Genomic DNA, 57040 nt, shown 5'->3' with positions numbered 1-57040 from the left:
ACGGGTAGTAGCACTGGCATGCTTACTGCCCCGCTGAATGCTCTGCATCGCTCAGCCGGAATTGTGGGCAATGCACTGAAAGCGGTGGCGGGCGCGCCAGTGGCAGTATTTCGCGCCGGAATGACCGGAGTGCGCAGCGTGATAGCTGCAGTGATGAACCCCCTGGCGGCGCTTCGTGGAGGGCTGACCGCTGCCGGGGGAGTTTTGCGCTTTCTGGTATCCGGTCCGCTCACCTTACTTCGTGGTGCACTTTTCGGTATTTCGGGACTGCTGGGCGCGCTACTCAGCCCTGTCGGGCTGGTAGTTACTGCACTTGCGGGTGTGGCACTGGTCATCTGGAAATACTGGCAGCCAATCGGCGCTTTTCTGGGAGGCGTGGTGGAAGGGTTCAGGGCTGCGGCCGCTCCCATCAGCGCAGCCTTTGAGCCTGTCCGGCCTTTATTCCAGTGGATAGGGGATAAAGTACAGGCGTTATGGGGATGGTTCCGGGATCTGCTGACGCCGGTTAAATCCACGGCGGAGGAGCTGAACAACGCGGCCGCCATGGGGAAAAGGTTTGGTGAGGCCCTGGCTGAAGGCCTGAACATGGTGATGCAGCCGCTGGAGTCGCTTAAATCGGGCGTAACGTGGCTTCTGGAAAAGCTGGGCATTGTCAGCCAGGAAGCTGCGAAAGCGAAGCTGCCGGACCAGGTGGTGAAGCCGCAGCCCGCCACGGTGAACGGTGACGGAAAAGTGGTGCTGCCGCCTGGCGGATTTCCCATGATGGGCTTTGCGGGTATGTATGACAACGGGGGCGCTATCCCGCGCGGCCAGTTTGGCATAGTCGGTGAGAATGGCCCTGAAATTGTGAACGGCCCGGCAAACGTGACCAGCAGGCGGCGCACGGCGGCGCTGGCATCGGTTGTGGCCGGAACCCTGGGCATGGCGGCGGCACCTGCAGAAGCTGCACCCCTGCATCCGTTCAGCCTTCCCGCCATGGCATACAAACAGAGCCAGCCCGCGAAGGCGGAGCGCGCACCGGCAGTAATGCACTTTGAAACGCACGCGCCGATCACAATTCATGCGCAGCCAGGGCAGAACCCGCAGGATATTGCGCGCGAAGTTGCCCGCCAGCTCGACGAGCGGGAACGCCGCACCCGCGCGAAGGCGCGCAGCAATTACAGTGACCAGGGGGGATATGAATCATGATGATGGTGCTGGGGCTATACGTTTTCATGCTGCGCACGGTGCCGTATCAGGAGCTGCAGTATCAGCGCAACTGGCGGCATGCGGTTAACAGCCGCATCAATCGCCGCCCGTCAACGCAGTTTCTTGGCCCGGACAACGACTCGCTGACGCTGTCCGGCGTCCTGCTGCCGGAAATCACCGGGGGCAGGCTGTCACTGCTGGCGCTGGAGCAGATGGCGGAACAGGGCAAGGCATGGCCTCTGATTGAGGGCAGCGGGACTATATACGGCATGTTTGTGATTGAGGGTCTGAGCCAGACAAAGACGGAATTTTTCGAAAGCGGGATGCCGCGGCGGATTGAGTTCACGCTGACGCTCAGGCGGGTGGATGAATCGCTGTCCGATATGTTCGGCAGCCTGAGCGACCAGCTCAGTAACCTGAAAGACTCCGCATCGTCTGCGATAGGGAATATTACCAATACGGTTGGAGGGTTACTGCAGTGAATTTCAGTTCTGAACTTCTTAGCCTGTACGGGAAAAGCCCGGCCTTCAGTATTGTTATCGAAGGTAAGGACGTTACAACCGCACTGGATAATCGCCTGATGGGCGTGACGCTCACCGATAACCGGGGCTTTGAAGCGGACCAGCTTGATCTGGAACTGGACGACGCGGACGGGCAGATTGTCCTGCCGCGTCGTGGTGCGGTCATTCAGTTTGCGCTGGGGTGGGAAGGCCAGCCGCTTTTCCCTAAAGGGGCGTTTACAGTCGATGAAATTGAGCACAGCGGCGCGCCTGATCGCCTCACGATTCGCGCCCGCAGTGCTGATTTCCGCACAACCCTGAATATCCGCCGCGAAAAGTCCTGGCATCAGACAACTTTGGGAGACGTTATCAGGGAAATCGCCACCCGCCATAATCTGCAAATGGCTATCGGTCAGGACCTGTCAGAACGGCCACTGGATCACCTGGACCAGACGAACGAAAGCGACGCAAGTTTTCTGATGAAGCTGGCACGCCAGTACGGGGCTATAGCATCAGTCAAAAGCGGCAATCTGCTGTTTATCCGGCAGGGGCAGGGGAGAACAGCAAGCGGAAAGCCGCTGCCGGTTGTGACCATCACGCGAAAGGATGGTGACGGCCACCGTTTCACCCTGGCAGATCGTGGCGCTTATACCGGCGTTATTGCCAGCTGGCTGCATACCCGGGAGCCAAAGAAAAAGGAAACGATGAAAGTTAAGCGCCGCAGGAAGACCACGAAACCAAAGGAGCCGGAGGCTAAACAGGGGGATTACCTGGTCGGTACGGATGAAAACGTGCTGGTACTTAACCGGACCTATGCCAACAGGGCTAACGCTGAACGGGCTGCAAAAATGCAGTGGGAACGGCTGCAGCGCGGGGTGGCTTCGTTTTCCCTGCAGCTCGCAGAAGGTCGGGCCGATCTCTATACGGAAATACCGGTAAAGGTCAGCGGCTTTAAACAGCCAATAGATGATGCGGAATGGACCATAACCACCCTGACCCATTCTATCGGCCCGGATAGCGGCTTTGTTACCAGTATTGAGCTTGAAGTGAAAATTGATGATCTCGAAATGCAGTGAGAGGTTCTCATTATTGAATAATAGTGTATCATTATTGCGATATCAGCAAAGGTAAGGGGGGAAACTATTATGATGAACTGCCCATTGTGTGGACTGGCAGCACATACACGCAGCAGTTTTCAAGTGTCCAGCGAAACTAAAGAACGCTATAACCAGTGCACTAATATCGAGTGCGGTCATACATTCGTAACGCATGAAACATTTGTTCGCTCAGTGTGCCGACCTCAAAGAATCGGCGCAGCCCCACCTCACCCAAAAGGCATGCAGGAACAATTTGCATACTAACCCGCTAAGGCGGGTTTTTTTATGCCTGCCGCCGCCACAACCAAAATGCTGTCGCCATTTTGCCGCCACTGGCATAAAAAAAGGGGCTACGCTTTCACGTAACCCCTTGTTTTATTTGGTGGAGCTGGCGGGAGTTGAACCCGCGTCCGAAATTTCTACATCCTCGGTACTACATGCTTAGTCAGTCTTTACATTCGCTGGCCAGCTGCGGACGGACACGCCACTGACAAACTAGCCTGATTAGTTTTAACGCTTCAACCCCAGGCAGGGCCTCCACGCGATCTCTTTTGGGTTTGACCTCTCTTTGATCCCCGTCTTAAGAGCGGAAGCTAGGGAGAGAGGGCTCTTAGCAGGTTATTAAGCTGCTAAAGCGTAGTTTTCGTCGTTTGCGACTATTTTTTTGCGGCTTTTTACGAGGCAAACCGCCCCTCGGCATGCACCTTGGGTTTCGCAAATCCCGTCGAATCCAGAATCAGCCCCAATAGTGTTACAGCAAGTATACCAGAATTTGCAGACCGGTTACCACCCCGGAACGCTAACTTATTGAATCGCTCAATAAGTATCCGGAAATTAACGGCCTGCGTGCTTCATGATGCGCGCTTTATCGACCTGCCACTCGCGATCTTTCACATCGTTACGCTTGTCGTGCTGCTTCTTACCTTTCGCCACGCCGATTTTCACTTTGCACCAGGCGTTCTTCCAGTACAGCGACAGGGCGAGCACGGTGTAACCTTCGCGGTTGATACGCCCGAAGAGCGAATCCAGCTCACGTTTGTTCAGCAGCAGCTTACGGGTGCGGGTCGGATCGCAAACATAGTGAGAAGAGGCGACCGTCAGCGGCTGAAAGTTCGCGCCAAACAGAAAGGCTTCGCCATCCTTAAAGATCACGTAGCTGTCACCGATGTTGGCTTTACCCGCGCGCAGCGATTTAACTTCCCAGCCCTGCAGCGCAAGGCCAGCTTCGAATTCTTCTTCGATGAAATACTCGTGGCGGGCACGCTTGTTGAGCGCAATGGTTGCCGAGCCAGGTTTATGTGCTTTTTTCTTCGTCATAAGTGTCGTAAAGCCGTAGGTAATCTGATGTCAAAAAGTCACCTCATTGCGTCCTGTGAGGTCTAACGCGCTATATTAGCATGAGATAAGGCTCAGCGTTTTTTTAACAGGTGATAAATGTTATTATTTGTTGGTTGTTTGATCAGGAAAAATGTTATGCCTCAGATTAGTCGTACTGCGCTTGTCCCTTACAGTGTGGAACAGATGTACCAGTTAGTGAATGACGTACAGTCATATCCGCAGTTTATCCCGGGGTGCACCGGGAGCCGCGTGCTGGAGTCAGGCCCGACGCAAATGACGGCGGCAGTGGATGTCTCCAAGGCCGGGATCAGCAAAACCTTCACTACCCGTAACACGCTGACCAATAACCAGAGTATTCTGATGCATCTGGTGGATGGTCCTTTCAAAAAACTGATGGGTGGATGGAAGTTCGTTCCGCTGAGTGCCGATGCCTGCCGGATCGAATTCCATCTTGACTTCGAGTTTACCAACGCCCTGATTGAGCTGGCGTTTGGCCGCATATTTAAAGAGCTGGCGGCCAATATGGTTCAGGCGTTCACCGTGCGCGCCAAAGAGGTCTACAGTGCAGCCTGAGATCGTGGTGGAAGTGGCTTACGCGCTGCCGGAAAAGCAATATCTACAGCGCGTTACGCTGGAAGAGGGGGCGACCGTTGAAGAGGCGATCCGCGCTTCTGGCCTGCTGACCTTGCGAAGCGATATCGATCTGGCGAAAAACAAAGTCGGTATTTACAGCCGTCCGGTGAAGCTAACCGATACCCTGAAAGATGGCGATCGGGTCGAGATTTACCGTCCGCTGATTGCCGATCCGAAGGAGCTACGCCGTCAGCGTGCGGAGAAAGCGGCTAAATAAGCGGGTTTCCTGGCGGCGCTGCGCTTACCGGGGCTACAGGCAGCGAGAGAGAACAAGAAAGGTGCTCATTGAGCACCTTTTGCATTTCTGAAACCTTATTTGTCGGTGAGCGCTGGTTTGTTGTCGATATTGGTCAGAACGCCGCTGCTGTTGAAGGTCAGCGTCAGGGTCTGCTGCGACACGTTTTCATGGCCCGGTTGCTGGCGGAAGACGTAGAACCAGGTGTTGGTGCCGAATGGATCGGACATCATCGGTGTGCCCAGGGCATAAGCGACCTGCTGTTGCGTCATGCCGACGCGAATTTTAGACACATCATTAGGTGCGAGATAGTTCCCCTGGTTGATGTCAGGGCGGTAAACCACTTTTTCCAGCGTGGAGCAGCCTGCGGTCATCATCAGAAGAACCGCTGCGGCAGCGGTCAGCGTTTTACAGCGCATAGTGATTTGATTCCTTTTCGGGCCCGGGCAATACGCGACGGCTCATATGTAATATGCCGATGATAATAGACCTTTCACCACATTAAAACCTCTGGCGGCCGGTCTGTCGGCGTTTTTATTGTTCTGTATGACCCTGAGATACCGAAAAAGTTTAGGCAGCCAGCAGTTCTTTCGCATTCGCCAGCGTATTGCGGGTGACTTCGCTGCCGCCCAGAAGACGCGCCAGCTCCTGCAGACGGGCGCGCTTGTCCAGCGGCTGCATATGCGTTTCGGTCATCTCGCCATCGGTCTCTTTGCTGACAAAGAAGTGATGGTGGCCACAGCCAGCAACCTGCGGCAGGTGGGTCACACACATTACCTGAGTGGACTCGCCAAGCTGACGCAGCAGCTTACCGACCACCGCCGCGGTCGGGCCGCTGATACCAACGTCCACTTCATCGAAGATCAGCGCCGGGGTTTCCATTTTCTTCGCGGTGATCACCTGAATCGCCAGGGCAATACGCGACAGCTCACCGCCCGATGCGACCCGGGAGATAGGCTGCAGCGGTTGCCCCGGGTTGGTGGTGACCCGGAATTCAATGCGGTCTGCGCCTTCAGCCGTCAGATGGTTGGCTTCGAACTTGACATCAATGGTGAAGACGCCGTGGGGCATCGACAGCAGATGCATGCTCTCGGTGATGTGCTGGCTCAGCTCCTGAGCATAGCGCTGACGCACGTTGTGCAACTGCGTCGCCGTTTCCAGAGCCTGCTTATGATGGACGCTGACGGCCAGAGAGAGGGTCTCCAGCGAGTCGGCCTGATCGTCGAGCTGATTCTGCTCATCAAGCAGGGACTGGTGAAAATTGGGCAACTCTTCAGGTGAAACGTGGTGCTTGCGCGCGAGGGAGATCTGACGCGAAATACGCTGTTCCAGTTCAAACAGGCGGTTAGGGTCCAGATCCAGTCGCTCACAGTAATGGCGCAGCTCGTCACTCGCTTCGGAGATCTGAATCGCCGCCTCTTCCAGCATATCAAGCATGCCGGAGACTTTGCTGTCCATACCGGCCAGTTCAGTCACGAGCTGGCGTACGGCATACAGCTGGCTTTGCAGATTCACATCTTCGCCATCGGCCAGCAAATTCAGCGCCTGCTGGCTGGTGGAGAGCAGCTGGCCGCTGTTGGCCAGGCGCTTGTACTCTTCGTCAATCTGCTCAAACTCGCCCGCCTGGGGGCTGAATTCGTTTAACTCTTTCAGCTGATAGGCCAGCAGTTCGGCGCGGGCCGCACGCTCCTGGCTCTGCTGTTGATGCAGCGCCAGTTCGCGGCAGCTTTGATGCCACTGACGATAGTGAGCAGCCATCAGCTGCATCAGCGCAGACTCACCGGCGTAGCCGTCGAGCAGCGACTTCTGCTGTTCAGGTTTGATAAGCTGCTGATGGGCATGCTGGCCGTGGATCTGAATTAACAGCTGGCCCAGCTCGCGCAGCTGGGAGAGCGGCACCGCGGTACCGTTGATAAAGCCACGTGAGCGGCCATCACTGTTGAGAACACGGCGAAGTAAGCACTCACGTCCGTCTTCAAGCTGGTTTTCTTCAAGCCAGCGCAGCGCGGCGGGAGTGTCCTTGAGGGAAAAACGGGCGCACAGATCGGCGCGGCTGGCACCGGCGCGCACCATGCTGCCATCAGCACGACCGCCAAGGCAGAGCCCCAGCGCGTCAATCGCAATAGATTTACCGGCCCCGGTCTCGCCGGTGATAGCCGTCATACCGCTGTTGAAATCAATTTCGAGCTCACGCACGATGGCGAAGTTGCTGATGGTCAGTTGTGCCAGCATAAACGTTTTCCTGTATGAAAAACCATGACTGTGTTTGTGTACAGTATAATCTGGTTTTTTATACAGTAAAGTGCTGGATGCTATTTCAGAACAATTTTTTCGACCAGCCGAGCTTGGAGCTTAATGTGTTGAAATAGCTATAGTCTTTAGGGTGAATAAGATTCAGGTGATAATCGCAGCGGCGGATCAGCACATCTTCACCTTCCTGAATAGGCAGCGCGATTTGGCTGTCGCAGCTGATCTCCAGGTCGTTGCGGCGGTGGGAAAAGCGCAGACGAATGGTGCTGCTGCTGTTAATCACCAGCGGGCGGGCTGAAAGGGTATGCGGGAACATCGGCACCAGGGTGATGGCATCCAGCGAAGGCGTCAGGATCGGGCCGCCCGCCGAGAGCGAGTAGGCTGTCGAGCCGGTCGGTGTCGATATGATCAGCCCATCGGAGCGCTGCGAGAAGGCAAAGATTTCGTCGATATAGACTTCAAACTCAATCATATGCGCCACTTTGCCCGGGTGCAGCACCACTTCGTTGATAGCGGTACTGATCCGCTTCTGGCAATCCTGCTGGCAGACCTGCGCCTCCAGTAAAAAGCGTTTTTCTGTGATGTAGTGGCCTTCCAGCACGTCGGCGAGCTGCTGCTGGGCATTATCCGGGTCGAGGTCGGTCAAAAAGCCCAGGTTGCCACGGTTGATGCCAATGACTTTAATATCGTAACGGGCGAGGGTACGGGCGGCGCCCAGCATATTGCCGTCGCCACCGACCACCACGGCCAGGTCGGCCTGCTGTCCAATTTCCGCCAGCGTGCCGGTTTTAACGTTTTTTAACTGCAGCTCCTGGGCAATTTGCTGTTCCACAATCACGTCATAATTTTTGGCGCACAGCCAGCGATAGAGCATTTCATGTGTCGTCAACGCAGTAGGGTGACGTGGATGACCGACAATTCCAATACACTTGAAATGGTTGCTCATTTTCTGAAGGTCCTTGTGCGAATGAATGATGACAATGTGGCTTGTTCCCTTGAATCCCGGAAACTGATCCCCATAATAAGCGAAGTTAGCGAGTTGAATGCAGAAAAACGCGGAGAAATTCATGAGTAGTAAAGAACAGAAAACGCCTGAGGGGCAAGCCCCGGAAGAAATTATCACGGAGCAGCACGAAGAGGTTGAGGCTGTAGAGGCTGAGGCTGGTGCTGAGCAGGTGGATCCGCGCGATGAAAAAATTGCGAATCTGGAAGCGCAGTTAGCTGAAGCCCAGAACCGCGAGCGCGATGGCATCCTGCGTATCAAAGCAGAAATGGAAAACCTGCGTCGCCGTACCGAGCTGGACGTTGAAAAAGCGCATAAATTTGCGCTGGAAAAATTCGTCAACGAACTGCTGCCGGTTATCGACAGCCTGGATCGCGCGCTGGAAGTAGCGGATAAAGCGAACCCGGATATGGCACCGATGGTTGAAGGGATTGAGCTGACGCTGAAATCCATGCTCGACGTAGTGAGGAAGTTCGGTGTGGAAGTGGTTGCCGATACCAACGTGCCGATGGATCCGAACGTGCATCAGGCCATTGCGATGGTGGAATCTGAGGACGTGGCTGCCGGCAACGTGCTGATGGTGATGCAGAAAGGCTATACCCTGAACGGTCGTACCATTCGCGCGGCGATGGTCTCCGTGGCGAAAGCAAAGGCGTAACTTGCCTCCCGTAGTGCCGGGTGGCGGCGTCGCCTCACCCGGCCTACAACATCTTACTCCGCGACGCTCTCCCGCAACGGTTTAACCGGCACGACCTTGACCTGCTTAATCATATTGTCCTGCACGTCCAGGATATCAATATCGTACTGACCAATCCGCACCCGCGTGCCTGCAGCCGGGATCTCCTCCAGCGCTTCCAGAATCATGCCGTTGATGGTTCGGGCTTCCTCTTCCGGCATCTGCCAGTTAAAGGCTTTATTGAGTTCACGGACGTTCGCGCTGCCGTCAATCAGCACTGAGCCATCGTTTTGCGGCGTGACCTCTTCGGCAAGGGTAGGGGACATGGAGGTGGTGAAGTCGCCGACAATCTCCTCCAGAATATCTTCCACCGTCACCAGGCCCTGAATATCGCCATACTCATCGACCACCAGACCCACTTTCTTTTTATTGCGCTGGAATTTAATCAGCTGGGTGCTGAGCGGTGTCCCTTCCGGGATGTAGTAAATCTCATCTGCCGCGCGCAGCATCACCTCTTTGGTAAACTCTTTTTTCTCGGTCATCAGACGATACGCTTCACGCACGCGCAGCATGCTGATGGTGTCGTCCAGCGAATCACGGTACAGCACGATGCGGCCATGCGGGGAGTGGGTCAGCTGGCGGACAATCGCTTTCCAGTCGTCGTTAATGTCGATACCGACGATCTCATTGCGCGGCACCATAATGTCGTCCACGCTCACCTTCTCCAGATCCAGCACCGACAGCAGCATATCCTGATTGCGGCGGGAGATTTGCGAGCGTGATTCATGCACGATGGTGCGCAGTTCATCCTTGCTCAGCGCGCTGCTGACCACCCCATCTGCTTTGATACCTATCAGGCGCATCAGGATCCGGGTCACACCATTTAACAGCCAGACCAGCGGCATCATCAGAACGAGCATAGGCGACAGCAGGAAGCTGCTGGGATAGGCGACCTTCTCAGGATAGAGGGCTGCGATGGTCTTCGGTAACACTTCGGCAAAGACCAGCACCACAAAGGTCAGCACCCCGGTGGCGATAGCGACCCCGGCGTTGCCGTAGAGACGCATGCCGACAATGGTGCCCAGCGCGGAGGCGAGAATGTTGACCAGGTTATTGCCGATAAGCACCAGGCTTATCAGGCGATCTGGCTTACGCAGCAGTTTTTCAACACGGCGAGCGGCGCGGTTACCCTGTTTGGCGCGATGACGTAACCGGTAGCGGTTGAGCGTCATCATGCCGGTCTCCGAGCCGGAGAAATAGGCGGAGATAACCACCATGACGATCAGGGTAACGATCAGCGTGGTAGTGGAGATGTGTTCCAGGGGGAACTCCTTTGTTACTTAGCCGGCAAATTGCTGGATGACGCGGCTACCAAAATAGGCAAGGGTCAGGAGGCCTGCACCCGCCACGTTAAACCAGACCACGCGGCGACCGCGCCAGCCTTCATGATAATGGCCCCATAACAGGACAATATAGACAAACCACGCGATGATGGAGAGCACGGCCTTGTCGATATTCTCCATGCTGAAGAGATTATGCATATAAAACAGGCCAGTGCTCAGGGTGAGCGTCAGCAATACTACGCCAACCTGAGTGATGTGGAACATCTTACGCTCAATGGTCATCAGCGGCGGCATCTCATTGCTGAAGACCAGCTTTTTATTTTTGAGCTGGTAGTCAATCCAGGCCAGCTGAAGCGCGTACAGCGCGGCAATAATCAGCGTGGCATAGGAGAACAGCGACAGGCCAATATGCACCATCATGCCCGGGGTGGTTTCAAGGTGGGTAATAAATTCGTTCGGCATGAAGGTAGCAAAGGCCAGATTGATCAGCGCGAAGGCGTAGACAATGGGCAGCAGCAGCCAGCCACGGTTTTTCGAGGCCACGATAGTCATCACCGTACAGATCATCAGGCTGACCAGTGAGCCGACGTTAAGCAGGCTCAGGTTCTGCCCGCTGCCATCGCCCGGTAAAATGCGCGCTTCGAGCGCAAAAGCGTGGCTTATCAACGCGATGACCGCCGACAAAATAGCCATTCGCCGCCAGCCACTGTTTTTTTGTAACAGGCCGGGAATGATCAGCGCAAGGCTGACAGAGTACGCGACGAGGGCGATCAGAGCGAAAACAGGCATATAGGTGTCGACAGTTGTCCGGATAAGAAAGAGATGCAGTATAACGTTACGTGAGGCGTGCTCCAACCGTTGCATAACAACAAAGACGGCTTCATGTTATACTCCGGCAAAATTCTGTGTACGTGTCGCGCCAGCGACCTAACGTTTCTACCCCAGGCGAGAGACAATGTTTGATAATTTAACCGATCGTTTGTCGCGCACGCTGCGCAACATCAGCGGCCGTGGACGCCTTACCGAAGACAATATTAAAGAGACGCTGCGCGAAGTGCGTATGGCGCTGCTCGAAGCAGACGTCGCGCTGCCTGTCGTCCGTGATTTCATCAACCGCGTAAAAGAGAAAGCGGTTGGCCATGAAGTGAATAAGAGCCTAACCCCGGGTCAGGAGTTCGTCAAAATCGTGCGTAACGAACTGGTTGCGGCGATGGGCGAAGAGAACCAGAGCCTGAACCTGGCGGCGCAACCACCCGCAGTGGTGCTGATGGCGGGTCTGCAGGGTGCGGGTAAAACCACCAGCGTCGGTAAGCTGGGTAAATTCCTGCGCGAGAAGCACAAGAAGAAAGTGCTGGTCGTCTCTGCCGACGTTTATCGCCCGGCGGCGATCAAACAGCTGGAAACCCTGGCTGAACAGGTTGGCGTGGAGTTCTTCCCGTCCGATGTCGGACAGAAACCGATCGATATCGTTAACGCGGCGCTGAAAGAGGCGAAGCTGAAGTTCTTTGACGTGCTGCTGGTGGATACCGCCGGTCGTCTGCACGTTGACGAAGCGATGATGGACGAGATTAAACAGGTGCATGCCGCGATCAACCCGGTAGAAACCCTGTTTGTCGTTGACGCCATGACCGGTCAGGATGCGGCCAATACCGCAAAAGCCTTCAACGAAGCGCTGCCGTTAACCGGCGTGGTGCTGACCAAAGTGGACGGCGACGCCCGCGGCGGTGCGGCGCTCTCTATTCGTCATATCACCGGTAAGCCAATCAAGTTCCTCGGCGTTGGCGAAAAGACCGAAGCGCTGGAGCCGTTCCACCCGGACCGTATTGCCTCCCGTATCCTCGGCATGGGCGACGTGCTGTCGCTGATCGAAGATATCGAGAGCAAGGTTGACCGTGCCCAGGCTGAGAAGCTGGCCTCCAAGCTGAAAAAAGGCGACGGCTTCGATCTGACCGACTTCCTGGAGCAGCTGCGCCAGATGAAAAACATGGGCGGTATGGCGAGCCTGATGGGCAAGCTGCCGGGCATGGGGCAAATTCCGGATAACGTAAAAGCGCAGATGGACGACAAGGTCCTGGTGCGTATGGAGGCGATTATCAACTCCATGACGCTGAAAGAGCGCGCGAAGCCGGAAATCATCAAAGGCTCCCGTAAACGCCGTATCGCGGCGGGTTGTGGGATGCAGGTCCAGGACGTGAACCGTCTTCTGAAGCAGTTCGACGACATGCAGCGCATGATGAAGAAGATGAAGAAGGGCGGCATGGCCAAGATGATGCGCGGCATGAAAGGCATGATGCCCCCAGGATTCCCGGGTAGATAATATCGGGCTACCTTATTTGCCATTTTGACGCCGGGGTGTGCTCGCTATCCTCACGTACGCAAAGTACGCTCCGGTAGCTGCGCGCACGCCGACGCCAAACTGGCTGCACCGGTTACGCCCTGGCCTTGTGCAGTAAAAAACAGATGCTGATTGCATTTTCCCCAGAAATCAGTAAAATTTTCGGGCTTTTAATATGACACCGGGCTCCTTCCCTCGATGGGGCCCGGTGTTTTATTCACACAAGAGGATGTTATGGTAACTATTCGTTTAGCACGTCACGGCGCGAAAAAGCGTCCGTTCTACCAGGTTGTTGTCACCGACAGCCGTAATGCACGCAACGGTCGCTTCATCGAGCGCGTTGGTTTCTTCAACCCACTGGCCGCTGGCGCAGAAGAAGAAACCCGTCTGGATCTGGATCGTATCGCTCACTGGGTTGGCCAGGGCGCTACTGTTTCCGATCGCGTTGCTACGCTGATCAAAGCAGCAAACAAAGCAGCTTAATCTGTCACGGTGGTCATGATGAGCAAAAAAGCACCTGTTGAACCGATTGTATTGGGCAAAATGGGTTCTTGCTACGGTATCCGTGGTTGGCTCAGAGTGTTTTCCTCCACCGAAGACGCCGAAAGCATTTTTGACTATCAGCCCTGGTTTATCCAGAAGGCCGGTAAGTGGGAAGAGGTCGAGCTGGAAAGCTGGCGTCACCACAATCAGGACATCATCATCAAGCTGAAAGGCGTTGACGATCGTGATGCCGCGAATGCGCTGACTAATTGTGAAATTGTCGTCGATTCGTCGCAGTTGCCACAGCTGGAAGAGGGTGACTACTACTGGAAAGACCTTATGGGTTGCCAGGTAGTCACGACTGAAGGTTACGGTCTGGGGAAAGTCATCGATATGATGGAAACCGGATCCAATGACGTTCTCGTCATTAAGGCAAACCTGAAAGATGCGTTTGGTATCAAGGAGCGGCTGGTTCCGTTCCTCGATGGGCAGGTTATCAAGAAAGTCGATCTCGCTACTCGTACTATCGAAGTAGATTGGGATCCTGGTTTTTAAATTCTCCTGAAAACGGTAAAAGACGGCGCTATGTGGATTGGCATTATTAGCCTGTTTCCTGAAATGTTCCGCGCGATTACTGATTACGGGGTAACTGGCCGGGCAGTAAAAAATGGCCTGCTGAGCATCGAAAGCTGGAGTCCACGTGACTTCACGCATGACCGGCACCGTACCGTGGATGATCGTCCTTACGGCGGCGGACCGGGGATGCTCATGATGGTTCAACCCTTGCGGGATGCCATCGCAGCAGCAAAAGCCGCGGCAGGTGAAGGCGCAAAGGTGATTTATCTGTCACCTCAGGGACGCAAGCTTGATCAAGCGGGCGTCAGCGAACTGGCAACGAATCAGAAACTGATTCTGGTGTGTGGTCGCTACGAAGGGATAGATGAGCGCGTAATTCAAACCGAGATTGACGAAGAATGGTCTATCGGCGATTACGTTCTCAGCGGTGGTGAGTTACCGGCAATGACGCTGATTGACTCGGTTTCCCGGTTTATTCCGGGGGTTCTGGGCCATGAAGCTTCAGCAACAGAAGACTCTTTTGCTGATGGATTGCTGGACTGTCCACACTATACCCGTCCTGAAGTGTTAGAAGGGATGGAGGTACCGCCAGTATTACTGTCGGGAAACCATGCCGAGATTCGTCGCTGGCGCCTGAAGCAGTCGCTGGGCCGTACCTGGCTTAGAAGACCTGAACTTCTGGAAAACCTGGCTCTGACTGAAGAGCAAGCAAAGTTGCTGGCCGAGTTCAAAACTGAACACGCGCACCAGCAGCAGAAACATGATGGGATGGCCTGAGGCCCCCAAATATCAGTTTACCCAGGATAAGAGATTAAATTATGAGCAACATTATTAAGCAACTTGAACAAGAGCAGATGAAGCAGGACGTACCTTCCTTCCGTCCGGGTGATACCGTGGAAGTGAAAGTATGGGTTGTTGAAGGTTCCAAAAAACGTCTGCAGGCATTTGAGGGCGTGGTTATCGCTATCCGTAACCGCGGTCTGCACTCTGCATTCACTGTTCGTAAAATTTCCAACGGCGAAGGCGTTGAGCGTGTCTTCCAGACTCACTCTCCGGTAGTTGACAGCATTGCTGTTAAACGTCGTGGTGCTGTACGTAAAGCTAAACTGTACTACCTGCGTGAGCGTACTGGTAAGTCTGCTCGTATTAAAGAGCGTCTGAACTAAGATTCGCTTGTGCGACATCCTGTAAAAAGGGCTGGCCGAATGGCCGGCCCTTTTTTTATCTCTCTGTGCCCTGCGCATTAACTTCTTCGTCATAAATCGTTTACAATGCCCCTGCTCTAACGGAGGGTAAGTGACGACTCAACAGCATCAGACAAAATGGCAACGTATCGCGGCAGGTCTCGCGTTATTTGCGATCCTGATGATCGTCTTTGCGCCGCTGGTCTCTGTCTCGTTGCAAAAAGATCCCATGAGCGCGATGCCCGGCATGCACCATGACATGAGCATGATGGCAGAGCACCATGCCCCGCCCGAAAGCATGCCGGTTGACCATGCCGAAGCCTGCGGTTACTGCGTACTGTTGGCCCACGTGCCGGGTGTGATTCTGGCGCTGGTGATGCTGCTGTGCGCGGTATTACTCAGGCAGCGCCTGACGCCGCCGCGCCCCTCTGTTCGCCACTGGCACTTCTTCCCCTGGCTCTGCCCCGATACCCGCGCACCGCCGCACCTGTCTGCTTATTCCATTTAAATAAAACGTACACCCTGGTGTACCGATAATCTATTGCCTGAAAAAGGGAAAGCATGACTACCTGCACTTCGCGCGCAGCCTGGGGCAACCTGCTGCGTCGTCTTCACTTCTATATTGGTCTGTTTGTCGGGCCGTTTATCTTCATCGCTGCGCTCTCGGGTACGCTCTATGTCGCTACGCCGCAGCTGGAAAATGCGCTTTATCATCATGCCCTGTTCAGCGAGACCGAGGGAGAAGCGCGTCCCCTTGCTGAACAGATCGCGGTCGCAGAAAAGGTCACCGGCGGAGGGCTACCTCTGCATGCGGTACGTCCGGGCCTGGTTGCAGGTGAGACCACCCGGGTGATGTATGCCGACCCGGCGCTGAACGCCTCTGAGAACCGGGCCATCTTTATCGACCCGGTCAGCCTGGCGGTGCGCGGCGATATGACCGTCTATGGCACCAGCGGTATCCTGCCGTTACGCCAGAAGATTGATTATCTGCATCGGTCATTACTGCTGGGCGATATCGGGCGTATCTACAGCGAGCTGGCCGCGTCATGGATGTGGATCGCTGCGCTGGGAGGGATCGCGCTGTGGTTCTATACCCGGCCAAAACGGCGCATCAATAACCGCTTCCAGAACCACCGTCGGCTACACGTCTCCCTCGGCTGGTGTCTGCTGCTGGGCATGCTGTTGTTCTCGGCTACCGGCCTGACCTGGTCCCAGTGGGCGGGCGGCAACGTGGATAAACTGCGTGCGCAGCTGAACTGGCTCACGCCGCAGGTGAATACGCAGCTGCACGGTCCGGCGGAGGTCGCCGATCCGCATGCCGATCATCATGGCCACCACATGTCGATGCCCATGCCGCAGATGAAGCCTGACCTGGCATTGTATGACGGCGTAATGAACGCGGCTTATGCAGCAGGTATTGATGCCACGAAGCTGGAGATCCGCCCGGCGAAAAGCGCTACCACGGCGTGGACGGTAACGGAGATCGATCGCGGCTGGCCGACGCAGGTGGACGCGGTGGCTGTTGACCCGGCGACCCTGACGGTGATCGATCGGACCCGCTTTGCGGATTTCCCGCTGATGGCCAAACTGACCCGCTGGGGTGTGGATTTCCATATGGGGGTGCTGTTTGGCCTGCCAAACCAGCTGGTGCTGATCGCTTTTGGCCTCGCGCTGTGTGTGATGATCGTCTGGGGATACCGGATGTGGTGGATGCGAAGACCCCGCCAGACGGCAACCAATCCGGCGCAGACGCTGTGTCAGAGCTGGCTGGCGTTGCCGCTGTGGGGGCGCGTGCTCTCTTTCGCTATCGCCTTTTTACTGGGGCTGGCGATGCCAGTAATGGGATGCAGCCTGGCGCTGTTCGTCATCGTTGACTGGCTGCGCTGGCGCGGGACATCAGCGGCGTTGTCTTCTACGCGGAATTTCTAGGACGCTGATGCTTCACCAGATACATATTCCGGTCGGCTTGATCGAGCAACGCTTCAACGGAATGGTGTTCCCAGCTCAGCGCGAAGCCAATGCTGAGCGACATTCTGGTGCTGAGTCCGTTTTGCAGCTCATATGAGGGGCTGAACTGCTGCGTCAGCGCAGCGCAAAGGCGCAGAACCTCGTACTCCGAGTGGACGCCATACAGAATGATGGCAAATTCATCCCCGCCCAGACGATAGGGCTGATGACGCCCGCCGCTGAATTCGACCATGCGGCGGGCCACTTCAATCAGCACATCGTCGCCCGCGGCGTGCCCCCAGGTATCGTTAATCAGCTTGAAGTCATCGCAATCCAGGAAGAGCAGGGCGGCGTTAGCCCGCGAGGAGGCGTCACTCATCAGGGCCGAGATGCGGGTACGAAAAGCGGCCCGATTCGCCAGCCCGGTGAGCGGGTCGTGCATGGCAGTGCGCAGCAGCTGGGCATTTTTCGCCTGTAGTTTGCGCTGCCACTCCTCCATTTCATCCAGCAGGCTGTTGAAGTCCTGACCGAAACGATGAAATTCATCAATACGCTCCTCTGGCACCCGGCGGGAGAAATTCCGGTTCGTACGGACATCATGCACCACCTCGGTAATGTTTTGCAGGGCGGTGACCACGCCATTGTGCAGGGTGCGGGTTATCGCTAACGCCACCAGGGAGGCAAACAGGATGCAACCGGTTAACACGGCCAGAGACGTCCAGAGAAAGTGACTAATAAGGCTGTCACGTGCGGTAAGGCGTAACTCACCAATCGGCAGGTTGTTGTGCCAGACGCGCTGTCTGATGGGCTGGGGGAATAACCATTGGCTGACCAGTTGACTCAGGGGATCCGCCTGCACGTCTGGCTCCATTGACCACGCCGCAAAAGGGTTATCGTGGCGGTCCAGCAATATTGCTGACGAAAATTGCCCCTGTTTGCCGAGTGTGGCCAGCGCTTCGTGAGCGGCGGCGGTATCATTAAAGACCAGCGTCGCCTCCAGGCTGCGACTTACCGTGGCGCTGGTTAATTCAAGGTTTCGTTGCGCGTACTGTTTCAGTGTGAATACCGAAGCAATAGACAATAATAACCAGACCAGCGTCATGGTAATGAGAACACTAATTATACTGATGCGCCTGAGGGTTCTTTTGAACGTTGGACGCGGCGCTGATGTAAATTCCTTATTCATGCTTTGTATTCCATGCAAGCATTAACACATCAGGACTAACCCGGACTCCGCTGCGCGACAGCACATTCATATTGACGGAAAATCTGACCTGTCTATCGTCTATTATCAGGCAAAAAGCGCTGCCTGTAAGACACTGCGAATTTTGCTCCGCAATGAGGAGTAACGGTCTGGCATTAAATGCTGTGCTTAATTCAAGTTGGGCGTGGGGAGGCTCACTGCCAAAATAGAGCGCATGGCATCCTGCACTCAGTGCCTCTTGATCGCTATGGATAATGACGGGGATATAGGGCAGCGTGTCCGGGCCATCGATACTGAGCGCCTCAACGTAGCGGGAAGAGGCAAAAATGCACAGGGTTGGCTGGCCAGAGAGGGTGGGCCAGCGGGTATAACTGACGATCCCGGAGACAATTGAACGTACCGATTTATCCGTTCTGGATAATGTTCCGCCAATAGCGTGTCCGCAGGATATTAACAGCATCACTACCAGCGCTACCCGACAACCGGAAATGAGAAAATAGTTACCCACCAGAATCCGCCATACCACTCTGGGAATATTAGCCCTTTAGTTTTGCCGCAATAATACCATTTTTTACCCGGATCGTCATTACGTCGCGCTGATATTAAGGAGCTTAAGTAAAATCCTGGCTCCTTAATTTAAAAAGGAGCTATCGAGGTTATTAATTCAAACGGCTGGCTTTTGTACCTTCATCCATACCCTGCTGCCAGGCGGTGCGGAGCTGAGTGGCGTTTTCAGCGGTATCACAGCTGGCGGGGAATATTCGACCGGCTAATCCCCAGGCGTAAACAAAATTTTCCTCGCATATTTTCTTTTGTCCCTCTTTATATCCTTTGAGATAGGCCGGGCGGTCCACCTTAGGGTCATTAAAATTAGCGGCAAGCGTTTCACGGGATTTTACGGCCACGCCGTCCATCGCGTCTTCTTTCCCCGCACCATACCAGTCGGTGCCGGTCCAGTGAGGCTGATGAGTGTAAGGATCAATCTGACAAGCGGTTAATAGCAGACCCAAAAGCGGGATAACGGTCAGGCGCATAAGGCATTCTCCTTTTTCCATTGAGCATAGCCTGGCGATAAGAATCTATCTGTAATTTTTACGTTACACCTTAATCAGATATTTTTTGCTTGAAAAGAGGTGTTGTAAACTATTATTTACGCATTTTGGATTGAAATCTTTACTTGATGTGATATCGTTGGGCTTCCTCAGTGAGGAAACCACTATCGCAAACGAGCTTCCAGGACCGCAATCATGCAAAAAGACGCGCTGAATAACGTACATATTACTGATGAACATGTTTTGATTACTCCGGATCAACTGAAAGCGGAATTTCCGCTGAGCGTTGAGCAGGAGGCGCAAATCGCGCACTCCCGCAAGACCATTTCCGACATCATCGCCGGGCGCGATCCGCGTCTGCTGGTGGTATGTGGTCCGTGCTCTATTCATGATCCTGAAGCTGCCATCGAATATGCCCATCGTTTTAAAGCTCTGGCCGAGGAGGTCAGCGATAGCCTCTACCTGGTCATGCGCGTCTATTTTGAAAAACCTCGTACCACTGTCGGCTGGAAAGGGTTGATTAACGATCCGCACATGGATGGCTCGTTTGATGTGGAAGCCGGTCTGAAGATTGCGCGTAATCTTCTGGTGGAGCTGGTGAACATGGGGCTGCCGCTGGCGACAGAAGCGCTGGATCCGAACAGCCCACAATACCTGGGCGATCTCTTTAGCTGGTCGGCAATCGGGGCGCGTACGACCGAGTCTCAGACGCACCGTGAAATGGCTTCTGGCCTCTCCATGCCGGTCGGTTTCAAAAATGGAACAGACGGCAGCCTGGCCACAGCCATCAACGCTATGCGTGCCGCTGCCATGCCGCACCGTTTTGTCGGCATCAACCAGGCGGGCCAGGTTTGCCTGCTGCAGACCCAGGGCAACCCGGACGGACACGTTATCCTGCGCGGCGGCAAAGCGCCTAACTACAGCCCGGCAGATGTGGCGCAGTGTGAAAAAGAGATGGAACAGGCAGGACTGCGCCCGGCGCTGATGGTAGATTGCAGTCATGGTAATTCCAATAAAGATTACCGTCGTCAGCCTGCGGTGGCGGAATCCGTCGTCGCGCAGATCAAAGATGGCAACCGTTCGATTATTGGCCTGATGATTGAAAGCCACATCCATGAAGGCAATCAGTCATCTGAGCAGCCGCGCAGCACCATGAAATACGGGGTATCTGTTACGGATGCCTGCATCAGCTGGGAAACCACCGATGCGCTGCTGCGTGAGATCCACAAAGATTTGAACGGCCAGCTGGCGACGCGTCTGGCTTAAGAGGTTTGTTATGGTTGCTGAATTGACCGCCCTGCGCGATCAAATTGATGAGGTAGATAAGGCGCTACTGGATTTGCTGGCGCGCCGCATGGCGCTGGTCGCCGAGGTAGGTGAAGTCAAAAGTAAATATGGCTTGCCGATTTACGTGCCGGAGCGCGAAGCCTCCATGCTGGCCTCCCGGCGCAAAGAGGCGCAGGCGCTGGGCGTCTCGCCGGACCTGATAGAAGATGTACTGCGCCGGGTGATGCGCGAGTCGTATTCCAGCGAAAACGACAAGGGATTTAAAACCCTTTGTCCGACGCTGCGCCCGGTGGTCATTGTCGGTGGCGGCGGGCAGATGGGGCGTCTCTTCGAGAAGATGCTCACGCTCTCAGGCTACCAGGTCCGCATCCTTGAAAAAGAGGACTGGACCCGGGCGCAGGCGATGGTGGCCGATGCGGGTATGGTCATTGTCAGCGTACCGATCCACATCACCGAAGAGATTATTGCCCGACTGCCACCGCTGCCGGATGACTGTATTCTGGTCGATCTCGCCTCGGTAAAAAATGGTCCATTGCAGGCGATGCTTGCCGCACACCGTGGTCCGGTGCTGGGGCTGCACCCGATGTTCGGCCCGGACAGCGGCAGTCTGGCGAAGCAGGTAGTCGTCTATTGTGATGGCCGCCAGCCAGAAGCGTACCAGTGGTTCCTGGAGCAGATTCAGGTATGGGGCGCACGACTGCACCGGATCAGTGCCGTCGAGCATGACCAGAACATGGCCTTTATCCAGGCGCTGCGTCACTTCGCAACCTTCGCGTATGGCCTGCACCTGGCGGAAGAGAACGTTCAGCTTGAGCAGCTGCTGTCGCTGTCGTCTCCTATCTATCGTCTTGAACTGGCGATGGTCGGACGACTGTTTGCCCAGGATCCGCAGCTCTATGCGGATATCATTATGTCCTCGGGCAATAACCTGGCGCTGATCAAACGTTACTACCAGCGTTTTGGTGAGGCGATTACGCTGCTGGAGCAGGGCGATAAGCAGGCCTTTATCGACAGCTTCCGCAAGGTCGAGCACTGGTTTGGCGATTACGCCCAGCGTTTCCAGAGCGAGAGCCGCATTTTGCTCCGACAGGCGAATGACAGTCGCCAGTAATCTGATGATGTATATACTGAAAGCCAGCACTGCTGGCTTTTTTTATTTTGGGGAACTGTCATGGCTGAACCACGCGTTTTGTTTGACTATACGGGGCACTTACCAGAGTGCCCCACCTGGAGCGAAGCAGAAAGCGCGCTCTACTGGGCGGATATTCTGGAAGGCGAGATCCACCGCTACCATCTGCCGACGGGTGAACACAGCGTTTTATCCTTCCATGAAGAGGTGGGGTGCTTCGCGCTGCGTCAGGATGGGGGCTTTATTGTCGCCATGCGCACGGGCATCTGGCTGGCGGATAAGCATGGGCTGCTACAACGAAAAGTTTGTGATAATCCGTCGAACCCGCAGCTGGCACGCTTTAATGACGGGGGAACCGATCATTTCGGCCGCTTTTACGCGGGCACATTCTGGGCACCGGGGGACTATAACGGCGCCTTGCTGATGCGTATCGATAACGACCTGACGCCGGAGGTGATCCAGTGTGATATCCACGGCCATAACGGGCTGGCCTTTAGCGATGACCGGCGCTGGATGTACACCTCAGACACGCCCAATGCGGTGATCTACCGTACGCCGCTGGATGAGCAGGGCGAACCGGGTAAACGGGAAGTCTTTCGCCGGTTCCAGCCGGGGGAGGGGATCCCGGACGGCGCGGCGGTGGATGTGGAGGGCTGTTACTGGAGCGCGCTGTTTGACGGCTGGCGGATCGCCCGTTTTTCACCGCAGGGCGAACAGCTGGAAGAGTACCGGTTGCCGGTGCGCTGTCCGACAATGGTCTGTTTCGGGGGCGATGATATGCATACGCTGTTTATTACCACTACCCGTGAGAACATGAATGCACAGGAGGTGGCGGCATATCCTCTTTCCGGCGCCATTTTCACCCTGCCCGTCAGCGTGGCAGGAGTGAAAAAAGGCCCATTTATCGCGCGTTAAGCCGGATCGACCGGGACGACGTTTTCGCTCGGATAGCATCCCAGCACCTTCATGGAACGGGTGATCTCACCCAGTTCACGCAGGGCTTTCTGCAGGGACGCAGACTCCAGGTTGGCCTGGATATCGAGATAGAACATCTCTTCCCACGGGTTGCCATGAATAGGGCGCGATTCCAGTTTGGTCATAATCAGATTGTGATTGCGCAGTACCAGCAGAGCCTCAACCAGCGCACCGGCCTGCTGGCCCGTCGCCATCAGCAGGGTGGTTTTGGCCGGCACCTGATCGGAGACGTTGATCGCTTTACGCGCCAGCACGATGAAACGGGTGATGTTTTGCGTCTGGTTGGCCAGGTTGCGCTCCAGCACCTGTAAGCCATACAGCGCCCCGCCCGCTTCGCTGCCGAGCGCGGCAACGGTGGGGGAGTTGGCCTGTGCGACCTTCTCCATCGCGGCTGACGTGCTTTCGGTATATTCAATTTTCCAGCCCGGATAGCGGTTCAGGAACTGGCTGCACTGCTGGAAAGGTTGTGGGTGGCTGTAGACCGTCTCGATCTTGTCGAGGTCAGTCGTTCCGGAAACCAGTACGCAGTGGTCAATCGGGATCGTCATCTCGCCGACCAGCGACAGCGTAGTGTGCTGGAGCAGATCGTAAACGTCGTTGATGGCACCGGAACTGGTGTTCTCAATCGGCACGACAGCGTAATCTGCCTGGCCGGTTTCTACCTGATTGAAAATATCGGCGAACTTCGCGCAGCCGCTCTCAATAAACTCTTCGAAGTGACGGGCAGCATACTGACGTGCAGCGAGGTGGGAATAGGACCCTTTTGGTCCCAGGAAGGCAATACGCGCCGAGTGCGGATTAGTTTTGTTCAGATGCTGCTGCAGCAACGCCTGCTGGGTGAGAACGGAATCTTCGATAATCAGCTGGAACAGACGGGTAATGTAGTGCGCATCCAGATGGTGCGTTTTACCAAGGTTAATCAGGCGTTCCAGCAGGTCGCGCTCCCGATCGATATCGCGTACCGGACGATGTGAAGCCAGCTTTGCTTTTCCGACCTCAACGGCCAGCGCACGGCGTTCGGCCAGTAGTGAAAGCAATTTTTCATCCAGAGCGCTGATCTTATCTCGCAGATCCAGTAACGGGTTTTCCGGTGTCATAGCGTTGCCTTTGTCATTTATCGTTATCAATAAAAAAGGCCCCCCGGTGTGGGAGGCCTTATTGTTCGTCTTCGCATTCTTTATCACACGACGAAACGCCTCCCAATCAGGGGAAGGTAAAAAAGAATGCGAAGAAAAACGGTTTAATGGTCATGGAAAATTCCTTCAGAAGACAGACTTAAAGTACCCGTACTGTTTTCACCCTGTCAATAAAAAACGCGCCCGAAGGCGCGTTGGCGATAGACTCAATGTAAGGGATTACTCATCTTCAACTTCTTCTGCGAAGCTGGCGTCTTTCACCGATGTTGTGGCGCGACGGGCTTCACCTTTGTGTTGCACTTTATTGAGCTGCCGTTCCAGCTTGTTAATCAAATCGTTGATGGCGGTGTACATATCCTCATGTTTCGCGCTGGCGACCAGATGGCCGTTTGGAGTATTGATAGTTGCGTCAGCGATGAAACCCTGTGGCTCCTTAGAGAGAATGATATGTGGGTTAATCAAGTGTGTTTGCCATTTATCCAGTTTGGCGAGACGGTCTGCGACGTGCTGGCGGATTGCCGGAGTAATTTCCATTTGTTTACTGGTAATGTTCATTGTCATAAATTTTACCTCTTGTCTTTCCCGTCTTGGTGAGTCCAGCATACCGTTCCTAATGTCAAAATGTGTGATGTAAATCACATTTTTATGTCACTTTTTGTCAACGGATTCTTTTTGTGAGGCAGGACAGGAACACGTAACATTTACCTTGTCGAAGCGACAAATTGCGGCCATAGTTGATAGGATTCGTGCAGGCTAAACCGGTTCAGCTTGATGCGGAAATGGATAAAAAAACGGCAGCCCTGAGGCTGCCGTTTTGCATTCTACTGGACGATCAGGAGCTGCTGCTGTTCGCGGCGATGATCTTCGCCACTTTGTCAGCCTGGGAGGTCATCTGCAGCTGGCGATAGGCGTTTTCCATCAGCTTCAGGCCATCACGCGTTGCCTGAGTATCCGGATAATCACGCAGCATGCCTTCGACGCGGTTCACGACGGCAACGTATGCACCACGACGGGTATAGTATTCCGCCACAGAGTATTCGTATTTCGCCAGACGGTCTTTCAGGAACACCAGACGTTTGCTGGCATCCGTTACGTACTGGCTGTTCGGGTAGCCGCGAACCAGTTTAGAGAAGTCATTAAACGCATCGCGGGCGTGCTGCGGGTCGCGGTCGGAGCGATCCACACCAAAGAAGCCCTGCAGCGCGCTGTCATCCAGCGCCATATTGGTCAGGCCGCGCATATACATCACGTAGTCAATATTCGGATGGGTCGGATTCAGACGCATGAAGCGATCAATCGTCGCCTGGGCCAGTGGCAGATCGGCATTTTTATAGTAGGCGTAGATCAGATCCAACTGTACCTGCTGGGAGTACGGGCCAAATGGATAGCGATTATCCAGCGCTTCCAGTTGCGTTATCGCCTGTTTCCAGTTACCGTCCTGCAGCTTTTGCTGAGCAGTCGCATAGATTTCATTCGGCGGATTGTCAGGGACCTGTTCATTCGAACCGGAGCAGCCTACCAAAGCCAGGCTCAACGTGGCCGCTGCCACCAGATATTTCATGCGCGTCATGACGTTTTGACTTTCCTCAAATGTTTGTCCGGGAGAATCTCTTTCCTGCTCCCGATTAAGACCAGCTACAATAGCACACTATATTAAACGGCAAAGCCGTAAAACCCAACGTTAAACGAAGAAGCAGTCTATGGCACAACGAGTAGAACTCACCGCAACAGTCTCCGAAAAACAGCTCGGACAACGCTTAGATCAGGCTTTGGCCGAAATGTTCCCTGATTATTCGCGTTCACGCATAAAAGAATGGATTCTTGACCAGCGCGTGCTGGTAAATGGCAAGATCTGGGACAAGCCAAAAGAGAAAGTGTTGGGTGGGGAAGTGGTCGCCATCAATGCTGATATCGAAGAAGAAGTCCGTTTTGAGCCTCAGGATATCCCGCTGAATATCGTCTATGAAGATGACGACATCCTGGTTATTAACAAGCCGCGCGATCTGGTTGTACACCCTGGCGCAGGTAACCCTGACGGCACTGTACTGAACGCCCTGCTGCACTACTATCCTCCTATTGTGGACGTACCGCGTGCGGGGATCGTTCACCGTCTGGATAAAGACACCACCGGCCTGATGGTCGTTGCCAAGACCATTCCGGCGCAGACGCGTCTGGTGGAGTCCCTGCAGCTGCGTGAAATCACCCGTGAATACGAAGCGGTTGCTATTGGGCATATGACCTCCGGTGGCACGGTAGAGCAGCCTATCAGTCGCCATCCGACCAAGCGTACCCACATGTCCGTTCACCCGATGGGTAAACCGGCCGTCACGCACTACCGCATTATGGAGCATTTCCGCATTCATACGCGTCTGCGTCTGCGTCTGGAAACGGGCCGTACGCACCAGATCCGTGTGCATATGTCCCATATCACCCATCCGCTGGTGGGCGATCAGCTGTACGGTGGTCGTCCGCGTCCACCGAAAGGGGCGTCTGACGAATTTATCGCGATGCTGCGTAAATTCGACCGCCAGGCCCTGCACGCAACCATGCTACGTCTCTACCATCCGATCACCGGCATTGAGATGGAATGGCATGCGCCAATTCCACAGGATATGGTGGATCTTATCGACGCGATGCGTGCCGATTTTGAAGAACATAAGGATGACGTGGACTGGTTATGACCAAACTGATTGTCCCGGAGTGGCCTGCGCCAGAAGGTGTGGCGGCCTGCAGTTCAACCCGTATCGGCGGCGTGAGTGAGGGGGCCTGGGAATCATTGAACCTGGGCGCTCACTGTGGCGATAACCTCGATCACGTTGAAGAGAATCGTAAGCGGTTGTTTGCGGCAGGCAAGTTGCCGTCAAAACCGGTCTGGCTTGAACAGGTACATGGTACCGCTGTGCTTCGTCTCACCGGTGAACCGTATGCCTCGAAACGTGCCGATGCGTCTTACAGCAATACTCCGGGCACGGTTTGTGCCGTCATGACTGCTGACTGTCTGCCGGTGCTTTTCTGCAACCGTGCGGGCACGGAAGTGGCCGCCGCCCATGCCGGTTGGCGCGGATTGTGCGCCGGCGTACTGGAAGAGACCGTCGCCTGTTTTGCCGACGGCGCGGATAACATCATCGCCTGGCTTGGCCCGGCCATTGGCCCACAGGCTTTTGAAGTGGGGCCGGAGGTGCGTGACGCTTTTATGGCGCACGATCCGCAGGCGCAGAGCGCTTTTCTTCCGGCCGGGGATAAGTATATGGCGGACATTTACCAGCTTGCCCGCCAGCGCCTGACCCGCGTCGGTATCAGCCAGATCTACGGCGGCGATCGCTGCACCTTCACCGAAAACGATGATTTCTTTTCCTATCGCCGCGACAAGACTACCGGGCGTATGGCAAGTTTCATTTGGCTGATATAACCTATAGAATCAAGACGATCCGGTACGCGCCGTTTTCTTTTCGCATAATTCAGGTCATTCACCTTGAATAATTGAGGGATGACCTCATTTAATCTCCAGTAGCAATTTTGACCTGTTATGGGAGGAGTTATGCGTCTGGATCGTCTTACTAATAAATTCCAGCTTGCTCTCGCCGATGCCCAGTCTCTCGCACTGGGGCACGACAATCAGTTTATCGAACCTCTTCATTTAATGAGCGCCTTACTGAATCAGGAAGGGGGATCGGTACGTCCTTTATTGACATCTGCCGGCATTAATGCGGGCCAGTTACGCACAGCGATCGATCAGGCGCTGAGCCGTTTACCGCAGGTAGAGGGCACAGGCGGAGATGTTCAGCCGTCTCAGGATCTGGTTCGCGTATTAAACCTGTGCGACAAACTGGCGCAGAAACGCGGCGACAACTTTATTTCGTCAGAGCTCTTTGTTCTGGCGGCGCTTGAATCACGTGGCACCTTGACCGACCTGCTGAAAACAGCTGGCGCAACTACCGCCAATGTGACGCAGGCGATTGCACAAATGCGCGGAGGTGAGAGCGTGAACGATCAGGGTGCTGAAGATCAGCGTCAGGCATTGAAAAAATATACGGTCGACCTGACTGAGCGTGCGGAACAGGGCAAGCTTGACCCGGTCATTGGCCGTGACGAAGAGATCCGCCGTACCATTCAGGTCCTGCAGCGCCGTACCAAAAATAACCCGGTGCTGATTGGTGAGCCGGGCGTCGGTAAAACGGCTATTGTGGAAGGGCTTGCCCAGCGTATCGTCAATGGTGAAGTGCCGGAGGGTCTGAAAGGCCGCCGTGTACTGGCACTGGATATGGGCGCGCTGGTGGCCGGGGCCAAATACCGCGGCGAATTTGAAGAACGCTTAAAAGGCGTGCTCAACGATCTGGCGAAACAGGAAGGCAACGTCATTCTGTTTATCGACGAACTGCACACGATGGTGGGAGCAGGTAAAGCCGATGGTGCCATGGATGCCGGGAACATGCTGAAACCCGCTCTTGCTCGCGGCGAGCTGCACTGCGTGGGCGCCACCACGCTTGATGAGTATCGTCAGTACATTGAAAAAGATGCTGCTCTGGAACGTCGATTCCAGAAAGTATTTGTGGCTGAACCGTCAGTGGAAGATACCATCGCGATCCTGCGTGGCCTGAAAGAGCGTTATGAGCTGCACCACCATGTGCAGATTACTGACCCGGCCATCGTGGCGGCTGCTACCTTGTCGCATCGCTATATTGCCGACCGACAGCTGCCTGACAAAGCGATCGACCTTATCGACGAAGCGGCCTCCAGTATTCGTATGCAGATTGACTCTAAGCCAGAAGAGCTGGACCGACTCGATCGCCGGATCATTCAGCTCAAGCTGGAACAGCAGGCGCTGAAAAAAGAGTCTGATGAAGCGAGTAAAAAGCGTCTGGATATGCTTAATGAAGAGCTGGATGATAAAGAGCGCCAGTATTCTGAGTTAGAAGAAGAGTGGAAAGCCGAGAAAGCTTCCCTGTCTGGCACTCAAACAATCAAAGCTGAGCTTGAACAGGCAAAAATTGCCATTGAGCAGGCGCGTCGTGTGGGCGATCTGGCGCGCATGTCTGAACTGCAGTACGGCAAAATTCCTGAGCTGGAAAAACAGCTTCAGATGGCGACGCAATCGGAAGGTAAAACGATGCGTCTGTTACGTAATAAAGTGACGGATGCGGAAATTGCTGAAGTGCTTGCTCGCTGGACCGGGATTCCGGTGGCGCGCATGCTTGAAGGCGAACGTGAAAAACTGCTGCGTATGGAACAGGATCTCCATAATCGTGTGATTGGGCAGAACGAGGCGGTTGAAGCGGTATCGAATGCTATCCGTCGTAGTCGCGCAGGGCTTTCCGATCCGAATCGCCCGATTGGTTCGTTCCTGTTCCTGGGGCCAACCGGCGTCGGTAAAACCGAACTGTGCAAAGCGCTGGCTAACTTTATGTTCGACAGTGACGATGCGATGGTGCGTATCGATATGTCCGAGTTTATGGAAAAACACTCCGTTTCACGTCTGGTCGGTGCGCCTCCTGGTTATGTTGGTTATGAAGAAGGCGGTTACCTGACGGAAGCAGTGCGCCGTCGTCCTTATTCCGTCATCCTGCTGGATGAGGTGGAAAAAGCGCATCCGGATGTGTTCAACATTCTGCTACAGGTACTGGATGATGGTCGTCTGACGGACGGGCAGGGGAGAACGGTCGACTTCCGTAATACGGTTGTCATCATGACTTCGAACCTGGGTTCTGATTTGATTCAGGAACGTTTCGGTGAACTGGACTACAGCCATATGAAGGACCTGGTGCTCGGGGTGGTGAGCCATAACTTCCGTCCTGAGTTCATCAACCGTATTGATGAAGTGGTGGTCTTCCATCCTCTGGGTGAGAAACACATTGCCTCGATTGCGCAGATTCAGCTGCAGCGTCTCTATAAACGTCTGGAAGAGCGTGGGTATGAAATTCACATTTCCGACGATGCGCTGAAGCTGCTGAGCGAGAATGGTTACGATCCGGTATACGGTGCGCGTCCATTAAAACGTGCTATCCAGCAGCAGATCGAAAACCCGCTGGCACAGCAGATCCTCTCTGGGGAGCTGATTCCGGGCAAAGTTATCCGTCTGGAAGCCAACGACGATCGTATTGTGGCAGTGCAGTAAATCACAAAACGCAAAAACGAGCCCCCGGAGGGCTCGTTTTTGTTTAAAAACCAGGCAAAAATAGAGGTCCAAATGCGGAATTGCCTGGAAAGTGAGCGGTCGATAAAAAATTTTCACTTTATACTTGCCAGCTCCGAAGAACTGCCTATAATGCGCCTCCACTGACACGGAACAACGGCAAGCAAGCCGCCGAATCAGCAGAGAAAAGCGCGAAATAATCGCTTGACTCTGAGGCGGGGAAGCGTAATATGCACACCCCGCGCCGCAGCGAAAAAGCGAAGCGGCACTGCTCTTTAACAATTTATCAGACAATCTGTGTGGGCACTCAAAGTGACATGGATTCTTAATGTCTTCGGACAATAAATGAATACCAAGTCTCTGAGTGAACACGTAATTCATTACGAAGTTTAATTCACGAGCATCAAACTTAAATTGAAGAGTTTGATCATGGCTCAGATTGAACGCTGGCGGCAGGCCTAACACATGCAAGTCGAACGGTAGCACAGAGAGCTTGCTCTCGGGTGACGAGTGGCGGACGGGTGAGTAATGTCTGGGAAACTGCCTGATGGAGGGGGATAACTACTGGAAACGGTAGCTAATACCGCATAACGTCGCAAGACCAAAGAGGGGGACCTTCGGGCCTCTTGCCATCGGATGTGCCCAGATGGGATTAGCTAGTAGGTGGGGTAATGGCTCACCTAGGCGACGATCCCTAGCTGGTCTGAGAGGATGACCAGCCACACTGGAACTGAGACACGGTCCAGACTCCTACGGGAGGCAGCAGTGGGGAATATTGCACAATGGGCGCAAGCCTGATGCAGCCATGCCGCGTGTATGAAGAAGGCCTTCGGGTTGTAAAGTACTTTCAGCGAGGAGGAAGGCATTGTGGTTAATAACCACAGTGATTGACGTTACTCGCAGAAGAAGCACCGGCTAACTCCGTGCCAGCAGCCGCGGTAATACGGAGGGTGCAAGCGTTAATCGGAATTACTGGGCGTAAAGCGCACGCAGGCGGTCTGTTAAGTCAGATGTGAAATCCCCGGGCTCAACCTGGGAACTGCATTTGAAACTGGCAGGCTTGAGTCTTGTAGAGGGGGGTAGAATTCCAGGTGTAGCGGTGAAATGCGTAGAGATCTGGAGGAATACCGGTGGCGAAGGCGGCCCCCTGGACAAAGACTGACGCTCAGGTGCGAAAGCGTGGGGAGCAAACAGGATTAGATACCCTGGTAGTCCACGCCGTAAACGATGTCGACTTGGAGGTTGTGCCCTTGAGGCGTGGCTTCCGGAGCTAACGCGTTAAGTCGACCGCCTGGGGAGTACGGCCGCAAGGTTAAAACTCAAATGAATTGACGGGGGCCCGCACAAGCGGTGGAGCATGTGGTTTAATTCGATGCAACGCGAAGAACCTTACCTACTCTTGACATCCAGAGAACTTGCCAGAGATGGCTTGGTGCCTTCGGGAACTCTGAGACAGGTGCTGCATGGCTGTCGTCAGCTCGTGTTGTGAAATGTTGGGTTAAGTCCCGCAACGAGCGCAACCCTTATCCTTTGTTGCCAGCGGTTAGGCCGGGAACTCAAAGGAGACTGCCAGTGATAAACTGGAGGAAGGTGGGGATGACGTCAAGTCATCATGGCCCTTACGAGTAGGGCTACACACGTGCTACAATGGCGCATACAAAGAGAAGCGACCTCGCGAGAGCAAGCGGACCTCATAAAGTGCGTCGTAGTCCGGATTGGAGTCTGCAACTCGACTCCATGAAGTCGGAATCGCTAGTAATCGTAGATCAGAATGCTACGGTGAATACGTTCCCGGGCCTTGTACACACCGCCCGTCACACCATGGGAGTGGGTTGCAAAAGAAGTAGGTAGCTTAACCTTCGGGAGGGCGCTTACCACTTTGTGATTCATGACTGGGGTGAAGTCGTAACAAGGTAACCGTAGGGGAACCTGCGGTTGGATCACCTCCTTACCTTAAAGAACCTGCCTTTGCAGTGCTCACACAGATTGTCTGATAGAAAGTAGAAAGCAAGACGGCTGCGAAGTCGTGACACCTCGTGTCCCCTTCGTCTAGCGGTTAGGACTCCGCCCTTTCACGGCGGCAACAGGGGTTCGAATCCCCTAGGGGACGCCACTTGCTGGGTGTGAGTGAAAGGCACAACCAATCAGTATCTCAAAACTGACTTCAGAGTCATGTTTGCGATATTTGCTCTTTAAAAATCTGGATCAAGCTGAAAATTGAAACGACACACTGTGTCTGTTCTCCGTAATAAGAACAGATGAAGGTGTGTTCGAGTCTCTCAAATTTTCACAACGCGAAGTGAAACAGCTTCGGGTTGTGAGGTTAAGCGACTAAGCGTACACGGTGGATGCCCTGGCAGTCAGAGGCGATGAAGGACGTGCTAATCTGCGAAAAGCGCCGGCGAGGTGATATGAACCCTTGACCCGGCGATGTCCGAATGGGGAAACCCAGTGTGATTCGTCACACTATCGTTAGCTGAATACATAGGCTAACGAGGCGAACCGGGGGAACTGAAACATCTAAGTACCCCGAGGAAAAGAAATCAACCGAGATTCCCCCAGTAGCGGCGAGCGAACGGGGAGCAGCCCGGAGTCTGAATCAGCTTGTGTGTTAGTGGAAGCGTCTGGAAAGTCGCAGGGTACAGGGTGATACTCCCGTACACGAAAGCACACAGGCTGTGAACTCGAAGAGTAGGGCGGGACACGTGTGTATCCTGTCTGAATATGGGGGGACCATCCTCCAAGGCTAAATACTCCTGACTGACCGATAGTGAACCAGTACCGTGAGGGAAAGGCGAAAAGAACCCCGGCGAGGGGAGTGAAAAAGAACCTGAAACCGTGTACGTACAAGCAGTGGGAGCATCCTTCGGGGTGTGACTGCGTACCTTTTGTATAATGGGTCAGCGACTTATATTCTGTAGCAAGGTTAACCGTATAGGGGAGCCGAAGGGAAACCGAGTCTTAACTGGGCGTTAAGTTGCAGGGTATAGACCCGAAACCCGGTGATCTAGCCATGGGCAGGTTGAAGGTTGGGTAACACTAACTGGAGGACCGAACCGACTAATGTTGAAAAATTAGCGGATGACCTGTGGCTGGGGGTGAAAGGCCAATCAAACCGGGAGATAGCTGGTTCTCCCCGAAAGCTATTTAGGTAGCGCCTCGTGAATTCATCTCCGGGGGTAGAGCACTGTTTCGGCTAGGGGGCCATCCCGGCTTACCAACCCGATGCAAACTGCGAATACCGGAGAATGTTATCACGGGAGACACACGGCGGGTGCTAACGTCCGTCGTGAAGAGGGAAACAACCCAGACCGCCAGCTAAGGTCCCAAAGTCATGGTTAAGTGGGAAACGATGTGGGAAGGCACAGACAGCCAGGATGTTGGCTTAGAAGCAGCCATCATTTAAAGAAAGCGTAATAGCTCACTGGTCGAGTCGGCCTGCGCGGAAGATGTAACGGGGCTAAACCATGCACCGAAGCTGCGGCAGCGACACTATGTGTTGTTGGGTAGGGGAGCGTTCTGTAAGCCTGCGAAGGTGTGCTGTGAGGCATGCTGGAGGTATCAGAAGTGCGAATGCTGACATAAGTAACGATAAAGCGGGTGAAAAGCCCGCTCGCCGGAAGACCAAGGGTTCCTGTCCAACGTTAATCGGGGCAGGGTGAGTCGACCCCTAAGGCGAGGCCGAAAGGCGTAGTCGATGGGAAACAGGTTAATATTCCTGTACTCGGTGTTACTGCGAAGGGGGGACGGAGAAGGCTATGTTGGCCGGGCGACGGTTGTCCCGGTTTAAGCATGTAGGCGGAGGTTCCAGGTAAATCCGGTACCTTATTAACGCTGAGGTGTGATGACGAGGCACTACGGTGCTGAAGCAACAAATGCCCTGCTTCCAGGAAAAGCCTCTAAGCATCAGGTAACACCAAATCGTACCCCAAACCGACACAGGTGGTCAGGTAGAGAATACCAAGGCGCTTGAGAGAACTCGGGTGAAGGAACTAGGCAAAATGGTGCCGTAACTTCGGGAGAAGGCACGCTGATATGTAGGTGAAGCCCCTGCGGGTGGAGCTGAAATCAGTCGAAGATACCAGCTGGCTGCAACTGTTTATTAAAAACACAGCACTGTGCAAACACGAAAGTGGACGTATACGGTGTGACGCCTGCCCGGTGCCGGAAGGTTAATTGATGGGGTTAGCGCACGCGAAGCTCTTGATCGAAGCCCCGGTAAACGGCGGCCGTAACTATAACGGTCCTAAGGTAGCGAAATCCTTGTCGGGTAAGTTCCGACCTGCACGAATGGCGTAATGATGGCCAGGCTGTCCTCCACCCGAGACTCAGTGAAATTGAAATCGCTGTGAAGATGCAGTGTACCGCGCAAGACGGAAAGACCCCGTGAACCTTTACTATAGCTTGACACTGAACACTGGTCCTTGATGTGTAGGATAGGTGGGAGGCTTTGAAGCGTGGACGCCAGTCTGCGTGGAGCCGTCCTTGAAATACCACCCTTTAATGGCTGGTGTTCTAACGTAGACCCGTTACCGGGTTGCGGACAGTGTCTGGTGGGTAGTTTGACTGGGGCGGTCTCCTCCTAAAGAGTAACGGAGGAGCACGAAGGTCAGCTAATCCTGGTCGGACATCAGGAGGTTAGTGCAATGGCATAAGCTGGCTTGACTGCGAGAGTGACGGCTCGAGCAGGTGCGAAAGCAGGTCATAGTGATCCGGTGGTTCTGTATGGAAGGGCCATCGCTCAACGGATAAAAGGTACTCCGGGGATAACAGGCTGATACCGCCCAAGAGTTCATATCGACGGCGGTGTTTGGCACCTCGATGTCGGCTCATCACATCCTGGGGCTGAAGTAGGTCCCAAGGGTATGGCTGTTCGCCATTTAAAGTGGTACGCGAGCTGGGTTTAGAACGTCGTGAGACAGTTCGGTCCCTATCTGCCGTGGGCGCTGGAGAATTGAGGGGGGCTGCTCCTAGTACGAGAGGACCGGAGTGGACGCATCACTGGTGTTCGGGTTGTCATGCCAATGGCACTGCCCGGTAGCTAAATGCGGAAGAGATAAGTGCTGAAAGCATCTAAGCACGAAACTTGCCCCGAGATGAGTTCTCCCTGAGCCTTTAAGGCTCCTGAAGGAACGTTGAAGACGACGACGTTGATAGGCCGGGTGTGTAAGCGCAGCGATGCGTTGAGCTAACCGGTACTAATGAACCGTGAGGCTTAACCTTACAACGCCGAAGCTGTTTCGGTGGATTTGAGAAAATTTTCAGCATTGATTCAGAGTTAAGTACACAATAGTTTGCGCAGCAGCAAGGCGGCAAGCGAAGGAAAGGAAGGAGCATACTGAAGTATGTGACTGACTTTACGAGCGCGGCCAACGCGGCTGATGCGATAAAGTATTGCGTACAGAGCACCAAGAATTTGCCTGGCGGCTGTAGCGCGGTGGTCCCACCTGACCCCATGCCGAACTCAGAAGTGAAACGCCGTAGCGCCGATGGTAGTGTGGGGTCTCCCCATGCGAGAGTAGGGAACTGCCAGGCATCAAATTAAAAAACCCCGTACCTTATGGTGCGGGGTTTTTTGCTTTTCCACCTTGGCGAGCACAATCAACAATCTCTGGCTAAAATAACAAGATACGCATCGTCAGCGAGGTTATTTTGCCGAACCCCCCCTTTAACTATCAACAAGATTTCGCCAACATAAACTTTCGCGACCATCCTGAGCTTTACCAGGTAGGGCGGGGAGAACAAGGCGTTCTGCTGGTTGAACCTTACAAAAGCGAAATTCTGCCCTACTGGCGATACAAAAATGCTGAGGTTGCGACAAAATCTGCGCAGGAAATATACGCACTCTTTGAGCAATACCGTCAGCAAGACGATTTTGTGGGCATGGATATGGCCAGAAAATTCATCCAGATGGGATATACCCGCGCCAGACGCTACGCCAACCACAAAGGCGGAAAAAAGTACGATGATGAACGCAATGTTCGTCCACTGGATCACGATCCCGTTAAAGCCGAAGCCGCAAAAGTATTCAAAGGATGGTGGGACAAAATTCGCGCCGATGAGGATTATTTACAGAGAAAACAAGCGCATCAAAAAAAGTGGGGCTGATGATGTTATCCGTGCCAGGACGCATTTTGTGACGGAGATAACAAAATTAAATGAAACATAATAGAAACAATTATTTTACCTAACGTTAAATTTTAAATCTGGTTTTACTGGAGTGGGTGCTTTGGCCCGCATTGTAAGACAGGGGATTTAAAATGACAGAAACCGTAGCAAGTACAGATACGGATAGTAAAAAACTGGCAGAGGACGATACTCGCCGCAGGATTTGGGCAATCGTCGGCGCATCTTCAGGCAATCTGGTTGAATGGTTCGACTTTTACGTTTACTCGTTTTGCTCGCTCTATTTTGCCCATATCTTCTTCCCATCCGGCAACACCACTACCCAGCTTCTGCAAACTGCAGGCGTTTTCGCCGCAGGCTTTTTGATGCGTCCAATCGGCGGCTGGCTCTTTGGGCGTATTGCCGATCGAAAGGGGCGAAAAACGTCCATGCTGATCTCCGTCTGCATGATGTGTTTCGGCTCCCTGGTTATCGCCTGCCTTCCGGGCTATGACACTATCGGCACTTGGGCTCCAGCCTTACTGCTGTTGGCGCGTTTGTTCCAGGGACTTTCCGTTGGGGGGGAATATGGCACAAGCGCGACATATATGAGTGAAGTTGCCGTGGAAGGGCGTAAAGGCTTTTATGCCTCATTTCAGTACGTCACCCTGATCGGGGGACAGCTCCTGGCAATTCTGGCCGTCGTGATCCTGCAACAGGTTCTGAGTGATGAAGATCTCCGTGCCTGGGGATGGCGTATTCCTTTTGCGCTTGGCGCCCTCCTTGCCATTGTGGCGCTGTGGCTGCGCCGTCAGCTGGACGAAACGTCGCGTAAAGAGGTAAGGACGTTAAAAGAGGCAGGTTCTTTTAAGGGCTTGTGGCGTAACCGGAAGGCCTTTTTAATGGTGCTCGGCTTTACGGCTGGCGGTTCGCTCACCTTCTATACCTTCACTACCTATATGCAGAAGTATCTGGTTAATACAACGGGTATGCACGCTAACGTGGCGAGCATGGTCATGACGGTGGCGCTCTTTGTCTTTATGCTCATCCAGCCCATTATCGGTGCGCTGTCGGATAGAATCGGTCGTCGTAGCTCAATGCTGATTTTCGGCGGGTTGTCGGCAATATGTACTGTGCCCATTCTCACTGCACTCCAGCATGTCACATCTCCTTATGCCGCTTTTGCACTGGTGATGGTCGCATTGGTCATTGCCAGTTTTTACACCTCGATCAGCGGCATTCTTAAGGCAGAGATGTTTCCGGCTCAGGTGCGTGCACTGGGCGTTGGGTTATCTTATGCGGTGGCTAACGCGCTGTTTGGCGGCTCAGCGGAATATGTAGCCCTGTCATTAAAATCGGTGGGGAGTGAGGCAATCTTTTTCTGGTACGTCACGCTGATGGGGGCGCTGGCATTTATGGTTTCTTTAATGCTGCACCGCAAAGGGAAAGGCGTGCGTCTTTAATGATCCGCCATCTGCCAGACGGCATAGCCGGTAGTCGCACCGGCTATGTCCCAGGCAAAATCTTTCCAGCTCCAGCCGCTCCCTGCCGGGCGGCTGTCCCAGAGCTCTTTCGATGCCCCCAGACTGACCGAAAACATCAGGCCGTATGCAGCGCTGCGGTCGCGGCTGTAGCCCTGGCGCTGTGCATATTCATTACCCGCAGCCGAGAGCATCGCCGAGGCTAAAAAGTGTTGCGCCTTATCCTGACCCGACCAGCTATCCTGAGCCATATGGCTGCATCCGCCCAAAACCAGGCAGCCCATTAACAGCAAATAACGCACAACGACCTCCATAAAAAAGCCCCGTCAATGACAGGGCTGAAGATTACAGGATGCGGCTAATCAACCGGTCGATTCGGATGCGACGTAAACGGCGAATTAGCTTACGCACTTTCACCGGATAGTCAGCGATACTTTGCAGATCGCGATAATGGTTAACCACAGTGGTGTGCGTGCGGATCAGATCCAGTTCACGGTCGCGCGGAGCAGCCAGCTCCTGGCGGGGATCGTGGATCAAAATCGCATTTTCTAGATCCAGTCGCCACGCGCGGGGATTGAGGTTATTGCCCGTCAGCAGCATCCATTCATCATCAACCCACATGCCTTTCAGGTGATAGCTGTTATCTTCATCTTTCCACAGACGCACAACCAGCTGATCGGTATTCACATAGTACTGCAGGCGGCTCAGGAAGCGGCGCAGGTTGATCTCATAGAGATAAGGCAGGGCGCCGATGATCTTAAATGGCTGATCTTCAGGAATGAAGAAATCGTTCGCGGTTTTATCGCCAACGATAATTTCCACCTTTTTACCGTCGCGTAACAGCTGAATGATGTTACGCACCAGCACCGCCGGCAGGTTGAAGTACGGTGTACAGATGGTCAGCTTATGTTCTGTACACGGCATCAGATGGAAGATGGTCTTGTTGAGCAGGCTGGATTTACCCAGCCCAACCAGTGGGGTCACTGCAAGCTGTTCATTATCGGCATCGCCCTGGAAATGGAACATGGCATCGCGCAGTTCCTGACGGAAAAGGCGGATCTCATTTTTGATCTCCGGGCTTTTTGGTCGCTGCGGATCGTCAAGCCGATTCACGCCGCGGCCATGCACCAGATGTTGGTCCACCCACTCAAACATGACGTCAGCCATGCGGGCATTACGCACCAGGTGATAACGATCGTAACGGTATTTATCCAGTTGATGCAGATAGACATCGTTCAGACTCGCGCCGCTATAGAGCACGCTGTCATCAATGATAAAGCCTTTGAAATGGAGAACGCCCAGAGCTTCGCGGGTGTTAACAGGAACACCATAAACGGGGACATCTACGCCAGGGTTTTCCTGCGCCATGCGGCAATACCAGTCGGCATTGGTGTTGGACGCAGCGGCGCCAATACGACCGCGCTGGGCGCGATGCCAGTCGACCAAGATACGGACATCCAGCTCAGGGCGCTGGCGTTTGGCTTCGTACACGGCGCGTAAAATGGCGCTGCCGCCATCATCCTGTTCAAGATAAAGCGCGATAATGCAGATACGATGCGTTGCGCTGGCAATTTTTTCCAGTAGCGTCTCCCGAAAGTCGGCGGGAGCATAAAAAAACTCTACATCATCAACTGACTGAGAAATCTTCGGTAGTTGAGCAAGGTGTTGTTGATGTTTATTACGCTTAAATTTTGACAACATCACAGTGCGTTTCTTCTCTGTTCATTGAAGGATTATATGTACTATGTAGACAACAGAAGCGGGCAATCATACCACCAGTGCCGTTTAAAGTGGTCAACATTTCCAGTACCTTACTCTTGTTTACCTGATGGCATAAGCTGCAGAGTCAACCCGACGATCCCATCTTCAAGCTGGATATCAACGGTAAAGCCCAGCTTTCGCGCCAGGGCGACCATGCCACGGTTGTTAGGCATGGTAATGCCATTGAGGCGGATCAGTCCGTGATCGCGCGTATAACTGATCAGTTTTTCGAGTAATCGTCTTCCCAGCCCAAGACCTTTCAGATCGGAGCGAACAAGCACCGCAAACTCCGCATCAACGTTATCAGGATCGGAGATGGCACGTGTGACGCCAAGGATTTCATCGCCCTCTTCAGTGCGTCGGACAGCAACGAAAGCCATTTCCCGATCGTAGTCGATCTGCGTCATATTGGCTAAATCTTCGTGGGTAAATTCGTTGATTTCGCTAAAGTAGCGGTAATACAAATCTTCTTTTGTGACCTGGGCGATAAAGCGCTGAAGCTGGGGTTCATCTTCAGGAAGGATAGGGCGGAACAGCGACAGTTCGCCATTTTTCATCTCCACCCACTCTTCAAGCTGATGGGGGTAAGGGCGAATAGCAAGCCGGCTTTCGCGATCGCCGGTATAGGCCGCCACATCCATCGTCACATCCAGCGCCGTCAGTTCGCTGCCGGATACCAGTAAAGGATGAATATCCAGACGCTGGATTTCCGGGCTATCGACAATCAGGTTCGATACCTGCACCAGGAACTGGCTCAGGGCGGCGATATCCAGCGGTCTTAAGGCACTGCGTCCACGGATCTTTTTGCTCTTAATCCCCTGAATCACCAGATAACGCGCCAGGTTCATGTTCAGGGGCGGCAGGGCAACCACCGCCTGCTCTTCAGGGCGCCACTCCACGCCCCCTTCGCCCAGCATAATCAGCGGACCGAAGACCGGATCGTGTTCCACTACCACCCGTAGCTCCTGCGCGCCGGCACGATTAGCCATGCTCTGCACCAGCAGGCCGTGGATCCGCGCCTGGGGCCAGGCCATTTTAACGCGATCGATAATGGCATCCGCCGCCTGCTGGACTTCCGCCGCGGTACGCAGATACAACATCACCCCCTGAACTTCAGATTTATGCGGGATATCTGGCGAACGCAGTTTCAGTGCTACCGGATAACCGATCTGCTCGGCAATATGCACCGCTTCCGCGCTGTCGCTGGCGATCCAGGTGGGCAGTGTATGCAGGCCATAGGCGGTGAGGATCGGCTGTACCTCATGGGTATCCAGCGAACGCGCGCCGTCATCAATGGCACGCTGCAACAGGTCGTGAGCATGACCCGTATTGGCGGTCAGGTTTCCCGGCAGGGCAGGCGTCTCCCGCAGCTGTTTCTGATTGCGCCGGTACTCCACCATATGCATAAAAGCGGTGATAGTGCCTTCCGGGGTACGGTAAGTGGGGAGGCCAGCCTCGCTGAACAGACGTCGCGCCTCCTGAGATGAAAATTCACCGCACCAGTTGGTCAGAAGCGACACATACTTTCCACGCGGATGCTTCTTCACAATATCAATCAGCGCACGAGCGCTTTCGCTGCCCGGGGCTACGGCACTAGGGGAGTGAATAACCATCAGGGCATCAAAATCCTGGCTGTCCAGCAGGATATTGAGTGCCATGAGATAGTGCTCGCTGCTGGCATCGTCGCGTAAGTCGAGTGGATTACCCGGCTCCACGCCGGACGGCAATGCCTCACGCAGGCGCTGCATTGTCTCTTCGCTGAGGGTGGCCAGCTTACCGTTACGCAGCCACAGTTCATCCAGCGCCAGCGCGGCCGGTGCGGCCCCGTTACTGATGATCATCAGCCGTTCCCCGCGCAGCGGGCGCATATGGCTGAGCGTTTCGACAGCGGAAAAGAGTTCGTGGGTGTCCTGAACACGCAGCAAGCCGGCACGCTGGATAGCGGCATCCCATGCCGGATCCATGCCTGAATGAGAATGCAAAAGACGCTGGGCGGCCGGGCTACGCCCGCTTTTGATCACCAGAATCGGTTTGTTGCGTGAAGCGCTACGGGCTGCCGAGACGAAGCGTCGCGCGTCGCTGAGATGCTCAAGATAGAGCAGGATGGCGCTGGTTTTGCTATCGCGCGCCAGAAAATCCAGCAGCTCGTCAACGTCAATGTCCAGACCGTCGCCCAGCGCAATGAAATAGGAAAAGCCCATTTCGCGCTGCTGGGCCCAGTCGAGGATGGTATTAGAGACCGCCGCCGACTGGGAAATAAAGGCCAGCTTGCCTTTACGTATCGGGACGGGAGAAAAGCTGGCATTCAGCCCCTGCCACGGTGCCAGCAGACCCAGACTGTTTGGCCCCAGCAGTCGCATCTGGTAGCGCGTCGCGCAGGCCAGCAACTCCGCCTGTTGTTCAGGGGGCGAAGAGAGAATAATGCAGGTTTTGCAGCCCTTCTTCCCCAGTGCGTCGAGCAGGGCGATGTTACGTCGGGCGTGGGTGCAGAGCACCGCGAGATCGGGAATGAAGGGCAGGCTCTCCACATCCGGCCAGGCAAGGACACCCAACACCGCCTTATACGCGGGGGTAACCGGCAGTATCGGGCCATTAAAGCCGCCAGCGAGCAGGTTACGCATCATCAGATAACCGGCGCGTTCAGGCTTCATCGACGCGCCAATCACGGCAATGGATTTAGGGCGGAGTAAGGCTTCTAGCCCGCGCTGGCTCATACAGATCTCCTGAAAAGGCGAGTGACCTGATGATTTTAAACGCTTTCCGGCTCCGCCGCTGTGATGCTTCCCTTATGAATGGTTTTTCCGGCCAGATAACGTTCGCGAAAGCGTGAGAAGTGATCGCCCAGGGCGCCTGCCGCCTGAACGTCCCCCGCCAGATCCAGCAGGGCAATGGCCACTTCGGCAGTACAATACTGGCCTTCTGCGTGGGCTTCACGCAGCCGGTAAGCCGAGACGCGCGACAAATCGACGGAGATCACCGGCAGCGCATCCAGATAGGGGCTTTTGCGAAACATTTTACGCGCTTCAGTCCAGGTGCCATCCAGCATGATAAACAGCGGCGGTTTACCGGCGGAGGGCGCGGTAATTACCTGGCGCGTCTCACCGGCGTAGGAGGCCGGAAACACTACCATCGGTTGATAGTCGGGGCTGGCGACCAGATCGAGCAGCGCCTGAGGTGGCTCAGTGCGTGACCACTGGAAGGCTGCGGTATCCGGTAGAATATCGGCGATCAGCCGTCCGGTGTTGCTGGGCTTCATCGGTTCGGTATCGAACATCACCAGGCAGAAACGGCTTTGAGCATGGCTGGGCGCCAGCGTCGCGCAGAGACACTGCCTGAGCGGCAGCAGACAGCGCTGACAGCGACGAATGCGGTTACCACGGGCAAGAAAAGGGCGAGTCGCACGCGCCAGGCGTTGGGCGCGCAGTTGCAGTACGGCGTTATCAGTCATGGGAAGGAGCGCAGAAAAAACGCCATTCTCGCAGAGGCGAGGGCGGGGCACAAGTTACGTGCCCCGGAATGTCAGAGGGATTCGTTCAGCCAGCTATCAAAAGGTGCTTTCGGAACGGCACCATTGAGCATATCGACGACTTCACCATTTTTGAAAATCATAATGGTCGGGATACTACGAATGCGGAAGCGGGAGCTCAGTTCGCGCTCAGCTTCGGTGTTCACTTTCACAAAACGCATTTTACCGCTACGCTCTTCGGCGACATCTTCAAAGATCGGCGCAAAGTTACGGCAAGGGCCGCACCAGGGTGCCCAGAAGTCGACAACAACCGGCAGATCATCCTTCAGCAGTTTATCCAGAGTTTCGCCGGTAGCATTAATCACGTCACCATCGAACAATTCATGACCGCAGCGTCCGCATTTTGCTCCGTCATCAATGCGATCTTCCGGAATGCGGTTAAGAGCCTGGCAGTTGGCACATACGGTATTCATAACTAACCTCAGGTAGAGCAGGGGGACAAATCGGCAACATGCCGGTTATGTTTCCAATATGTTACATATTATCAACGACCCTGTTTGAAACGACAATGCGTTTTGTTCAATGAGACTAATAGTCACAGGCTTTTATACGAAGTAATGGCTATGCGCCGGGACATCGGGTAATCTGCGCGCTTCGCGCAGCGCTGGTGGAGAAAAGCATGAACGACGAACTGAAAAACAAAAGCGGCAAGGTCAAAGTGATGTATGTCCGCAGTGACGATGACTCTGATAAACGCACCCAAAATCCGCGTACCGGAAAAGGTGGCGGACGTCCAGGGCCATCTCGTGCAGACGGTGGCCGTCGCCCCGCCCGCGATGAGAGAAGCAGCCGCGGTGATGACCGCAAACGTGACGACCGTAAGCGTGATGATTTCAAACGCGACGATTTCAGCCGCGACGCCTCACCGTGGCGTACCGTCTCCCGCGCGCCGGGCGACGAGTCCACTGCGCCCGTCGATCACGGCAGCATGGCCGGTAAAACGGTTATCGATCCGGAAGTGATCCGCCGTCAGCGTGCCGAAGAGACGCGCGTCTATGGCGAAAACGCCTGTCAGGCCCTGTTCCAGAGCCGTCCTGATTGCATCGTGCGCGCCTGGTTCATCCAGAGCGTCACGCCGCGTTTCAAAGAAGCGCTGCGCTGGATGGCGGCCAACCGCAAAGCCTACCATGTGGTGGACGATGCTGAGATCACCAAAGCGTCTGGCACCGAACACCATGGTGGCGTCTGCTTCCTGATTAAGAAACGTAACGGTACCACCGTTAAGCAGTGGGTCAGCCAGGCTGGCGAAGATGATTGCGTGCTGGCCCTGGAAGACGTGGGTAACCCGCACAACCTCGGCGCCATGATGCGCAGCTGCGCCCACTTCGGCGTGAAAGGCGTTCTGTTGCAGGATGCGGCTCTGCTGGAATCCGGCGCAGCAATCCGTACGGCGGAAGGCGGCGCGGAGCACGTTCAGCCGATCACTGGCGACAGCGTGCTGGAAGCGATTGAGCAGTTCCGTCAGGCGGGCTATGCCATCGTGACCACCTCCAGCCACAAAGGCACCACGCCGCTGTTTAAAGCGACACTGCCCCGTAAGATGGTGCTGGTGTTGGGTCAGGAGCGCGATGGTCTCTCCGATGCGGCACTCTCCAGCGCCGATCTGAGCGTCTCTATCGATGGCACCGGCAATGTAGAAAGCCTCAACGTATCCGTTGCGACCGGCGTTCTGCTGGCGGAATGGTGGCGTCAGAACAAAGCATAATCCCGCTTTGTTCGTCGTTCGTAGGCCCGGCAAGCGTAGCGCCGCCGGGCAATGTGCCGGGTGGCGGCTTCGCCTTACCCGGCCTACAACAACTTACTCGCTTTCAGCCGGTAACTCCGGCATCCAGTCAATCGGCGTTTCGCCCTGTTTCTCCAGCCACTCATTCGCCAGCACAAAATGATTGCAGCCAAAAAAGCCGCGATGGGCTGACAGCGGTGACGGGTGCGGCGCTTTCAGCACATGATGGCGCTGAGTATCAATGATCGACCCTTTCTTCTGCGCATGCGATCCCCAGAGCAAAAAGACCACGCCTTCCCGGTGCTGGTTAATCAGGCTGATGACCTTGTCGGTAAATGTCTCCCACCCGAGGCTGGCATGAGAATGGGCCTGCCCGGCGCGAACCGTCAGCACGGTGTTGAGCAACAGAACGCCCTGACGCGCCCAGCTTTCCAGGTAACCATGTGAAGGTCGGGTAAACCCCGGTACGGAGGCTTCCAGCTCCTTATACATATTCAGCAGGGAAGGGGGGATAGCAACGCCCGGACGCACAGAAAACGCCAGGCCGTGTGCCTGACCCGGTCCGTGGTAGGGATCCTGTCCCAGGATAACCACTTTGACATCTGCCAGCTCGGTAAAACGAAAGGCGTTGAACACATCTTTCTGGGGCGGATAGATGGTGATGCCGTCCTGACGTTCCGCGGCGACGGTATTCAGAGTATTAACGAAGTAAGGCTGTTTTTTTTCATCGGCCAGTACGTCGTGCCAGGTTAAAGGTGCTGTCATCTCGCTCTCCTGCGAATTTTCACTGTCTTTAGCTTAACTGCATATGACGAGGGAACAAAACTGGCGCGCCAAAAATGTCATTGCACTGAAAAATATTGAAAATTTACACGGAATTTTGAATTCAATTGCGAGGGTAAAATTGATATAAAACAATAATCTCCGTTTATCACCCTTTTACTGGTGTGGTTTTTGTTGATTTAAGTCAAGGAATGACGAGGGTTTGACTGATATATATACACTCAAGCAACAATGGTTTTACCAATTGCCCGGACGAACGGGTGACACCCAATATTGTAGTGTAAGGGAGACATCACATGATTACTGGTATCCAGATTACTAAAGCTGCAAACGACGACCTGCTGAACTCTTTCTGGCTGCTGGACAGCGAGAAAGGCGAAGCGCGTTGCGTATGCGCAAAAGCAGGCTTTGCTGAAGATGAAGTTGTTCAGGTTAACGCGCTGGGCGAGTTCGAATACCGCGAAATCCCGATGGAAATCAAACCTGAAGTCCGCGTTGAAGGCGGTCAGCATCTGAACGTTAACGTGCTGCGTCGTGAAACGCTGGAAGATGCTGTTAAGCATCCGGAAAAATATCCGCAGCTGACCATCCGTGTTTCTGGCTACGCGGTACGCTTTAACTCACTGACTGCCGAACAGCAGCGCGACGTTATTGCCCGTACCTTTACTGCCAGCCTGTAATCGTTACCAGCGTACAGATAAAAAAAGCCGGGTTAGAACCCGGCTTTTTTATTACTCTTCTTTCTGTGTCACCGGCGCGCTGCCGCTAGGCTTACGACGCTTGCCCACGTTTTTGGTATCACGGTGGCGTTGCTTCACGCGCGGTTTCTCTTTCTCTTTCGCCTTTTTCTCGGCACGTTTAGCGAGCACTTTCTTGGACGGTTTGCCCGTCATTTTTTCGCTCGGCGCACGGGTGCTCGGACGCAGTTCGTCGATCACGCGGGCCTTCAGCGGCTCTTCAACGTAACGACCAATTTTTTGCAGCAGCAGATGGTCATGCGCTTCGACCAGCGAAATGGCTGTCCCTTTACGCCCGGCACGACCGGTACGGCCAATGCGGTGCAGATAGGTATCCGCAGTGCGCGGCAGATCGAAGTTGAACACGTGGCTGACATCAGGAATATCAATACCGCGCGCAGCAACGTCGGTCGCCACCAGCACGTTCACGCGGCCATCGGTCAGACGTTTGATCGCTTCGTTACGTTTAATCTGCACCATCTCGCCTTCGAGATAGCAGTTATTGATACCCGCTTCACGCAGCCAGGTCGCCAGCTCGTGCACACGCTCACGTTTCCGTACAAAGACGATAGAGCGGGTGGCTTCAGGCTGTTTCAGCAGGTGGATCAGCAGCGCGGTTTTATGCTGAATATCATCGGCGCGGTAGTACCACTGATGGATCTTCTTGCGCTCGCGGGTGGACGGGGTGGCGGAAACCTCAACTGGGTCCTCCAGAAGACGCTCAGCAAAATCTTTAATTGCATCGCCTTCCAGCGTCGCGGAGAAGAGCATAGTCTGCTTACGCCAGCGGGTCTCACCGGCAATGTGTTCGATATCCTGCGCAAAGCCCATATCCAGCATACGGTCAGCTTCGTCAAGAATTAAGGTTTCAACCGCACGGCAGTCGAAGTTCTCTTCTTTGATGTATTGCAGCAGACGCCCGGTCGTCGCAACGACGATATCCTGGTTCTCACTGAATACTTCGGCGTGGTTCATATAGGCCACACCGCCGGTAATGGTTGCGATATCCAGGTGGGTATTCTTCGCCAGCTCACGGGCATGATCGGCAACCTGCATCGCCAGTTCACGGGTCGGGGTGAGGATCAGAATACGCGGCGGACCTGATTTCTTACGCGGAAAATCCAGCAGATGCTGCAACGCAGGCAGCAAATAGGCTGCCGTTTTACCCGTGCCGGTTGGCGCAGAACCGAGCACGTCACGGCCCTCCAGTGCAGGCGGAATTGCCGCTTCCTGAATAGCGGTCGGGCGTGTGAAGCCTTTTTCCTGGAGCGCGTCCAGAAGGCTTTCATCGAGTTCAAGTTCGGAAAAAGTCGTTACAGTCATGTTCTACCTCTGTGTGGGGCGCTGATTATAGACGTTACGGCTGCAATCTTCATCTGTTTGTGTGGATATCCCTTTTCCGTCGTTACGCTTTCACCTATGCTACTCCCGTTTCACTTTGAAGGTTGCTCCGACATGTCTCAACTCAAAGCGCAGCTGCGCCGCGATGGTTTTACTTTTAAGCAGTTCTTTGTCGCCCACGATCGCTGTGCAATGAAAGTCGGCACTGATGGCATTTTACTGGGGGCATGGGCACCGGTAGCAGGCGTTAAACGTATCCTCGACATTGGCAGCGGCAGCGGATTATTAGCCCTGATGCTGGCGCAGCGTACCGAACACGCTGTCACGCTTGACGCGGTTGAACTGGATCCCCAGGCGGCTGAGCAGGCAGCGGAAAACGTAGCGGAATCCCCCTGGGCTTCGCGCGTATCTCTTCATTGTGCGGATGTTCTTGCCTGGGCGCCAGAACAAACGGGCCGCTATGACCTGATTGTCAGCAATCCTCCCTATTTTGAACCGGGCGTAGCCTGTGCTACACCCCAGCGAGAGCAGGCCCGGTATACCGACACGCTCGATCATGGCGCGCTGTTAGCCTGCGCTGCCGGGTTGATCTCCGAAGAGGGATTTTTCTGCGTGGTATTACCGGAGAGCGCAGGCAGTGCATTTATTGCCAGCGCGCTGGAGATGGGCTGGTTTTTACGCCTGCGCACCGATATTGCGGAAACCGACGGCAGGCTGCCGCACCGGGTGCTGCTGGCGCTGTCGCCGAAAGAGGGAGAGTGCTTCAGCGACAGGCTGGTGATACGTGGGCCAGATCAGCGTTATTCCGATGACTACACGGCGCTGACCCACCCCTTCTATTTATTTATGTGAGCCAGCGGTGAGAGCACCGACGGGCCGGAATGCTCAAGCTGCTCCGGGTAGTCGAGCGTGTAGTGCAAACCGCGGCTCTCTTTGCGCATCATTGCGCAGCGCACAATCAGCTCCGCCACCTGAACCAGATTACGCAGTTCCAGCAAATTATTGGATACGCGGAAATGGGCGTAATACTCATCAATTTCCTGCTGCAGCATGGTAATACGGCGCAGGGCGCGCTCCAGACGTTTGGTGGTGCGCACAATGCCGACGTAATCCCACATAAAGAGGCGCAGCTCGTGCCAGTTATGCTGGATCACGACCAGTTCATCCGGGTTCTCCACGCGGCTTTCGTCCCAGTCCGGCAGGTTTTCCACCTGGCGGGCGTAAGGCATGCGCTTCGTGATATCTTCCGCCGCTGACCAGCCATACACAAGGCACTCCAGAAGCGAGTTTGATGCCATTCGGTTCGCGCCATGCAGGCCGGTGTAGCTCACCTCGCCGATGGCGTACAGGCCGTCAACGTCGGTCCGGCCATGATCGTCGACCATCACGCCGCCGCAGGTATAGTGCGCCGCGGGCACCACAGGCATCGGCTCTTTGGTGATATCGATGCCGAGCCCCAACAGTTTTTCATAGATGGTCGGGAAGTGCTGGCGAATAAAGGCTTCGGGTTTGTGGCTGATATCCAGATACATGCAGTCCACGCCCAGGCGTTTCATCTCATGGTCGATTGCGCGGGCCACAACATCACGCGGCGCCAGCTCGCCCCGCTCGTCAAAGTCCTGCATAAAGCGCGAGCCATCCGGGCGTTTTAAATGCGCGCCTTCACCGCGTAGCGCTTCGGTCAGCAGGAAGTTGCGTGCCTGCGGGTGGAATAGCGCAGTGGGATGGAACTGGTTAAATTCCAGATTGGCCACGCGACAGCCTGCTCGCCAGGCCATGGCAATACCGTCCCCTGAGGAAATATCCGGGTTGGTGGTGTACTGATACACCTTAGAGGCACCGCCGGTTGCCAGTACAACCGATTTTGCCCGACAGGTTTCCACCTTCTCTTTATTACGGTTCCAGACCCAGGCTCCCACAACGCGCCGCGTGCCCGGCAGACCAATCTTATCGGAGATGATCAAATCCACCGCGTTGCTGCGTTCCAGCACCCGGATGTTGGGATGGCTTAACGCCTGGCTGACCAGCGTCGTTTCGACTGCTTTACCAGTGGCATCTGCGGCATGCAGGATCCGGCGATGGCTGTGTCCGCCCTCACGCGTCAGGTGGTAACTCTCTTCTCCATTGGCCTGCACGTGGGTATCAAACAGCACGCCCTGATCGATCAGCCATTGCACGCAGTGGCGGGCATTACTGGCGACAAATTCAGCCGCGTGTCGGTCCACGATACCGCCACCTGCAATCAGGGTATCTTCGACATGGGAGTCGATACTGTCAGTTTCATCAAACACCGCAGCAATTCCGCCCTGGGCATAGAAGGTAGAACCTTCGCTAACAGGACCTTTGCTGAGGACAATCACTTTCTGGTGTGGGGCGAGTCGCAGCGCCAGTGAAAGGCCGGCGGCACCGCTGCCGATAATCAGTACGTCACAGGTGAGTTCGGAAATTGCGTTCATGATGTGTGTTTAATTTACTAAACAGTGTTTGGCCAGCATAGCACCTGAATGCGATGAATCGCACGTTTTTTTTAAGAGTTGTTGCAATGACTAAACAAAGGCTGGACAGCGATAAGGGACTAAAAGGGCGAAAATATTTTGCGTAGCAGATCGTTAGCTTCAGATTTTGTGGTGAAATAAAGCCCGTCTTGCGTTACCCTGCAAGCGGTAAAAGACCATTTCTTAGCAGAAACTGGGTACGTATCGGTATCAGACTTATAATGATAGAAAATGAACGGTCTGCGACGTGATTAACAAAAACAAAGGCGTGACGGAACTAATTGAAATAAAGACCCTCAAAGCAACTGCTTGCTCACAGTGCAGTGTTTGGAGTGGCGTTTCGATAACGCGTGGAATTTAGGTTTGGGGAGACTTTACCTCGGATGAGCGAGCAGTTAACGGACCAGATTCTGGTTGAACGGGTCCAGAAGGGAGATCAGAAAGCCTTTAACCTACTGGTGGTGCGCTACCAGCATAAGGTGGCGAGTCTGGTGTCCCGCTATGTACCGTCAGGGGATGTTCCTGATGTGGTACAAGAGTCTTTCATTAAGGCCTATCGTGCGCTGGAATCTTTCCGGGGAGATAGTGCTTTTTATACCTGGCTGTACCGTATTGCCGTCAATACGGCTAAGAACTACCTCGTCGCTCAGGGCCGACGTCCGCCTTCAAGCGATGTCGATGCTATCGACGCTGAAAATTTTGAAAGCGGCGGTGCGTTGAAAGAAATTTCGAACCCTGAGAACTTAATGTTGTCAGAAGAACTGAGACAAATAGTTTTTCGCACCATCGAGTCGCTCCCGGAAGATTTACGCATGGCAATTACGTTGCGGGAGTTAGATGGCCTGAGCTATGAAGAGATAGCCGCTATCATGGATTGCCCGGTCGGTACGGTTCGCTCACGGATCTTTCGTGCGCGAGAAGCTATTGATAATAAAGTTCAACCGCTAATCAGGCGTTGACGATAGCGGGATACTGGAAAAGGTATTAGGCATGCAGAAAGAACAACTTTCCGCTTTGATGGATGGTGAAACGCTGGACAGTGAGATGCTCAACGAGCTCTCTCGCTCTCCTGAGATGCAAAAAACCTGGGAGAGTTATCATCTCATTCGCGATACTCTGCGCGGCGATACCAGCGATCTCCTCCATTTTGATATCTCAGCTCGCGTAATGGCGGCCATAGAGAACGAACCTGTTTCTCAGGCCACCCCGCTAATCCCCGAAGCCCAACCTGCACCGCACCTGTGGCAGAAGATGCCTTTCTGGAACAAAGTGCGCCCCTGGGCGAGTCAACTGACTCAAATGGGTGTGGCTGCTTGCGTATCGCTTGCAGTTATTGTGGGCGTCCAGCACTATAACACTCAATCTGAAGTGAGCCAGCAACCAGAAGCGCCAGTGTTTAATACACTGCCGATGATGGGCAAAGCCAGCCCGGTAAGTCTGGGTATTCCTTCTGATGCCTCGGCCGGTGCCGGTCAGCAGCAGCAGGTCCAGGAGCAGCGCCGTCGTATTAATGCGATGTTGCAGGATTATGAATTGCAGCGTCGTCTGCATTCTGAACAGCTTCAGTTTGAACAGGCGCAAACGCAGCAGGCTGCTGTGCAAGTGCCAGGAAACCAAACTTTAGGAACGCAATCGCAGTAATGAAGCAACTTTGGTGCGCCATGTCTCTGATGGCGGGTAGCCTGTTGTTCACTGTCAACGCCTCGGCTGATGTATCGTCCGGGGCGTTGTTGCAGCAAATGAACCAGGCCAGCCAGTCACTCAACTACGAGCTGTCTTTTATCAGTATCAATAAGCAAGGTGTAGAGTCGTTACGCTATCGCCATGCCCGTCTTGATAAACAGCCGCTTGCCCAGCTTTTGCAGATGGATGGTCCGCGCCGCGAAGTCGTGCAGCGTGGCAATGAAATCAGCTATTTCGAGCCGGGTCTCGAACCCTTTACGCTGAATGGCGACTACATTGTTGATTCGCTGCCTTCGCTCATCTATACCGATTTTAAACGGCTCTCCCCTTACTACGACTTTATCTCCGTAGGACGTACCCGTATCGCCGATCGGCTCTGCGAGGTGCTGCGGGTGGTCGCCAGAGACGGAACACGTTACAGCTATATCGTCTGGATGGATGCAGAGACCAAGCTGCCAATGCGGGTCGATCTGCTGGATCGGGATGGTGAGACGCTGGAGCAGTTCCGGGTGATCTCTTTCACCATCGACGATCAGGTCGGTAACAGCATGCAGAATCTGGCAAAAGCGAACCTGCCGCCACTGCTCTCCGTCCCGGCGGGGGATAATGTCAACTTTAACTGGGCGCCCAACTGGATCCCGCAGGGCTTCAGTGAAGTCTCCAGCAGTCGACGCCAGCTGCCCACCATCGATACCCCGGTTGAATCCCGTCTTTACTCCGACGGCTTGTTCAGCTTCTCGGTTAATATTAACCGGGCAACACCGGTCAGTGCCGATCAGATGTTGCGTACCGGGCGTCGCACCGTCAGCACCACAATACGGGATAACGCAGAGATCACCGTTGTCGGTGAACTGCCGCCGCAAACCGCTAAACGTATCGCCGACAGCATTAAATTCAGGGCTGCACAATGATTAAAGAGTGGGCAACGGTCGTTTCATGGCATAAGGGCGTCGCGCTGGTCAGCTGCGACGTCAAAGCATCCTGCAACAGCTGCGCCTCCCGCGCCGGTTGCGGCAGCCGGGTGCTGAACAAACTTGGACCGCAGACCTCACACACGATCAGCGTGCCCAGCGCAGAGCCGCTGGTGGAGGGGCAAAAAGTCGAGTTAGGGATCGCTGAAGGTAGCCTGCTTGGCTCGGCGATGCTGGTCTATCTCTCCCCGCTGGTGGGGTTGTTTGCCCTTGGCGGTCTGTTCCAGGTACTGTTTGGGACCGATCTCGCCGCCATGTGCGGCGCAGCGCTGGGCGGCGTAGGCGGTTTTTTACTGGCTCGCGGCTTTTCCTCCCGTCTTGCGGTGCGTGAAGCGTGGCAGCCCGTTATTCTCAGCGTCGGATTGCCACCCGATCAGCTGCGTGTCGACACGCTCTCTTCAGAAGCCCGGTGATGTTACCGGGCTTTGTTTTATTTACATCTCATAAAAGAAAACGCCAGATCTTCGCGCTAAGCTTGCTGGAAGAGCATTTCCTGGTGACGGAGATGTAGTGTAGAATGCTGCGTTTTCGCACTGAAAAACGTCAGGCTAAGAACAGCGGCCTCCAGGAATTCGTAAGGCATAATTATTTAACTATATGAAGAACATACGTAACTTTTCGATCATTGCTCACATTGACCACGGTAAGTCGACGCTGTCTGACCGTATTATCCAGATTTGCGGTGGCCTGTCTGATCGTGAAATGGCAGCCCAGGTACTGGACTCCATGGACCTGGAACGCGAACGCGGTATTACCATTAAAGCGCAGAGCGTTACGCTCGACTATAAAGCGTCTGACGGTGAAACCTACCAACTTAACTTTATCGACACCCCAGGCCACGTTGACTTCTCTTATGAAGTTTCCCGTTCGCTGGCGGCCTGTGAGGGCGCGCTGCTGGTAGTGGATGCGGGGCAGGGCGTAGAAGCCCAGACCCTGGCGAACTGCTATACCGCGATGGAAATGGATCTCGAGGTGGTGCCGGTTCTGAACAAGATCGACCTGCCAGCCGCTGACCCTGAGCGCGTAGCGGAAGAGATCGAAGATATCGTCGGCATCGACGCGACCGACGCCGTGCGCTGCTCGGCAAAAACCGGCGTGGGTGTAACCGACGTGCTGGAACGTCTGGTGCGTGACATCCCGGCGCCGGAAGGCGATCCGGAGGGGCCACTGCAGGCGCTGATCATCGACTCCTGGTTCGATAACTATCTCGGCGTTGTCTCGCTGGTGCGTATTAAAAACGGCACCATGCGTAAAGGCGACAAGATCAAAGTGATGAGCACCGGACAGGTTTACAACGCTGACCGTCTGGGTATCTTCACGCCAAAACAGGTCGACCGTACCGAACTGAAGTGCGGCGAAGTAGGCTGGCTGGTTTGCGCCATCAAAGACATCCTCGGCGCGCCAGTGGGCGATACCCTGACGGGCGCCCGCAACCCGGCAGAAAAAGCGCTGCCAGGCTTTAAAAAGGTGAAACCGCAGGTTTACGCCGGTCTGTTCCCGGTCAGCTCTGACGATTATGAGAACTTCCGTGACGCGCTCGGCAAGCTGAGCCTGAACGATGCTTCCCTGTTCTATGAGCCAGAAAGCTCGACGGCGCTGGGCTTCGGCTTCCGCTGCGGCTTCCTCGGCCTGCTGCACATGGAGATCATTCAGGAGCGTCTGGAGCGTGAATATGACCTGGATCTGATCACCACCGCACCAACGGTCGTGTACGAAGTCGAGACCACCTCCAAAGAGGTTATCTACGTCGACAGTCCATCCAAGCTGCCGCCGCTGAATAATATTCATGAGCTGCGCGAGCCGATCGCCGAATGTCACATGCTGCTGCCGCAGGAGTTCCTCGGTAACGTCATCACGCTGTGTATCGAAAAACGTGGTGTGCAGACCAACATGGTTTACCACGGTAACCAGGTGGCGCTGACCTATGAAATCCCGATGGCGGAAGTGGTGCTCGACTTCTTCGATCGTCTGAAGTCAACTTCACGCGGTTATGCGTCGCTGGATTACAACTTCAAACGCTTCCAGGCCTCCAACATGGTGCGTGTGGACGTGTTGATCAACGGCGAGCGCGTCGATGCGCTGGCGCTGATCACCCATAACGACAACGCCCCGTATCGCGGTCGCGAACTGGTCGAGAAGATGAAAGATCTCATCCCACGCCAGCAGTTCGACATTGCGATTCAGGCGGCGATTGGCAACCATATTATCGCCCGTTCTACGGTGAAACAGCTGCGTAAAAACGTTCTGGCAAAATGCTATGGCGGTGACGTCAGCCGTAAGAAGAAGCTGCTCCAGAAGCAGAAAGAAGGTAAGAAGCGTATGAAGCAGGTCGGTAACGTTGAGCTGCCGCAGGAAGCGTTCCTCGCCATTCTGCACGTTGGTAAAGACGGAAAATAACCCTTAAGGAGTTGGCATGGCGAACATGTTTGCCCTGATCCTGGTGATTGCCACACTGGTGACGGGGCTGTTGTGGTGTCTGGATAAGTTTATCTTTGCTCCGAAACGTCGCGAACGTCAGGCCGCCGCGCAGGCTGCCACGGGCGACCAGTTGGATCCGAATACTCTGAAGAAAGTCAGCCCTAAGCCGGGCTGGCTGGAAACGGGCGCTTCGGTCTTTCCGGTGCTGGCCATTGTGCTGGTGGTACGTTCGTTTATCTATGAACCTTTCCAGATCCCATCCGGTTCGATGATGCCAACGCTGCTGATCGGTGATTTTATTCTGGTCGAGAAGTTTGCTTATGGCATTAAAGATCCGATCTACCAGAAAACGCTGATCGAAACCGGCCATCCAAAACGCGGCGATATCGTGGTGTTCAAATATCCGGACGATCCGCGTCTGGATTACATCAAACGTACCGTTGGCGTACCGGGTGATAAGGTGACCTATAATCCGGTTTCCAAAGAGGTGACGGTTCAGCCAGGCTGCAGTTCCGGCACCGCTTGCGGTAGCGCATTACCGGTGACCTATTCCGGCGTTGAGCCAAGCGACTTTGTGCAGACCTTTGCCCGTCGCAACGGCGGCGAAGCGACCAGCGGTTTCTTCCAGCTGCCGAAAGGCGAGACCAAAGAGAACGGTATTCGTCTGAACGAGCGTAAAGAGACCCTGGGCGATGTGACGCACCGTATCCTGACCGTCTCCATCGCGCAGGATCAGTTGGGCATGTACTATCAGCAGAAGGGGCAGCAGCTGGCGACCTGGATCGTGCCACCGGGACACTACTTCATGATGGGTGATAACCGCGATAACAGCGCGGACAGCCGTTACTGGGGCTTTGTGCCGGAAGCGAACCTGGTGGGTAAAGCCACCACCATCTGGATGAGCTTCGAGAAACAGGAAGGCGAATGGCCAACCGGCGTACGGTTAAATCGTATTGGCGGCATCCATTAATTCCTGATAAATGAGCACGTAGCCTCTTTAACCAGAGGCTACGTGAATTATTTCACTGATAAATCTCTTCTGACTAACGACAACCCCTGTCGTTGCGTATAGAATATTCCCCCGAAGTTTAAGGTTGGCGCTGATTCAGTGCCACGGCACACGAAACCGCGTTGGCTTTCTCAGGACGGTTTCGTGTGCTGCATTTTTGACGCATTTATTCTATTGGTATCGCATGAACCCCATCGTAATTAATCGGCTTCAACGGAAGCTGGGCTACACTTTTCAGCATCAGGAGTTGTTGCAACAGGCATTAACCCATCGCAGTGCCAGCAGCAAACACAATGAGCGACTCGAATTTCTGGGTGACTCCATTTTAAGTTTTGTTATTGCGAATGCGCTTTATCACCGTTTCCCGCGTGTGGATGAAGGCGATATGAGCCGCATGCGCGCAACGCTGGTACGTGGCAATACGCTTGCCGAAATTGCCCGTGAATTCGAACTGGGTGAATGCCTGCGACTCGGGCCTGGCGAACTGAAAAGCGGCGGCTTCCGTCGTGAATCTATTCTCGCGGATACGGTCGAAGCGTTAATCGGTGGTGTTTTCCTCGACAGCGATATCCAGACGGTGGAGCAGCTGATCCTGAACTGGTATCAGACGCGTCTGGATGAGATCAGCCCGGGTGATAAACAGAAAGATCCAAAAACCCGTTTGCAGGAGTATTTGCAGGGTCGCCATTTGCCGCTGCCATCTTATCTGGTGGTGCAGGTTCGTGGCGAAGCACACGATCAGGAGTTTACCATCCATTGCCAGGTCAGTGGCCTGAGTGAACCGGTGGTTGGCACAGGTTCAAGCCGTCGTAAGGCGGAACAGGCTGCCGCCGAACAGGCGCTGAAAATGCTGGAGCTGGAATGAGCGAAGAAAAAAGTTATTGTGGATTTATTGCCATCGTCGGACGTCCGAACGTAGGCAAATCAACCCTGCTGAATAATCTGCTGGGGCAAAAGATCTCTATTACCTCCCGCAAGGCGCAGACCACGCGTCACCGCATTGTCGGTATCCATACCGAAGGGGCATATCAGGCGATTTATGTCGATACCCCGGGTCTGCATATGGAAGAAAAGCGCGCCATTAACCGTCTGATGAACAAGGCGGCGAGCAGCTCTATCGGCGACGTTGAGCTGGTGATTTTTGTTGTCGAAGGTACCCGCTGGACCCCGGACGACGAGATGGTGCTGAACAAACTGCGTGACGGTAAAACGCCGGTGATCCTCGCGGTCAACAAAGTGGACAACGTGCAGGAAAAAGCCGATCTGCTGCCGCATCTGCAGTGGTTGGGTAGCCAGATGAACTTCC

55 protein-coding genes, 1 tRNA gene, 3 rRNA genes, 1 other RNA gene and 1 other annotated feature (2 of these 61 only partly in view) are annotated in these 57040 nt (G+C 54.6%); of the genes, 38 read left to right on the top strand and 22 right to left on the bottom strand.

The features are described from left to right. The 4 genes from GNG29_RS17170 to GNG29_RS17155 all read left to right on the top strand — a co-directional run. Positions 1-1188, top strand: the final stretch of a protein-coding gene (locus tag GNG29_RS17170) for a phage tail tape measure protein (RefSeq protein ID WP_156655052.1). The gene continues 1887 nt to the left of window position 1, outside the view; 1188 of the gene's 3075 nt are visible here — the last part of the coding sequence; its start codon lies beyond the left edge, outside the window; it ends in the stop codon at positions 1186-1188. Further along, entirely contained in the window at positions 1185-1670 is a 486-nt protein-coding gene (locus GNG29_RS17165; protein ID WP_156655051.1) for a phage tail protein, read from the top strand. Before GNG29_RS17170 ends, GNG29_RS17165 begins: the two co-directional genes overlap by 4 nt. Further along, positions 1667-2764 carry a phage late control D family protein gene (locus GNG29_RS17160; RefSeq protein ID WP_156655050.1) on the top strand — a complete coding sequence of 366 codons (1098 nt, stop codon included), beginning with the start codon at positions 1667-1669 and terminating at the stop codon, positions 2762-2764. Before GNG29_RS17165 ends, GNG29_RS17160 begins: the two co-directional genes overlap by 4 nt. A gap of 69 nt (positions 2765-2833) precedes the next feature. Then, positions 2834-3049 carry an ogr/Delta-like zinc finger family protein gene (locus GNG29_RS17155; RefSeq protein ID WP_156655049.1) on the top strand — a complete coding sequence of 72 codons (216 nt, stop codon included), beginning with the start codon at positions 2834-2836 and terminating at the stop codon, positions 3047-3049. Between the two features lie 116 nt (positions 3050-3165). Here the strand turns inward: GNG29_RS17155 and ssrA are convergent. Next, positions 3166-3529: a transfer-messenger RNA gene (gene ssrA / locus GNG29_RS17150) on the bottom strand. Positions 3530-3619: 90 nt separating this feature from the next. Next, on the bottom strand, positions 3620-4102 hold the full coding sequence (gene smpB, locus GNG29_RS17145; protein ID WP_103180795.1) for an SsrA-binding protein SmpB: 483 nt from the start codon (positions 4100-4102) through the stop codon (positions 3620-3622). Positions 4103-4258: 156 nt separating this feature from the next. Here smpB and GNG29_RS17140 point away from each other — a divergent pair, with 156 nt between their 5' ends. Both GNG29_RS17140 and GNG29_RS17135 read left to right on the top strand, forming a co-directional pair. After that, positions 4259-4696, top strand: coding sequence for a type II toxin-antitoxin system RatA family toxin (locus GNG29_RS17140; protein ID WP_197080107.1), 438 nt, complete (start codon positions 4259-4261; stop codon positions 4694-4696). Then, positions 4686-4973, top strand: coding sequence for an RnfH family protein (locus GNG29_RS17135; RefSeq protein ID WP_197431815.1), 288 nt, complete (start codon positions 4686-4688; stop codon positions 4971-4973). Before GNG29_RS17140 ends, GNG29_RS17135 begins: the two co-directional genes overlap by 11 nt. Positions 4974-5068: 95 nt before the next feature. On the opposite strand, the gene bamE is transcribed toward GNG29_RS17135, so the two are convergent. The 3 genes from bamE to nadK form a co-directional block, all read right to left on the bottom strand. Then, the gene (bamE, locus tag GNG29_RS17130) at positions 5069-5410 is read right to left on the bottom strand and encodes an outer membrane protein assembly factor BamE (protein WP_103180792.1); all 342 of its coding nucleotides are present in this window, start codon (positions 5408-5410) and stop codon (positions 5069-5071) included. A 151-nt stretch (positions 5411-5561) separates the two neighbouring features. Further along, positions 5562-7223: a DNA repair protein RecN gene (recN, locus tag GNG29_RS17125; RefSeq protein ID WP_114317036.1), complete on the bottom strand. Its 1662-nt coding sequence runs from the start codon at positions 7221-7223 to the stop codon at positions 5562-5564. An 85-nt stretch (positions 7224-7308) separates the two neighbouring features. Continuing rightward, positions 7309-8187, bottom strand: coding sequence for an NAD(+) kinase (gene nadK / locus GNG29_RS17120; protein WP_103180790.1), 879 nt, complete (start codon positions 8185-8187; stop codon positions 7309-7311). A 121-nt stretch (positions 8188-8308) separates the two neighbouring features. Between nadK and grpE the strand changes: the two genes are divergently transcribed. After that, positions 8309-8902, top strand: coding sequence for a nucleotide exchange factor GrpE (gene grpE / locus GNG29_RS17115; protein ID WP_139156362.1), 594 nt, complete (start codon positions 8309-8311; stop codon positions 8900-8902). Between the two features lie 53 nt (positions 8903-8955). On the opposite strand, the gene GNG29_RS17110 is transcribed toward grpE, so the two are convergent. Beyond that, a complete protein-coding gene (locus GNG29_RS17110) occupies positions 8956-10242 on the bottom strand; it encodes an HlyC/CorC family transporter (protein WP_156655048.1) in 1287 nt (428 codons plus the stop codon). A gap of 18 nt (positions 10243-10260) precedes the next feature. Continuing rightward, positions 10261-11052 (bottom strand): inner membrane protein YpjD, encoded by a 792-nt coding sequence (locus tag GNG29_RS17105; protein WP_103180787.1) that lies wholly within the window; start codon positions 11050-11052, stop codon positions 10261-10263. Between the two features lie 166 nt (positions 11053-11218). Here GNG29_RS17105 and ffh point away from each other — a divergent pair, with 166 nt between their 5' ends. The 7 genes from ffh to GNG29_RS17070 all read left to right on the top strand — a co-directional run bounded on the left by ffh (position 11219) and on the right by GNG29_RS17070 (position 16770). After that, positions 11219-12580, top strand: a complete 1362-nt coding sequence (gene ffh / locus GNG29_RS17100; RefSeq protein ID WP_103180786.1) for a signal recognition particle protein — start codon at positions 11219-11221, stop codon at positions 12578-12580. 252 nt (positions 12581-12832) lie between these two features. Then, positions 12833-13081 carry a 30S ribosomal protein S16 gene (gene rpsP / locus GNG29_RS17095; protein WP_003863133.1) on the top strand — a complete coding sequence of 83 codons (249 nt, stop codon included), beginning with the start codon at positions 12833-12835 and terminating at the stop codon, positions 13079-13081. Positions 13082-13096: 15 nt separating this feature from the next. Then, positions 13097-13636: a ribosome maturation factor RimM gene (gene rimM / locus GNG29_RS17090; RefSeq protein ID WP_301564410.1), complete on the top strand. Its 540-nt coding sequence runs from the start codon at positions 13097-13099 to the stop codon at positions 13634-13636. A gap of 30 nt (positions 13637-13666) precedes the next feature. Next, a complete protein-coding gene (trmD, locus tag GNG29_RS17085) occupies positions 13667-14434 on the top strand; it encodes a tRNA (guanosine(37)-N1)-methyltransferase TrmD (protein WP_103180784.1) in 768 nt (255 codons plus the stop codon). Between the two features lie 41 nt (positions 14435-14475). Continuing rightward, positions 14476-14823 carry a 50S ribosomal protein L19 gene (gene rplS / locus GNG29_RS17080; RefSeq protein WP_002914145.1) on the top strand — a complete coding sequence of 116 codons (348 nt, stop codon included), beginning with the start codon at positions 14476-14478 and terminating at the stop codon, positions 14821-14823. A gap of 130 nt (positions 14824-14953) precedes the next feature. Continuing rightward, positions 14954-15349, top strand: coding sequence for a DUF2946 domain-containing protein (locus GNG29_RS17075; protein ID WP_255410827.1), 396 nt, complete (start codon positions 14954-14956; stop codon positions 15347-15349). Positions 15350-15402: 53 nt separating this feature from the next. Continuing rightward, positions 15403-16770, top strand: a complete 1368-nt coding sequence (locus GNG29_RS17070; RefSeq protein WP_156655047.1) for a PepSY domain-containing protein — start codon at positions 15403-15405, stop codon at positions 16768-16770. On the opposite strand, the gene dgcN is transcribed toward GNG29_RS17070, so the two are convergent. The 3 genes from dgcN to GNG29_RS17055 form a co-directional block, all read right to left on the bottom strand. Then, complete coding sequence (gene dgcN / locus GNG29_RS17065; RefSeq protein WP_156655046.1) at positions 16754-17974, bottom strand: diguanylate cyclase DgcN; 1221 nt, start codon at positions 17972-17974, stop codon at positions 16754-16756. The two genes, GNG29_RS17070 and dgcN, sit on opposite strands and share 17 nt — an antisense overlap. Beyond that, on the bottom strand, positions 17967-18452 hold the full coding sequence (locus GNG29_RS17060; RefSeq protein WP_103180781.1) for a YfiR family protein: 486 nt from the start codon (positions 18450-18452) through the stop codon (positions 17967-17969). The genes dgcN and GNG29_RS17060 overlap by 8 nt, the downstream gene beginning before the upstream one ends. A 199-nt stretch (positions 18453-18651) precedes the next feature. Further along, the gene (locus GNG29_RS17055; RefSeq protein ID WP_156655508.1) at positions 18652-19026 is read right to left on the bottom strand and encodes a DUF2799 domain-containing protein; all 375 of its coding nucleotides are present in this window, start codon (positions 19024-19026) and stop codon (positions 18652-18654) included. Between the two features lie 213 nt (positions 19027-19239). Between GNG29_RS17055 and aroF the strand changes: the two genes are divergently transcribed. Genes aroF through GNG29_RS17040 form a run of 3 tightly spaced genes read left to right on the top strand, consistent with a single transcriptional unit; the run spans position 19240 to position 22375 of the window. Then, positions 19240-20310, top strand: coding sequence for a 3-deoxy-7-phosphoheptulonate synthase AroF (gene aroF, locus GNG29_RS17050; protein WP_103180779.1), 1071 nt, complete (start codon positions 19240-19242; stop codon positions 20308-20310). Positions 20311-20320: 10 nt separating this feature from the next. Next, positions 20321-21442 carry a bifunctional chorismate mutase/prephenate dehydrogenase gene (gene tyrA / locus GNG29_RS17045; RefSeq protein ID WP_103180778.1) on the top strand — a complete coding sequence of 374 codons (1122 nt, stop codon included), beginning with the start codon at positions 20321-20323 and terminating at the stop codon, positions 21440-21442. Positions 21443-21502: 60 nt separating this feature from the next. After that, complete coding sequence (locus tag GNG29_RS17040; protein WP_156655045.1) at positions 21503-22375, top strand: SMP-30/gluconolactonase/LRE family protein; 873 nt, start codon at positions 21503-21505, stop codon at positions 22373-22375. Here the strand turns inward: GNG29_RS17040 and pheA are convergent. From pheA to bamD, 4 genes are all read right to left on the bottom strand, one after another. Then, positions 22372-23532 carry a bifunctional chorismate mutase/prephenate dehydratase gene (gene pheA / locus GNG29_RS17035; protein WP_103180776.1) on the bottom strand — a complete coding sequence of 387 codons (1161 nt, stop codon included), beginning with the start codon at positions 23530-23532 and terminating at the stop codon, positions 22372-22374. The two genes, GNG29_RS17040 and pheA, sit on opposite strands and share 4 nt — an antisense overlap. A 29-nt stretch (positions 23533-23561) precedes the next feature. Continuing rightward, positions 23562-23687 (bottom strand) — a sequence feature (Phe leader region). Then, positions 23639-23686, bottom strand: a complete 48-nt coding sequence (locus GNG29_RS23225) for a hypothetical protein (RefSeq protein ID WP_193312005.1) — start codon at positions 23684-23686, stop codon at positions 23639-23641. Its footprint overlaps the feature before it by 48 nt. Positions 23688-23790: 103 nt before the next feature. Then, entirely contained in the window at positions 23791-24132 is a 342-nt protein-coding gene (gene raiA / locus GNG29_RS17030) for a ribosome-associated translation inhibitor RaiA (RefSeq protein WP_032613238.1), read from the bottom strand. Between the two features lie 271 nt (positions 24133-24403). Beyond that, entirely contained in the window at positions 24404-25141 is a 738-nt protein-coding gene (bamD, locus tag GNG29_RS17025; RefSeq protein ID WP_103180775.1) for an outer membrane protein assembly factor BamD, read from the bottom strand. A 130-nt stretch (positions 25142-25271) separates the two neighbouring features. On the opposite strand from bamD, the gene rluD reads away from it, so the two are divergent. The 9 genes from rluD (at position 25272) to GNG29_RS16980 (ending at position 37269) form a co-directional block, all read left to right on the top strand. Next, entirely contained in the window at positions 25272-26252 is a 981-nt protein-coding gene (gene rluD / locus GNG29_RS17020) for a 23S rRNA pseudouridine(1911/1915/1917) synthase RluD (protein ID WP_103180774.1), read from the top strand. Then, positions 26249-26980: a purine nucleoside phosphorylase YfiH gene (gene yfiH / locus GNG29_RS17015; protein ID WP_156655044.1), complete on the top strand. Its 732-nt coding sequence runs from the start codon at positions 26249-26251 to the stop codon at positions 26978-26980. Before rluD ends, yfiH begins: the two co-directional genes overlap by 4 nt. 129 nt (positions 26981-27109) lie before the next feature. After that, positions 27110-29683 carry an ATP-dependent chaperone ClpB gene (gene clpB / locus GNG29_RS17010; RefSeq protein WP_103180772.1) on the top strand — a complete coding sequence of 858 codons (2574 nt, stop codon included), beginning with the start codon at positions 27110-27112 and terminating at the stop codon, positions 29681-29683. Between the two features lie 429 nt (positions 29684-30112). After that, positions 30113-31652: ribosomal RNA gene (locus GNG29_RS17005) — 16S ribosomal RNA — on the top strand. 87 nt (positions 31653-31739) lie between these two features. Then, a tRNA-Glu gene (locus GNG29_RS17000) sits at positions 31740-31814 on the top strand. 208 nt (positions 31815-32022) lie between these two features. Then, a 23S ribosomal RNA gene (locus GNG29_RS16995) occupies positions 32023-34924 on the top strand. Between the two features lie 196 nt (positions 34925-35120). Then, a 5S ribosomal RNA gene (gene rrf / locus GNG29_RS16990) occupies positions 35121-35236 on the top strand. Together the 16S, 23S and 5S rRNA genes with 1 tRNA gene alongside form the textbook arrangement of a ribosomal RNA operon. Before the next feature lie 117 nt (positions 35237-35353). Further along, a complete protein-coding gene (locus GNG29_RS16985; protein ID WP_103180771.1) occupies positions 35354-35809 on the top strand; it encodes a DUF4385 domain-containing protein in 456 nt (151 codons plus the stop codon). A 152-nt stretch (positions 35810-35961) separates the two neighbouring features. Continuing rightward, positions 35962-37269 carry an MFS transporter gene (locus GNG29_RS16980; RefSeq protein WP_156655043.1) on the top strand — a complete coding sequence of 436 codons (1308 nt, stop codon included), beginning with the start codon at positions 35962-35964 and terminating at the stop codon, positions 37267-37269. Here the strand turns inward: GNG29_RS16980 and GNG29_RS16975 are convergent. From GNG29_RS16975 to trxC, 5 genes are all read right to left on the bottom strand, one after another. Further along, a complete protein-coding gene (locus GNG29_RS16975) occupies positions 37266-37601 on the bottom strand; it encodes a YfiM family lipoprotein (RefSeq protein ID WP_255584953.1) in 336 nt (111 codons plus the stop codon). The two genes, GNG29_RS16980 and GNG29_RS16975, sit on opposite strands and share 4 nt — an antisense overlap. A gap of 31 nt (positions 37602-37632) precedes the next feature. Beyond that, positions 37633-38988: a CDP-diacylglycerol--serine O-phosphatidyltransferase gene (gene pssA / locus GNG29_RS16970; RefSeq protein WP_103180769.1), complete on the bottom strand. Its 1356-nt coding sequence runs from the start codon at positions 38986-38988 to the stop codon at positions 37633-37635. Positions 38989-39098: 110 nt separating this feature from the next. Beyond that, positions 39099-41762 carry a bifunctional acetate--CoA ligase family protein/GNAT family N-acetyltransferase gene (locus GNG29_RS16965; protein WP_156655042.1) on the bottom strand — a complete coding sequence of 888 codons (2664 nt, stop codon included), beginning with the start codon at positions 41760-41762 and terminating at the stop codon, positions 39099-39101. 35 nt (positions 41763-41797) lie between these two features. Next, complete coding sequence (gene tapT / locus GNG29_RS16960) at positions 41798-42496, bottom strand: tRNA-uridine aminocarboxypropyltransferase (protein WP_103180767.1); 699 nt, start codon at positions 42494-42496, stop codon at positions 41798-41800. 71 nt (positions 42497-42567) lie between these two features. After that, complete coding sequence (gene trxC, locus GNG29_RS16955) at positions 42568-42987, bottom strand: thioredoxin TrxC (protein ID WP_103180766.1); 420 nt, start codon at positions 42985-42987, stop codon at positions 42568-42570. A 206-nt stretch (positions 42988-43193) separates the two neighbouring features. Between trxC and GNG29_RS16950 the strand changes: the two genes are divergently transcribed. Then, complete coding sequence (locus tag GNG29_RS16950; RefSeq protein WP_103180765.1) at positions 43194-44279, top strand: tRNA/rRNA methyltransferase; 1086 nt, start codon at positions 43194-43196, stop codon at positions 44277-44279. 93 nt (positions 44280-44372) lie between these two features. Here the strand turns inward: GNG29_RS16950 and ung are convergent, their stop codons facing one another. Next, complete coding sequence (ung, locus tag GNG29_RS16945; RefSeq protein ID WP_103180764.1) at positions 44373-45062, bottom strand: uracil-DNA glycosylase; 690 nt, start codon at positions 45060-45062, stop codon at positions 44373-44375. 314 nt (positions 45063-45376) lie between these two features. Between ung and grcA the strand changes: the two genes are divergently transcribed. Further along, a complete protein-coding gene (gene grcA, locus GNG29_RS16940; RefSeq protein ID WP_103180763.1) occupies positions 45377-45760 on the top strand; it encodes an autonomous glycyl radical cofactor GrcA in 384 nt (127 codons plus the stop codon). A gap of 51 nt (positions 45761-45811) precedes the next feature. Here the strand turns inward: grcA and srmB are convergent, their stop codons facing one another. Beyond that, positions 45812-47140, bottom strand: coding sequence for an ATP-dependent RNA helicase SrmB (srmB, locus tag GNG29_RS16935; protein ID WP_103180762.1), 1329 nt, complete (start codon positions 47138-47140; stop codon positions 45812-45814). 132 nt (positions 47141-47272) lie between these two features. Here srmB and trmN point away from each other — a divergent pair, with 132 nt between their 5' ends. Further along, entirely contained in the window at positions 47273-48010 is a 738-nt protein-coding gene (gene trmN, locus GNG29_RS16930) for a tRNA(1)(Val) (adenine(37)-N(6))-methyltransferase TrmN (protein ID WP_103180761.1), read from the top strand. Here trmN and nadB read toward each other — a convergent pair. Then, positions 47995-49614, bottom strand: a complete 1620-nt coding sequence (gene nadB, locus GNG29_RS16925) for an L-aspartate oxidase (protein ID WP_103180760.1) — start codon at positions 49612-49614, stop codon at positions 47995-47997. The two genes, trmN and nadB, sit on opposite strands and share 16 nt — an antisense overlap. A 357-nt stretch (positions 49615-49971) precedes the next feature. Here nadB and rseD point away from each other — a divergent pair, with 357 nt between their 5' ends. The 9 genes from rseD to era all read left to right on the top strand — a co-directional run. Next, on the top strand, positions 49972-50040 hold the full coding sequence (gene rseD, locus GNG29_RS23480; RefSeq protein WP_233212310.1) for a rpoE leader peptide RseD: 69 nt from the start codon (positions 49972-49974) through the stop codon (positions 50038-50040). After that, a complete protein-coding gene (gene rpoE, locus GNG29_RS16915) occupies positions 50037-50612 on the top strand; it encodes an RNA polymerase sigma factor RpoE (RefSeq protein WP_032613187.1) in 576 nt (191 codons plus the stop codon). The genes rseD and rpoE overlap by 4 nt, the downstream gene beginning before the upstream one ends. A 31-nt stretch (positions 50613-50643) precedes the next feature. Then, positions 50644-51294, top strand: a complete 651-nt coding sequence (gene rseA / locus GNG29_RS16910; RefSeq protein ID WP_103180758.1) for an anti-sigma-E factor RseA — start codon at positions 50644-50646, stop codon at positions 51292-51294. Continuing rightward, positions 51294-52247 (top strand): sigma-E factor regulatory protein RseB, encoded by a 954-nt coding sequence (rseB, locus tag GNG29_RS16905; protein WP_103180757.1) that lies wholly within the window; start codon positions 51294-51296, stop codon positions 52245-52247. Before rseA ends, rseB begins: the two co-directional genes overlap by 1 nt. Then, positions 52244-52720: a SoxR-reducing system protein RseC gene (gene rseC / locus GNG29_RS16900; RefSeq protein WP_103180756.1), complete on the top strand. Its 477-nt coding sequence runs from the start codon at positions 52244-52246 to the stop codon at positions 52718-52720. Before rseB ends, rseC begins: the two co-directional genes overlap by 4 nt. A gap of 184 nt (positions 52721-52904) precedes the next feature. After that, on the top strand, positions 52905-54704 hold the full coding sequence (gene lepA, locus GNG29_RS16895; RefSeq protein ID WP_103180755.1) for a translation elongation factor 4: 1800 nt from the start codon (positions 52905-52907) through the stop codon (positions 54702-54704). A gap of 16 nt (positions 54705-54720) precedes the next feature. Continuing rightward, entirely contained in the window at positions 54721-55695 is a 975-nt protein-coding gene (gene lepB, locus GNG29_RS16890; RefSeq protein WP_103824593.1) for a signal peptidase I, read from the top strand. Positions 55696-55918: 223 nt separating this feature from the next. Then, entirely contained in the window at positions 55919-56599 is a 681-nt protein-coding gene (gene rnc / locus GNG29_RS16885; RefSeq protein ID WP_103180753.1) for a ribonuclease III, read from the top strand. Beyond that, positions 56596-57040 carry the beginning of a GTPase Era gene (era, locus tag GNG29_RS16880; RefSeq protein ID WP_103180752.1) on the top strand. The gene runs 461 nt beyond the window's last position, so only the first 445 of its 906 coding nucleotides appear in the window; the start codon lies at positions 56596-56598; the stop codon falls past the right edge of the window. Before rnc ends, era begins: the two co-directional genes overlap by 4 nt.

It is taken from the genome of Leclercia sp. Colony189, assembly GCF_009740165.1.
GTDB lineage: Bacteria > Pseudomonadota > Gammaproteobacteria > Enterobacterales > Enterobacteriaceae > Enterobacter.
Note: the sequence above shows the minus strand (reverse complement) of the source record. Positions and strands in the feature narration are given on the sequence as shown.

What these genes read in the sequence shown, in the direction of transcription:
- GNG29_RS17165 (WP_156655051.1), top strand. Translation starts at nt 1,185, where the DNA reads ATGATGATGGTGCTGGGGCTATACGTTTTCATGCTGCGCACGGTGCCG.
- GNG29_RS17155 (WP_156655049.1), top strand. Translation starts at nt 2,834, where the DNA reads ATGATGAACTGCCCATTGTGTGGACTGGCAGCACATACACGCAGCAGT.
- smpB (WP_103180795.1), bottom strand. Translation starts at nt 4,102, where the DNA reads ATGACGAAGAAAAAAGCACATAAACCTGGCTCGGCAACCATTGCGCTC.
- GNG29_RS17140 (WP_197080107.1), top strand. Translation starts at nt 4,259, where the DNA reads ATGCCTCAGATTAGTCGTACTGCGCTTGTCCCTTACAGTGTGGAACAG.
- bamE (WP_103180792.1), bottom strand. Translation starts at nt 5,410, where the DNA reads ATGCGCTGTAAAACGCTGACCGCTGCCGCAGCGGTTCTTCTGATGATG.
- recN (WP_114317036.1), bottom strand. Translation starts at nt 7,223, where the DNA reads ATGCTGGCACAACTGACCATCAGCAACTTCGCCATCGTGCGTGAGCTC.
- nadK (WP_103180790.1), bottom strand. Translation starts at nt 8,187, where the DNA reads ATGAGCAACCATTTCAAGTGTATTGGAATTGTCGGTCATCCACGTCAC.
- grpE (WP_139156362.1), top strand. Translation starts at nt 8,309, where the DNA reads ATGAGTAGTAAAGAACAGAAAACGCCTGAGGGGCAAGCCCCGGAAGAA.
- GNG29_RS17105 (WP_103180787.1), bottom strand. Translation starts at nt 11,052, where the DNA reads ATGCCTGTTTTCGCTCTGATCGCCCTCGTCGCGTACTCTGTCAGCCTT.
- ffh (WP_103180786.1), top strand. Translation starts at nt 11,219, where the DNA reads ATGTTTGATAATTTAACCGATCGTTTGTCGCGCACGCTGCGCAACATC.
- rpsP (WP_003863133.1), top strand. Translation starts at nt 12,833, where the DNA reads ATGGTAACTATTCGTTTAGCACGTCACGGCGCGAAAAAGCGTCCGTTC.
- rimM (WP_301564410.1), top strand. Translation starts at nt 13,097, where the DNA reads ATGATGAGCAAAAAAGCACCTGTTGAACCGATTGTATTGGGCAAAATG.
- trmD (WP_103180784.1), top strand. Translation starts at nt 13,667, where the DNA reads ATGTGGATTGGCATTATTAGCCTGTTTCCTGAAATGTTCCGCGCGATT.
- rplS (WP_002914145.1), top strand. Translation starts at nt 14,476, where the DNA reads ATGAGCAACATTATTAAGCAACTTGAACAAGAGCAGATGAAGCAGGAC.
- GNG29_RS17070 (WP_156655047.1), top strand. Translation starts at nt 15,403, where the DNA reads ATGACTACCTGCACTTCGCGCGCAGCCTGGGGCAACCTGCTGCGTCGT.
- dgcN (WP_156655046.1), bottom strand. Translation starts at nt 17,974, where the DNA reads ATGAATAAGGAATTTACATCAGCGCCGCGTCCAACGTTCAAAAGAACC.
- GNG29_RS17060 (WP_103180781.1), bottom strand. Translation starts at nt 18,452, where the DNA reads ATGCTGTTAATATCCTGCGGACACGCTATTGGCGGAACATTATCCAGA.
- GNG29_RS17055 (WP_156655508.1), bottom strand. Translation starts at nt 19,026, where the DNA reads ATGCGCCTGACCGTTATCCCGCTTTTGGGTCTGCTATTAACCGCTTGT.
- aroF (WP_103180779.1), top strand. Translation starts at nt 19,240, where the DNA reads ATGCAAAAAGACGCGCTGAATAACGTACATATTACTGATGAACATGTT.
- tyrA (WP_103180778.1), top strand. Translation starts at nt 20,321, where the DNA reads ATGGTTGCTGAATTGACCGCCCTGCGCGATCAAATTGATGAGGTAGAT.
- GNG29_RS17040 (WP_156655045.1), top strand. Translation starts at nt 21,503, where the DNA reads ATGGCTGAACCACGCGTTTTGTTTGACTATACGGGGCACTTACCAGAG.
- pheA (WP_103180776.1), bottom strand. Translation starts at nt 23,532, where the DNA reads ATGACACCGGAAAACCCGTTACTGGATCTGCGAGATAAGATCAGCGCT.
- raiA (WP_032613238.1), bottom strand. Translation starts at nt 24,132, where the DNA reads ATGACAATGAACATTACCAGTAAACAAATGGAAATTACTCCGGCAATC.
- bamD (WP_103180775.1), bottom strand. Translation starts at nt 25,141, where the DNA reads ATGACGCGCATGAAATATCTGGTGGCAGCGGCCACGTTGAGCCTGGCT.
- rluD (WP_103180774.1), top strand. Translation starts at nt 25,272, where the DNA reads ATGGCACAACGAGTAGAACTCACCGCAACAGTCTCCGAAAAACAGCTC.
- yfiH (WP_156655044.1), top strand. Translation starts at nt 26,249, where the DNA reads ATGACCAAACTGATTGTCCCGGAGTGGCCTGCGCCAGAAGGTGTGGCG.
- clpB (WP_103180772.1), top strand. Translation starts at nt 27,110, where the DNA reads ATGCGTCTGGATCGTCTTACTAATAAATTCCAGCTTGCTCTCGCCGAT.
- GNG29_RS16980 (WP_156655043.1), top strand. Translation starts at nt 35,962, where the DNA reads ATGACAGAAACCGTAGCAAGTACAGATACGGATAGTAAAAAACTGGCA.
- GNG29_RS16975 (WP_255584953.1), bottom strand. Translation starts at nt 37,601, where the DNA reads ATGGAGGTCGTTGTGCGTTATTTGCTGTTAATGGGCTGCCTGGTTTTG.
- pssA (WP_103180769.1), bottom strand. Translation starts at nt 38,988, where the DNA reads ATGTTGTCAAAATTTAAGCGTAATAAACATCAACAACACCTTGCTCAA.
- GNG29_RS16965 (WP_156655042.1), bottom strand. Translation starts at nt 41,762, where the DNA reads ATGAGCCAGCGCGGGCTAGAAGCCTTACTCCGCCCTAAATCCATTGCC.
- tapT (WP_103180767.1), bottom strand. Translation starts at nt 42,496, where the DNA reads ATGACTGATAACGCCGTACTGCAACTGCGCGCCCAACGCCTGGCGCGT.
- trxC (WP_103180766.1), bottom strand. Translation starts at nt 42,987, where the DNA reads ATGAATACCGTATGTGCCAACTGCCAGGCTCTTAACCGCATTCCGGAA.
- GNG29_RS16950 (WP_103180765.1), top strand. Translation starts at nt 43,194, where the DNA reads ATGAACGACGAACTGAAAAACAAAAGCGGCAAGGTCAAAGTGATGTAT.
- ung (WP_103180764.1), bottom strand. Translation starts at nt 45,062, where the DNA reads ATGACAGCACCTTTAACCTGGCACGACGTACTGGCCGATGAAAAAAAA.
- grcA (WP_103180763.1), top strand. Translation starts at nt 45,377, where the DNA reads ATGATTACTGGTATCCAGATTACTAAAGCTGCAAACGACGACCTGCTG.
- srmB (WP_103180762.1), bottom strand. Translation starts at nt 47,140, where the DNA reads ATGACTGTAACGACTTTTTCCGAACTTGAACTCGATGAAAGCCTTCTG.
- trmN (WP_103180761.1), top strand. Translation starts at nt 47,273, where the DNA reads ATGTCTCAACTCAAAGCGCAGCTGCGCCGCGATGGTTTTACTTTTAAG.
- nadB (WP_103180760.1), bottom strand. Translation starts at nt 49,614, where the DNA reads ATGAACGCAATTTCCGAACTCACCTGTGACGTACTGATTATCGGCAGC.
- rpoE (WP_032613187.1), top strand. Translation starts at nt 50,037, where the DNA reads ATGAGCGAGCAGTTAACGGACCAGATTCTGGTTGAACGGGTCCAGAAG.
- rseA (WP_103180758.1), top strand. Translation starts at nt 50,644, where the DNA reads ATGCAGAAAGAACAACTTTCCGCTTTGATGGATGGTGAAACGCTGGAC.
- rseB (WP_103180757.1), top strand. Translation starts at nt 51,294, where the DNA reads ATGAAGCAACTTTGGTGCGCCATGTCTCTGATGGCGGGTAGCCTGTTG.
- rseC (WP_103180756.1), top strand. Translation starts at nt 52,244, where the DNA reads ATGATTAAAGAGTGGGCAACGGTCGTTTCATGGCATAAGGGCGTCGCG.
- lepA (WP_103180755.1), top strand. Translation starts at nt 52,905, where the DNA reads ATGAAGAACATACGTAACTTTTCGATCATTGCTCACATTGACCACGGT.
- lepB (WP_103824593.1), top strand. Translation starts at nt 54,721, where the DNA reads ATGGCGAACATGTTTGCCCTGATCCTGGTGATTGCCACACTGGTGACG.
- rnc (WP_103180753.1), top strand. Translation starts at nt 55,919, where the DNA reads ATGAACCCCATCGTAATTAATCGGCTTCAACGGAAGCTGGGCTACACT.